General features: G+C 69.6%; 47 protein-coding genes and 1 tRNA gene (2 of these 48 cut by a window edge). 14 read left to right on the forward strand and 34 right to left on the reverse strand.

Going from position 1 to position 57,671, the window contains the following annotated elements:
- The 11 genes from BKK81_RS01365 to BKK81_RS01415 all read right to left on the reverse strand — a co-directional run.
- On the reverse strand, positions 1-131 hold the start of the coding sequence (locus BKK81_RS01365) for an ABC transporter ATP-binding protein (RefSeq protein WP_071010415.1). 613 nt of this gene lie to the left of the window's left edge; the window shows 131 of its 744 coding nt (coding positions 1-131); the start codon lies at positions 129-131; its stop codon lies off the left edge, out of view.
- A gap of 13 nt (positions 132-144) precedes the next feature.
- A complete protein-coding gene (locus tag BKK81_RS01370; protein ID WP_071010417.1) occupies positions 145-1,974 on the reverse strand; it encodes a branched-chain amino acid ABC transporter ATP-binding protein/permease in 1,830 nt (609 codons plus the stop codon).
- 3 nt (positions 1,975-1,977) lie between these two features.
- Positions 1,978-3,030, reverse strand: coding sequence for a branched-chain amino acid ABC transporter permease (locus tag BKK81_RS01375; RefSeq protein ID WP_071010419.1), 1,053 nt, complete (start codon positions 3,028-3,030; stop codon positions 1,978-1,980).
- A gap of 456 nt (positions 3,031-3,486) precedes the next feature.
- The gene (locus BKK81_RS01380; protein WP_071010420.1) at positions 3,487-4,641 is read right to left on the reverse strand and encodes an ABC transporter substrate-binding protein; all 1,155 of its coding nucleotides are present in this window, start codon (positions 4,639-4,641) and stop codon (positions 3,487-3,489) included.
- 295 nt (positions 4,642-4,936) lie between these two features.
- Positions 4,937-5,380 (reverse strand): hypothetical protein, encoded by a 444-nt coding sequence (locus tag BKK81_RS01385; RefSeq protein ID WP_231907956.1) that lies wholly within the window; start codon positions 5,378-5,380, stop codon positions 4,937-4,939.
- A 484-nt stretch (positions 5,381-5,864) separates the two neighbouring features.
- The gene (locus tag BKK81_RS01390) at positions 5,865-6,836 is read right to left on the reverse strand and encodes a branched-chain amino acid ABC transporter permease (RefSeq protein ID WP_197523940.1); all 972 of its coding nucleotides are present in this window, start codon (positions 6,834-6,836) and stop codon (positions 5,865-5,867) included.
- A gap of 74 nt (positions 6,837-6,910) precedes the next feature.
- Entirely contained in the window at positions 6,911-7,795 is an 885-nt protein-coding gene (locus BKK81_RS01395; RefSeq protein ID WP_071010422.1) for a branched-chain amino acid ABC transporter permease, read from the reverse strand.
- Between the two features lie 214 nt (positions 7,796-8,009).
- A complete protein-coding gene (locus BKK81_RS01400) occupies positions 8,010-9,218 on the reverse strand; it encodes an ABC transporter substrate-binding protein (RefSeq protein ID WP_071010423.1) in 1,209 nt (402 codons plus the stop codon).
- Between the two features lie 78 nt (positions 9,219-9,296).
- Positions 9,297-10,040 carry an ABC transporter ATP-binding protein gene (locus BKK81_RS01405; RefSeq protein WP_071010425.1) on the reverse strand — a complete coding sequence of 248 codons (744 nt, stop codon included), beginning with the start codon at positions 10,038-10,040 and terminating at the stop codon, positions 9,297-9,299.
- A gap of 29 nt (positions 10,041-10,069) precedes the next feature.
- Positions 10,070-10,846, reverse strand: a complete 777-nt coding sequence (locus tag BKK81_RS01410) for an ABC transporter ATP-binding protein (RefSeq protein WP_071010427.1) — start codon at positions 10,844-10,846, stop codon at positions 10,070-10,072.
- 384 nt (positions 10,847-11,230) lie between these two features.
- Complete coding sequence (locus BKK81_RS01415; protein WP_071010429.1) at positions 11,231-12,844, reverse strand: GMC family oxidoreductase; 1,614 nt, start codon at positions 12,842-12,844, stop codon at positions 11,231-11,233.
- A 234-nt stretch (positions 12,845-13,078) separates the two neighbouring features.
- Between BKK81_RS01415 and BKK81_RS01420 the strand changes: the two genes are divergently transcribed.
- Positions 13,079-13,957: a LysR family transcriptional regulator gene (locus BKK81_RS01420; RefSeq protein WP_071010430.1), complete on the forward strand. Its 879-nt coding sequence runs from the start codon at positions 13,079-13,081 to the stop codon at positions 13,955-13,957.
- A 72-nt stretch (positions 13,958-14,029) separates the two neighbouring features.
- On the opposite strand, the gene BKK81_RS01425 is transcribed toward BKK81_RS01420, so the two are convergent.
- The 3 genes from BKK81_RS01425 to BKK81_RS01435 form a co-directional block, all read right to left on the reverse strand.
- Positions 14,030-14,959, reverse strand: a complete 930-nt coding sequence (locus tag BKK81_RS01425) for an alpha/beta hydrolase (RefSeq protein WP_071010431.1) — start codon at positions 14,957-14,959, stop codon at positions 14,030-14,032.
- 112 nt (positions 14,960-15,071) lie between these two features.
- Positions 15,072-15,500 carry a Cu(I)-responsive transcriptional regulator gene (gene cueR, locus BKK81_RS01430; protein ID WP_071010432.1) on the reverse strand — a complete coding sequence of 143 codons (429 nt, stop codon included), beginning with the start codon at positions 15,498-15,500 and terminating at the stop codon, positions 15,072-15,074.
- Entirely contained in the window at positions 15,497-17,968 is a 2,472-nt protein-coding gene (locus tag BKK81_RS01435) for a heavy metal translocating P-type ATPase (protein WP_071010433.1), read from the reverse strand. The genes cueR and BKK81_RS01435 overlap by 4 nt, the downstream gene beginning before the upstream one ends.
- Before the next feature lie 187 nt (positions 17,969-18,155).
- Between BKK81_RS01435 and BKK81_RS01440 the strand changes: the two genes are divergently transcribed.
- Positions 18,156-18,356: a heavy-metal-associated domain-containing protein gene (locus BKK81_RS01440; protein ID WP_071010434.1), complete on the forward strand. Its 201-nt coding sequence runs from the start codon at positions 18,156-18,158 to the stop codon at positions 18,354-18,356.
- Between the two features lie 83 nt (positions 18,357-18,439).
- On the opposite strand, the gene BKK81_RS01445 is transcribed toward BKK81_RS01440, so the two are convergent.
- From BKK81_RS01445 to BKK81_RS01470, 6 genes are all read right to left on the reverse strand, one after another.
- Positions 18,440-19,162 (reverse strand): OmpW/AlkL family protein, encoded by a 723-nt coding sequence (locus BKK81_RS01445; RefSeq protein WP_071010435.1) that lies wholly within the window; start codon positions 19,160-19,162, stop codon positions 18,440-18,442.
- 212 nt (positions 19,163-19,374) lie between these two features.
- The gene (locus BKK81_RS01450) at positions 19,375-20,355 is read right to left on the reverse strand and encodes a delta(1)-pyrroline-2-carboxylate reductase family protein (RefSeq protein ID WP_071010436.1); all 981 of its coding nucleotides are present in this window, start codon (positions 20,353-20,355) and stop codon (positions 19,375-19,377) included.
- A 151-nt stretch (positions 20,356-20,506) separates the two neighbouring features.
- Complete coding sequence (gene pbpC, locus BKK81_RS01455) at positions 20,507-22,843, reverse strand: penicillin-binding protein 1C (RefSeq protein WP_071010437.1); 2,337 nt, start codon at positions 22,841-22,843, stop codon at positions 20,507-20,509.
- Positions 22,840-23,541: a lysoplasmalogenase gene (locus tag BKK81_RS01460; RefSeq protein WP_071010438.1), complete on the reverse strand. Its 702-nt coding sequence runs from the start codon at positions 23,539-23,541 to the stop codon at positions 22,840-22,842. The genes pbpC and BKK81_RS01460 overlap by 4 nt, the downstream gene beginning before the upstream one ends.
- Positions 23,538-29,603, reverse strand: coding sequence for an MG2 domain-containing protein (locus BKK81_RS01465; protein ID WP_071010439.1), 6,066 nt, complete (start codon positions 29,601-29,603; stop codon positions 23,538-23,540). The genes BKK81_RS01460 and BKK81_RS01465 overlap by 4 nt, the downstream gene beginning before the upstream one ends.
- An 87-nt stretch (positions 29,604-29,690) precedes the next feature.
- Positions 29,691-30,164, reverse strand: a complete 474-nt coding sequence (locus tag BKK81_RS01470; protein WP_071010440.1) for an Lrp/AsnC family transcriptional regulator — start codon at positions 30,162-30,164, stop codon at positions 29,691-29,693.
- 216 nt (positions 30,165-30,380) lie between these two features.
- Here BKK81_RS01470 and phhA point away from each other — a divergent pair, with 216 nt between their 5' ends.
- The 4 genes from phhA (at position 30,381) to BKK81_RS01490 (ending at position 34,230) form a co-directional block, all read left to right on the forward strand.
- Positions 30,381-31,316 (forward strand): phenylalanine 4-monooxygenase, encoded by a 936-nt coding sequence (gene phhA, locus BKK81_RS01475; protein WP_083384178.1) that lies wholly within the window; start codon positions 30,381-30,383, stop codon positions 31,314-31,316.
- Positions 31,317-31,509: 193 nt separating this feature from the next.
- Positions 31,510-31,812, forward strand: coding sequence for a 4a-hydroxytetrahydrobiopterin dehydratase (locus tag BKK81_RS01480; protein ID WP_231908010.1), 303 nt, complete (start codon positions 31,510-31,512; stop codon positions 31,810-31,812).
- 118 nt (positions 31,813-31,930) lie between these two features.
- On the forward strand, positions 31,931-32,635 hold the full coding sequence (locus BKK81_RS01485) for a response regulator transcription factor (RefSeq protein WP_071010443.1): 705 nt from the start codon (positions 31,931-31,933) through the stop codon (positions 32,633-32,635).
- A gap of 20 nt (positions 32,636-32,655) precedes the next feature.
- A complete protein-coding gene (locus BKK81_RS01490; RefSeq protein ID WP_071010444.1) occupies positions 32,656-34,230 on the forward strand; it encodes a sensor histidine kinase in 1,575 nt (524 codons plus the stop codon).
- 19 nt (positions 34,231-34,249) lie between these two features.
- Here BKK81_RS01490 and BKK81_RS01495 read toward each other — a convergent pair whose 3' ends face one another.
- Complete coding sequence (locus BKK81_RS01495; protein WP_071010445.1) at positions 34,250-34,795, reverse strand: SET domain-containing protein; 546 nt, start codon at positions 34,793-34,795, stop codon at positions 34,250-34,252.
- Between the two features lie 1,304 nt (positions 34,796-36,099).
- On the opposite strand from BKK81_RS01495, the gene BKK81_RS01500 reads away from it, so the two are divergent.
- The 4 genes from BKK81_RS01500 (at position 36,100) to BKK81_RS01515 (ending at position 39,523) form a co-directional block, all read left to right on the forward strand.
- Entirely contained in the window at positions 36,100-36,378 is a 279-nt protein-coding gene (locus BKK81_RS01500) for an HU family DNA-binding protein (protein ID WP_071010446.1), read from the forward strand.
- A gap of 225 nt (positions 36,379-36,603) precedes the next feature.
- The gene (locus BKK81_RS01505) at positions 36,604-37,575 is read left to right on the forward strand and encodes a DUF2272 domain-containing protein (RefSeq protein ID WP_071010447.1); all 972 of its coding nucleotides are present in this window, start codon (positions 36,604-36,606) and stop codon (positions 37,573-37,575) included.
- 152 nt (positions 37,576-37,727) lie between these two features.
- A complete protein-coding gene (locus BKK81_RS01510) occupies positions 37,728-38,492 on the forward strand; it encodes a class II aldolase/adducin family protein (protein ID WP_071010448.1) in 765 nt (254 codons plus the stop codon).
- 56 nt (positions 38,493-38,548) lie between these two features.
- The gene (locus BKK81_RS01515) at positions 38,549-39,523 is read left to right on the forward strand and encodes a 2-dehydropantoate 2-reductase (RefSeq protein ID WP_071010449.1); all 975 of its coding nucleotides are present in this window, start codon (positions 38,549-38,551) and stop codon (positions 39,521-39,523) included.
- Positions 39,524-39,731: 208 nt separating this feature from the next.
- Here BKK81_RS01515 and rarD read toward each other — a convergent pair whose 3' ends face one another.
- Both rarD and BKK81_RS01525 read right to left on the reverse strand, forming a co-directional pair.
- Positions 39,732-40,652: an EamA family transporter RarD gene (gene rarD / locus BKK81_RS01520; protein ID WP_071010450.1), complete on the reverse strand. Its 921-nt coding sequence runs from the start codon at positions 40,650-40,652 to the stop codon at positions 39,732-39,734.
- A gap of 143 nt (positions 40,653-40,795) precedes the next feature.
- Positions 40,796-41,923: a TRAP transporter substrate-binding protein gene (locus tag BKK81_RS01525; RefSeq protein ID WP_071010451.1), complete on the reverse strand. Its 1,128-nt coding sequence runs from the start codon at positions 41,921-41,923 to the stop codon at positions 40,796-40,798.
- 737 nt (positions 41,924-42,660) lie between these two features.
- Between BKK81_RS01525 and BKK81_RS33990 the strand changes: the two genes are divergently transcribed.
- Positions 42,661-44,331: a carbohydrate porin gene (locus BKK81_RS33990; protein WP_418235887.1), complete on the forward strand. Its 1,671-nt coding sequence runs from the start codon at positions 42,661-42,663 to the stop codon at positions 44,329-44,331.
- On the opposite strand, the gene BKK81_RS01535 is transcribed toward BKK81_RS33990, so the two are convergent.
- Both BKK81_RS01535 and BKK81_RS01540 read right to left on the reverse strand, forming a co-directional pair.
- The gene (locus BKK81_RS01535; RefSeq protein WP_071010452.1) at positions 44,315-45,061 is read right to left on the reverse strand and encodes an aquaporin; all 747 of its coding nucleotides are present in this window, start codon (positions 45,059-45,061) and stop codon (positions 44,315-44,317) included. The two genes, BKK81_RS33990 and BKK81_RS01535, sit on opposite strands and share 17 nt — an antisense overlap.
- Positions 45,062-45,282: 221 nt before the next feature.
- Entirely contained in the window at positions 45,283-45,774 is a 492-nt protein-coding gene (locus BKK81_RS01540; protein WP_071010453.1) for a hypothetical protein, read from the reverse strand.
- Positions 45,775-46,080: 306 nt separating this feature from the next.
- Between BKK81_RS01540 and blaOXA the strand changes: the two genes are divergently transcribed.
- Positions 46,081-46,884 (forward strand): class D beta-lactamase, encoded by an 804-nt coding sequence (blaOXA, locus tag BKK81_RS01545; RefSeq protein ID WP_071010454.1) that lies wholly within the window; start codon positions 46,081-46,083, stop codon positions 46,882-46,884.
- Between the two features lie 98 nt (positions 46,885-46,982).
- On the opposite strand, the gene BKK81_RS01550 is transcribed toward blaOXA, so the two are convergent.
- The 9 genes from BKK81_RS01550 to def all read right to left on the reverse strand — a co-directional run bounded on the left by BKK81_RS01550 (position 46,983) and on the right by def (position 55,976).
- Positions 46,983-47,058 (reverse strand) — tRNA-Phe (locus tag BKK81_RS01550).
- Between the two features lie 56 nt (positions 47,059-47,114).
- Complete coding sequence (locus tag BKK81_RS01555) at positions 47,115-47,816, reverse strand: response regulator (protein ID WP_071010455.1); 702 nt, start codon at positions 47,814-47,816, stop codon at positions 47,115-47,117.
- Positions 47,817-47,869: 53 nt separating this feature from the next.
- Positions 47,870-50,299, reverse strand: coding sequence for a sensor histidine kinase (locus tag BKK81_RS01560; RefSeq protein ID WP_071010456.1), 2,430 nt, complete (start codon positions 50,297-50,299; stop codon positions 47,870-47,872).
- Positions 50,296-51,117, reverse strand: a complete 822-nt coding sequence (locus BKK81_RS01565) for a DUF4390 domain-containing protein (protein ID WP_071010457.1) — start codon at positions 51,115-51,117, stop codon at positions 50,296-50,298. The genes BKK81_RS01560 and BKK81_RS01565 overlap by 4 nt, the downstream gene beginning before the upstream one ends.
- A 9-nt stretch (positions 51,118-51,126) precedes the next feature.
- On the reverse strand, positions 51,127-52,497 hold the full coding sequence (gene rsmB, locus BKK81_RS01570; RefSeq protein ID WP_071010458.1) for a 16S rRNA (cytosine(967)-C(5))-methyltransferase RsmB: 1,371 nt from the start codon (positions 52,495-52,497) through the stop codon (positions 51,127-51,129).
- A gap of 141 nt (positions 52,498-52,638) precedes the next feature.
- Positions 52,639-53,499, reverse strand: coding sequence for a zinc metalloprotease HtpX (gene htpX, locus BKK81_RS01575; protein ID WP_071010459.1), 861 nt, complete (start codon positions 53,497-53,499; stop codon positions 52,639-52,641).
- A gap of 125 nt (positions 53,500-53,624) precedes the next feature.
- Positions 53,625-54,245, reverse strand: coding sequence for a LysE family translocator (locus tag BKK81_RS01580; protein ID WP_071010460.1), 621 nt, complete (start codon positions 54,243-54,245; stop codon positions 53,625-53,627).
- Between the two features lie 49 nt (positions 54,246-54,294).
- Complete coding sequence (gene fmt, locus BKK81_RS01585) at positions 54,295-55,296, reverse strand: methionyl-tRNA formyltransferase (RefSeq protein WP_071010461.1); 1,002 nt, start codon at positions 55,294-55,296, stop codon at positions 54,295-54,297.
- 173 nt (positions 55,297-55,469) lie between these two features.
- The gene (gene def / locus BKK81_RS01590) at positions 55,470-55,976 is read right to left on the reverse strand and encodes a peptide deformylase (RefSeq protein ID WP_071010462.1); all 507 of its coding nucleotides are present in this window, start codon (positions 55,974-55,976) and stop codon (positions 55,470-55,472) included.
- A 162-nt stretch (positions 55,977-56,138) separates the two neighbouring features.
- Between def and BKK81_RS01595 the strand changes: the two genes are divergently transcribed.
- Positions 56,139-57,326 (forward strand): LysM peptidoglycan-binding domain-containing protein, encoded by a 1,188-nt coding sequence (locus BKK81_RS01595; protein ID WP_071010463.1) that lies wholly within the window; start codon positions 56,139-56,141, stop codon positions 57,324-57,326.
- Positions 57,323-57,671, forward strand: partial view of a DNA-processing protein DprA gene (dprA, locus tag BKK81_RS01600; RefSeq protein ID WP_071010464.1) — the beginning only. 797 nt of this gene lie beyond the right edge of the window; only the first 349 of its 1,146 coding nucleotides appear in the window; its start codon is at positions 57,323-57,325; its stop codon lies off the right edge, out of view. Before BKK81_RS01595 ends, dprA begins: the two co-directional genes overlap by 4 nt.

The raw sequence follows: 57,671 nt of genomic DNA on the forward strand, positions 1-57,671 counted from the left end.
GACTTGCCGGCGCCGTTCGGACCGATCACGGTGACGATGCGGCCCGCTTCCACCTTCAGGTTGGCGCCGTGCACCGCCTCGACCTTGCCGTAGCGCACATGCAGGTCCTTCACTTCCAGGATCAGGCTCATTTCCGCTCCCCCGTCATTCCACGCCGCCCAGGTAGGCTTCCAGCACTGCCGGATCCTTCTGCACCGCCTCCGGCACGCCTTCGGCAATGCGCGTGCCGAATTCCATCACCACCAGCCGGTCCGTCAGGTTCATCACGAAGTCCATGTCGTGCTCGACCAGCAGCACGCTCATGCCCTCGCCCTTGAGCTTCTTCAGCAAGGCCGCCAGCGCCTGCTTCTCCTTGTAGCGCAGGCCCGCGGCCGGCTCGTCGAGCAGCAGCAGCGCCGGATCGCAGCACAGCGCGCGCGCGATCTCCAGGATGCGCTGCTGGCCGAGCGCGAGGCTGCCCGCCTCCATGTACATGCAGTCGGCCAGGCCCACGCGCTCGAGCTGGCGCGCGGCCTCGAACAGCAGCTTCTCCTCCTCGGCGCGGTTGAGCCGCAGCACCGCCGCCGACACGCCCCCCTGCGCACGGAAATCGCCGCGCAGGTGAGCGCCGATGGCCACGTTCTCCAGCACCGTCATGGTCGGCAGCAGGTGCACGTGCTGGAAGGTGCGGCCGATACCGCGCTTGACGATCTCGCGCGAGGGCAGGCTCGATATCACCTCGCCACGGTAGCGCACCTCGCCGCGCGTGACCGGCAGCACGCCCGTCACCAGGTTGAAGGTGGTCGACTTGCCGGCGCCGTTCGGGCCGATCAGGCCGATGATCTCGCCGGCCCGCACCTGGAAGCTGACATCGTTGACGGCCACCAGCCCGCCAAACTCCTTGCGCGCGGCGCGCACGTCGAGCAGCAGCTCGCCGGCCGCCGGCTTCGGCCGTACCGCCAGGGCCGGCGCGTGCTCGGGCGCGACCACCGGCGGCGCGGCCGGGAACAGCTTCTTCAGGAAAGGCCAGATGCCTTCGCGCGCATGCTGCAGCAGCAGGACCAGCAGCACGCCGAAGACGATGATCTCGAAGTTGCCGTTAGCGCCCAGCAGCTTGGGCAGCACGCCCTGCAGCACATCCTTCAGGATGGTCAGCACGCCGGCGCCGAGCACCGCGCCCCAGACGTGGCCGACGCCGCCGACCACCGCCATGAACAGGTACTCGATGCCGTAGTTCAGCCCGAACGGCGTGGGGTTCACCGCGCGCTGCAGGTGCGCGTAGAGGAAGCCGGAGACGCAGGCCAGCATCGCCGCCACCACGAAGATCACCACCTTCATCCACGCGGTGTTGACCCCCATCGCCTCGGCCATCACGCCGCCGCCCTTGAGCGCGCGGATGGCGCGGCCAGGACGCGAGTTGAGCAGGTTCTGCACGGCCAGCACGGCCAGCAGCACCACCGCCCAGATCAGGTAGAACATCGCGCGGCCCGAGCCCAGCTCGATGCCGAACAGGCTCAGCACGGGAATGCCGTTGAGGCCGTCGTACTTGCCGAGAAAGTCCAGGTTGCCGAACAGGAAGAACAGCGACAGGCCCCAGGCAATGGTCGCCAGCGGCAGGTAGTGGCCGGACATGCGCATGGTGATCAGCCCGATCACATAGGCACAGGCCATGGTGACCAGCAGGCCGGCCAGCAGGCCCAGCCACGGCGACAGGCCCACCTGCGTACTCAGGTAGGCCGTGCCGTAGGCCCCCAGGCCGACGAAGGCGGCCTGGCCGAACGAGGTCATGCCGCCGACCCCGGTCAGCAGCACCAGGCCGATGGCCACGATGCTGTAGAGCCCGATGTAGTTGCCCAGCGTGATCCAGTACTCCGGCGTCGGCAGCGCCGGCAGCAGCAGCAGGCACAGCGCGAAGAGGAGCGTCAGCACACGGTTGCGGGTCAGCCCGCCGCGGCTGCCCGCCACGGCCTGCTGCTTGTCGGTCAGCATCGTCATCGCTTATTCCTCTTCCTCGACAGGTTTGCTGTTGAGCGAGCGCCACAGCAGCACCGGAATGATCAGGGTGAAGACGATGACCTCCTTGAAGGCGCTCGCCCAGAACGAGGAGTACGACTCCAGCAGCCCCACCAGCAGCGCACCGGCGGCGGCCACCGGATAGCTTGCCAGGCCGCCCACGATCGCACCCACGAAGCCCTTGAGCCCGATCAGGAAGCCCGACTCGTAGTAGACCGTGGTCAGCGGCGCGATCAGGATGCCGCACAGCGCGCCCATGGCCGCCGCCAGCGTGAACGAGAGCCGGCCGGCCTGCGTGGTGCCGATGCCAACCAGGCGCGCGCCCAGCCGGTTCACCGCGGTGGCGCGCAGCGCCTTGCCGGGAATGGTGCGCTCGAAATAGAAGTACAGGGCTGCGATCAGTACCGCCGACATGCCCACCACCCACAAGCTCTGGCCCGATACCGCCAGGCCGCCCAGGTTCCAGTTGGCATCGGAGAATGCCGTGGTGCGCGACCCCTCGGCGCCGAACATCACCAGGCCCAGGCCGACCATGGCGAAGTGCACGCCGACCGAGACGATCAGCAGCACCAGCGTGCTGGCTTCGGCCAGCGGCTGGTAGGCCAGGCGATACAGCATCGGGCCGATCGGGATCACGATCAGCAAGGTCAGCGCGATCTGCGCCGCCATCGGCATCGGCGTGGCGCCCAAGCGCTGCGCCAGCAGGTGCACGGCCAGCGGGAACAGCAGGTACTTGCCGGCCAGCACGGCAAGGCGGCGGCCGGCGGTGCGCCGCAGTTCGGCGCTGCGCAGGACGGTGGCGCACTCGTAGAGGAAGGTCAGCACACCCATGACGAGCACCAGCCAGCTCGTCTGCGGCGCCTGGCCGGCCTGGATCGCGGCCAGTGTCAGCGCCCCGTAGGCAACGAATTCCCCTTGCGGGATGAAGATGACGCGGGTCACCGAGAACACCAGCACCAGCGCCAGCGCCAGCAGCGCGTAGATCGCGCCCGAGGTGATCCCGTCCTGCGCCAGGATGGCGGCAATCGAGAGGTCCATTGTCTCCCCGTATCGTTGAAATGCCTGCCTGCTTCGGAGGGGGCGGACAGGTCGGGACGGCCCGGGAGGGCCTGACCCGTGATGGGCCGCCCTTGCGCGTGCGACGTGTGCGCAAGGGATTACACAATAGTAAACGACTTACGTATAGCGGAAATCCAGAGCAACCCTAGCATGGCGCAGCGCGGCAAAAGCGTGCCTGCCGGCATCCTGTACCCTGTCCCGGCCGCACCCATCACACCGGGCAGCATGCTCGAGCGCGGCGCAACACCATCATCGCCGATCTTGCCGATGATTTAATTAACACGTTAAGCATTGTGCAGGCAGGCGATAGTGTCAAGCAGGGCTTCCCCGCCCTGCGGCGTGCCGCGCCGGCGCGACCATGCGGAAAAAAAAGGCGCATGGTCTGTCCATGCGCCTCCTGTCCGCCAGCCCGGGTCCGGCGGCCGGCCGTCGTCGCTAGTTGGCCTGCAGCTTCCACGCTCCGTTGACGATCTGCACCATCACGCGCGCACGCTGGTCGAGGCCAAGGTGGTCGGTCGGGCTCATGTTCATGATGCCGTGCGAGATGGCCAGCTCCTTGGTCTGCTCCATGGCATCGCGCAACGCCTTGCGGAACTCGACCGTGCCCGGCTGCGCGCCGCTCTTCAGCGCGATGGGAATGGCCCGTTGCAGCAGCAGGCCGGCATCCCAGGCGTGTCCGCCGAAAGTCGACACCTGTCCGCCGAAGGCCTTCTCGTAAGCCGTCTTGTAGGTCATCGCGGGCTTCTTCACCGCGTTGCTGTCGGGCAGTTGCTCGGCCACCAGCAGCGGGCCGGCAGGCAGGAAGGTGCCTTCGCAATCCTTGCCGCAGACACGCAGGAAGTCGGCGTTGGCGACACCGTGGGTCTGGTAGATCTTGCCCTTCCAGCCGCGTTCCTTGAGCGTCTTGGCAGGCAGGGCCGCGGGCGTGCCGGAGCCGGCGATCAGCACCGCGTCGGGGTTGGCCGCCATCATCTTCAGCACCTGCCCCGTCACCGAGGTATCGGTACGGGCGAAGCGCTCGTTGGCCACGACCTTGATCTTGCGCATGCCGGCCACCTTGCCGAACTCGTCGGCCCAGCTGTCGCCGTAGGCGTCCGCGAAGCCGATGAAAGCCACCGTCTTCACGTTGTGGTTGGTCATGTGCTCGGCGATGGCCGTCGCCATGTGCGAATCGTTCTGCGGCGTCTTGAACGCCCACTTGCGCTTGGCATCCATCGGCTCGATGATGCGCGCCGAGGCCGCCAGCGTGATCATCGGCGTATCGTTCTCGGCCACGATGTCCACCATCGCCAGCGCGTTGGGCGTGACCGTCGAGCCGATCACGGCGTCGACCTTGTCCTCGCTGATCAGCTTGCGCGTGTTCTTGACCGCGGTGGTGGTGTCGGAAGCATCGTCCAGCACGATGTACTCGACCTTCTTGCCGGCGATCTCCTTGGGCAGCAGCGAGATGGTGTTCTTCTCGGGAATGCCGAGCGAGGCAGCCGGCCCGGTGGCCGACACCGTGACACCGATCTTGACCTGGGCGCTCGCCGCGCCGGCGAACAGTGCGGCCGCAGCCATGGCCAGCAAGCTGGCGCGCTTGAATTTCATCGTGTCTCCTTCGTTTGCTGCAAACGGAAAGGCGCCCGTCCGGCTCCGGCCGGGCGGACGCCTTCTTTCTTCTCGAACCGGCCGCATCGCTGGCAGCCGGCTACAGCAGGGAACGATTGTTTCCGTCCCGATTTTCCCGTCCTGCGCGTCTTACCCCCGGATGCGCAGCGCGCTATTCGCCGACCGAGCGGTCGGGAATGCGCATGGAGTCTAGCACAGGGACTTTACGCCGACAGACCGGATTTACCCCAAGCGTCACGCCCGCAACTTGACGTGGCGGCGCCAGTCGCCGGCTTCAGCCCAGGCGCTTGTAAGAGGGCACCAGCATGCGGCACCACAGGCCGGAGGCGTCCACGGCGAATCCCTTTGGCGGCGCGGCGGCGTCGACCAGCGCCGGCGCCAGCAGCAGTTGCCGGATCCCGTGCGCGCGGCACCAGTCGGCCAGCATCGCGCAGCTCGCCGCCAGCGCCGGGGCGGCGTCGGCGCCGTCATGCCACCACTCGAGCGCCAGGGCGGCCAGGCCGCCCTGGGCCAGGCAAGGCACCACGTTGAAGGACAGGCAGCCGACCAGGCGCTCACCCGCCTCGCACAACAGGCAACCACCCTGCTCCGGACGGCTGAGCTGCGACGCCAGCAGCAACTGGCGGCCCCGCTGCGCCGGCACCGGCAAGGGGCGCGCCCGGTCCAGCCAGGACGACAACAGCGGAAGATCGGCGGCGACGGCGGGCCGTACGGACAACCCGGGCGGCAGAAACGGGTCCGGCGGGGGAGAGAGGGACACGGAGGGACCGGGAGGAAGGAATAGTCGGGGGCCGAGGCGGAACGCGGCGTACTGCGCCATCCGGCCCCACGGCGGAGCGAGCATTGTCGCATGGCCGCACATGCCGTCGAATGCACTCGCAAATGCGGCAAATGCAGCAAACGCACTCATCTGGTGCATTCCCAGATGTAGCCACATGCCGGCTACGGCGCATTACTGGAGGTGGAATGGAAAAAGGCGCTGCCGAGGATCACCCGGCAACGCCCTTTATTTTATTGGCACTGCAACCCGACACCGGGTGCGCGCCTGTCGTCTCCTCGCTTCCGCCTCCATTTAACCTGCGAAAACCGTATATGGAATGTAACGAAGCGGTGCGTTCGAGACAAGCTAGCAGAAACCCTAGCCCCAAAATCGGGCATGCCATCGACGGGTCACTTTTTCATCGTCCCGGCGTGGCGCCCGATCAACCCGTCCGGCGCCCGAAGCGGGCCAGCAACTCGCCCATGATGCCACGGCGGAAGGTCAGCACACAGATCACGAAGATCACGCCGGTCACCGTCGTCACCGACTCGCCCAGCGAATTGAACCAGCCGATGCCCGTCATCGAGGCCAGGAAGGTGCCGATGTCGCCCAGCTTGTTCTCCAGCGCGACGACCACGAACGCACCCGCCAGCGGACCCGACAGGGTGCCGAGGCCGCCCACCAGCGTCATCAGGATCACCGAGCCCGACATCGACCAGTGCACGTCGGTCAGCGTGGCGAAGCCCAGCACCAGGGCCTTGATCGCCCCGGCCAGCCCCGACAGCGCCGCGGACAGCACGAAGGCCTGCAGCTTGAAGCGATCGGTGTCGTAGCCGAGCGAGACCGCGCGCGGCTCGTTCTCCTTGATCGCCTTCAGTATCTGGCCGAAGGGCGAATGCACCGTGCGCACGATCAAGGCGAAGGCGGCCACGAAGATCACCAGCGCCACATAGTAGAGCGTGACGTCGCTGTCCAGCGGCAGCACGCCGAACAGCTTGCCGCGCGGCACCCCCTGCAGCCCATCCTCGCCGCCGGTAAACGGCGCCTGCAGGCAGAAGAAGTACAGCATCTGCGCCAGCGCCAGCGTGATCATCGAGAAGTAGATGCCCTGGCGCCGGATCGCCAGCGCCCCCACCACGTAGCCGATGGCCGCGCCGACCACGGTGCCCAGCACCAGCCCGACTTCCGGCGTCACGCCCCAGGCCTTCATGGCATAGCCGGCCGTGTAGGCCGCCCCCCCGAAGAAGGCGGCGTGGCCGAACGACAGCAGCCCCGTGTAGCCGATCAGCAGGTTGAAGGCACAGGCGAACAAGGCGAAGCACAGCACCTTGAGCACGAACACCGGATAGGCACCGGCGAGCGGCGCGACGATCAGTCCCGCCAGCAGCAATCCATACCAAATCTTCTTCTGCACGCCACGCCCCTCTCTTGCCCGATCCGCCCCGGCCACCGCGGCCGCCACGCCAGTCCCCTGCGCTCGTCCGCCAGTCACTTTTCTCTCCCGAACAGGCCGGCCGGCCGCAGCAGCAGCACGATGACCATGATGAAGAACACTACCGTCGACGAGGCCTCGGGATAGAACACCTTGGTCAGCCCCTCGATCACGCCGAGCCCCAGACCGGTGATGATCGAGCCCATGATCGAACCCATGCCGCCGATCACCACCACCGCGAAGACCACGATGATCAGGTGCTGGCCCATCAGCGGCGAGACCTGGATCACGGGCGCCGCCAGCACGCCGGCAAAGGCGGCCAGGGCCACGCCGAAACCGTAGGTCAGCGTGACCATCAACGGCACGTTGATGCCGAAGGCCTCGACCATCTTGGGATTCTCGGTACCCGCGCGCAGGTAGGCGCCGAGCTTGGTCTTCTCGATGACGTACCAGGTCGCCAGGCACACCGCGATCGACGCCACCACCACCCAGGCACGGTAGTTGGGCAGGATCATAAAGCCCAGGTCGGTGGCGCCCTGCAGCGCATCCGGCGGCGAGTAGGGCAGGCCCGACACGCCGAAGATGGAGCGGAACACGCCCTCGACCACCAGCGTGATGCCCAGCGTCAGCAGCAGGCCGTAGATATGGTCGAGCTTGTAGATCCAGCGCAGCATGGTGCGCTCGATCACCACGCCGATCAGCGCCACCGCCAGCGGCGCCAGCACCAGCATCCACCAGTAGCTGAGCCCGGCGTACTCCATGCCCATCCAGGTCAGTACCGCACCGAGCATGAAGAGCGCGCCGTGCGCGAAATTGATGACGTTGAGCAGCCCGAAGATCACCGCCAGGCCCAGGCTCAGCATCGCGTAGAAGGCCCCGTTGACCAGCCCCAGCAGCAGCTGGGACAGCATGGCGGGCAGAGGTATTCCGAAGATGTCCATGGCGGATAGCCGTTTCCATTGCCGAGTGATTGCCACCCTGCTCCCGCGCGGCAGGAGAAGGGATCGGGGAAGCGCGCTGGCCGTCGCGCGCGCCGCCGCCATGCCGCGGCCCGTGCGCGGCACCGGCCGGACCGGCCCGCTTCCCCCGCCCCGCCCGCTTGCGCGGACCGGGCCCGCGACCGGCCGGACCGTCAGGCCCGGCGCGGTCCGCGCCTTACTTCTTCATCAGTGCGCACTTCGACTCGGCCACCGTGGTGAAGGCCTGGTCGCCCGGGATGGTCGCCACCACCTTCAGGTAGTCCCAGGGCTTCTTCGACTCGGCCGGCGACTTCACCTGCATCAGGTACATGTCGTGGATGCCGCGACCGTCCTGGCGGATGTAGCCCTTGGTGTAGAAGTCGTTGATCTTCATCTTCTTCAGCTCGGCCATGACCTTGTCCGGATCGTCCGTCTTGGCCGCTTCCACCGCCTTCAGGTAGGTGCGCGCGGCCGAGTAGTCGGCCGCCTGCAGGCTGCTCGGCATCTTCTTCATCTTGCCGAAGAAACGATTGGCGAACTTGCGCGTCTCGTCGTTCATGTCCCAGTACCAGCTGTCGGTCATCAGCAGGCCTTCGGTGTTCTTCAGCCCGAGGCTGTGGATATCGTTGATGAACATCAGCAGGCCGGCGATCTTCATCGTCTTGGTGATGCCGAATTCCTTGGCCGCCTTGATCGCGTTGATGGTGTCGCCGCCGGCGTTGGCCAGGCCCAGGATCTGCGCCTTCGACGCCTGCGCCTGCAGCAGGAAGGACGAGAAGTCGGAAGCCGACAGCGGATGGCGCACCGAACCCACCACGGTGCCGCCATTGGCCTTGACCACCGCTGCCGTATCGTTCTCCAGCGAGTGGCCGAAGGCGTAGTCGGCGGTCAGGAAGAACCACGACTTGCCGCCCTGCTTGACCACCGCGCTGCCGGTGCCCTTGGCCAGCGCCACCGTGTCATAGGCGTAGTGGACCGTGTAGGGCGTGCATTCCTCGTTGGTCAGGCGCGCGGTGCCGGCGCCGATATTGAAGTAGACCCGCTTCTTCTCCGCCGCGACCTTGTTCATGGCCAGGCCGGTGGCCGAATTGGTGCCGCCGATCAGCACGTCCAGGCCCTGCTGGTCCATCCATTCGCGCGCCTTCGAGGCGGCGATGTCGGCCTTGTTCTGGTGGTCGGCCGAGACCAGCTCGATCGGCTTGCCGAGCACCTTGCCGCCGGCATCCTCGATCGCCATCTTGATCGCCTCGAGGCCGCCCGGGCCGTCGATGTCGGCATACAGGCCCGACATGTCGGTGATGTAGCCGATCTTGACCGTGTCACCCGACACCTGCGCCGCAGCCATACCCGATACCGTGCCCATTGCCAAGGCAGCCATCGCGGCCGCCAGCCGAGTCATCTTCATTGCTTGTCTCCTGAGTTGCGGCGGCCCCTACGCCGCCGGTTGCTGCTCTTGCACCATGCTGCGACCCGCTCGCGCGGGTCAGACCCCAAGCAGTTCATGCAGCACCGGCATCTTCTGCTGCAGTTCGGCGGCGCCGAAGCGTTCGACGATGGCGCCGTGCTCCATCACGTAGAAGCGGTCCGCCAATGGCGCCGCGAAGCGGAAGTTCTGCTCCACCATCACGACCGTGTAGCCCTTCTTCTTCAGGGTCAGGATCATGCGCGCCAGCGCCTGCACGATCACCGGCGCCAGCCCTTCCGAGATCTCGTCGAGCAGCAGCAGGTTGGCGCCGGTGCGCAGGATGCGCCCGACCGCCAGCATCTGCTGCTCCCCGCCCGACAGGCGCGTGCCCTGGCTCTGGCGGCGCTCCTTCAGGTTGGGGAACATCTCGTAGATCTCGGCCTCGCTCATGCCCGCGCCCTGCCCTTTCAGGTGCGGCGGCAGCAGCAGGTTCTCCTCGCACGACAGGCTGGAGAAGATGCCGCGCTCCTCGGGGCAGTAGCCGATGCCGCAATGCGCGATCTTGTGCGTCGGCAGCTGGATGGTCTCGCGCCCGTTGACCCGGATCGAGCCCTTGCGCGCACCGGTCAGGCCCATGATGGCGCGCAGCGTGGTAGTGCGCCCGGCGCCGTTGCGCCCGAGCAGCGTGACCACCTCGCCGCGGTTCACGGTCAGGTCCACGCCGTGCAGGATGTGAGATTCGCCATACCATGCGTGCAGGTCGCGGATTTCCAGCGCAGGCGTACCGGCCGCGCCCGCTTGTGTACCCACTTCGGTGCTCATGTCGCTGTCCTTTCGCCCTGTCGGCGTGCTCAGTGGGCGCCCTGCAGCTCGGCGTCGGCGGTGCCCATATAGGCTTCCATCACGCGCGGGTCCTTCGACACCTCCGCGTACGGGCCCTCGGCGAGAATGGCCCCGCGCTGCAGCACCGTGATCTTGTCGGCGATCGACGAGACCACGTTCATATTGTGTTCGACCATCAGGATGGTGCGCCCCGCCGACACCTTCTTGATCAATTGCGTGACGCGGTCGACGTCCTCGTGACCCATGCCCTGGGTGGGCTCGTCGAGCAGCATCAGCTCGGGCTCCATCGCCAGCGTAGTGGCAATCTCCAGCGCGCGCTTGCGGCCGTAGGGCATGTTCACCGTGACGGTGTCGGCGAACTCGGTCAGGCCGACCTGCTCGAGCAGTTCCATGGCGCGGTCGTTCAGCACTTCCAGCGAACGCTCGCTGCGCCAGAAGTGCATCGCGGTGCCGAGCTGACGCTGCAGGCCGATGCGCACGTTCTCCAGCGCGGTCAGGTGCGGGAACACCGCCGAGATCTGGAAGGAACGGATCACGCCGCGGCGCGCGATCTGCGCGGGCCTCTCGCGCGTGATGTCGATGCCGTTGAAGAGGATGGTGCCGGAGGTCGGCTCCAGGAACTTGGTCAGCAGATTGAAGCAGGTCGTCTTGCCTGCCCCGTTGGGGCCGATCAGCGCGTGGATGGCGCCGCGCCGCACGCGCAGGCTGACATCGCTGACGGCGGTGAACCCCTTGAACTCCTTGGTGAGGTTCCGTGTTTCCAGGATGGTTTCCTGTTGATTCATAGTCTCCTGCCCGCCCTCTTGCTGGATGCCGGCTCGTGCCCGGCACTGACAAATGGTTGGAACCGTCGCGCGCATCTCTCCCGGAGATGTCGTGTCCGCGCTTCGACCGTTCGCGGCACGCCTGGTCCGCGCGCCGCACGTCTTTTATTCTTCTTGCCGCCATGCAGCGCTGCCCGCTGCCCGCGTCTTCCGTGATCGGCCGGAGAGCGCGTGTGCAGGCTGCTGCACGGATTGAGGCGTCTATTGTGTGCGCCTGCTGCGTCGCAAAACATCCGGGTTTGCACTAATCATGAAACATGAACCACGTGTCATGTTCATGACGTCGGTGCGGCCCCTCCGAAGGACGGGATCGCCGCTCGCGCGCAGGCCGCGCACCGCCCTCGCTCAAGCCGTGCGGCGCCAGTCTTCGCGGATCATGTCACTGGCCCGTTCGGCGATCATGATGGTGGGCGAATTGGTGTTTCCCGAGGTGATCAGCGGCATCACCGAGGCGTCCACCACGCGCAAGCCGGCCACGCCGCGCACCCGCAGGCGCGGATCGACCACGGCCTGCTCATCGTCGGCACGGCCCATGCGGCAGGTACCGACCGGATGGAAGATAGTGGTGCCGATCTTGCCGGCCGCCTCGGCCAGCGCCTCGTCGCTCTCCGCGCCGGGACCCGGCAGCCACTCCTGCGGACGGAACGGCGCCAGCGCGGGCGAGGCCACGATGCGCCGCGTCAGGCGCAGCGAATCGGCCGCCACCTTGCGGTCCTCTTCCGTCGACAGGTAGCGCGGGGCGATGACCGGCGGCCGGCGGAAGTCAGCGGCCTCGATATGCACGCTGCCGCGCGAGCTCGGGCGCAGGTTGCACACGCTGGCGGTGAAGGCGTTGAAGCTGTGCAGCGGCTCGCCGAACTTGTCGAGCGAGAGCGGCTGCACGTGATATTCGAGATTGGGGCGCGCCTGGCCGGGATCGGAGCGCGCAAAGGCGCCGAGCTGCGACGGCGCCATGCTCATCGGGCCGCTCTGGTTGACGACGTACTGCAGGCCGATGCCGAGCTTGCCCCACCAGTGCGCGACCTGTGTATTGAGCGTGCGTACGCCGTCCACCTTGACCACCGTGCGCAGCTGCAAGTGGTCCTGCAGGTTCTCGCCGACGCCCGGCAGCGCCTGGCGCACGGCGATGCCCAGCGCGCGCAGGCGTTCCGGCTGGCCGATGCCCGACAGTTCCAGCAGCTGCGGTGTATTGACCGCGCCCGCCGCCAGGATCACCTCGCGCGCGGCGCGGGCCTCGTGCTGCCGGCCGGCGCCGGTGAAGCGCACCCCGTGGCAGCGCTGCCCGTCGAAGGTCAGCTCACTGACCTGGGCACCGGTGATGATGGTCAGGTTGGGCCGATCCGAGGCGCCACGCAGGAAGGCCTTCGAAGTGTTCCAGCGGATACCGCGGCGCTGGTTGACCTCGAAATAGCCGACGCCGAAGTTGTCGCCCCGGTTGAAATCGTCGGTGCGCGGAATGCCGGCCTGCTCGGCCGCGTCCATGAAGCGCTCCAGCACTTCCCAGCGCAGCCGCTGCCCTTCGACACGCCATTCACCGCCGGCGCCGTGGAATTCGCTGGCACCGCGATGGTGGTCTTCGCTGCGCTTGAACAACGGCAGCACCCGGTCCCAGCTCCAGCCTTCGTCGCCGCTCAGGCGCGCCCACGCGTCGTAGTCCTCGCGCTGCCCACGCATATAGATCATGCCGTTGATCGAGGACGAGCCGCCCAGCACGCGCCCGCGCGGATAGCCGAGCGAGCGCCCGTCCAGCCCGGCCTCGGCCGCGGTGCGGTACAGCCAGTCGGTGCGCGGATTGCCGATGCAGTAGAGATAGCCCACCGGAATATGGATCCAGTGATAGTCGTCCTTGCCGCCGGCCTCCAGCAGCAGCACGTTGACATTGCTGTCCTGGCTCAGGCGGTTGGCCAGCACGCAGCCGGCCGAGCCGGCGCCGACGATGATGTAGTCGTAGGTCTCCATGTTTCCCTTGTCACGTCCTGTCGGTACGGCACCGGAGCGAGTTTGCATTTCCTCATGACCCTGGCGCGCTGCCGCGGTTCCCTGGCAGCGTGCCGTCGCGCGCAGACGGCTGGCATCCCGGCGGGCGACGGCAAGCGTCTCGCATTTGCGCACACTCGTCCAATGATTTATCGTCAAGCCCAATATAAGGATCGCAAAATATTGCAGCGCACTATCGGCTGCTCTCCGCCTGCCGTGGACCTCGTACAACTGCGCGCCTTCGTCGCTGTCGCGCGCGAAGGCAACCTGACCCGCGCCGCGCAGCGGCTGCACCTGACCCAGCCCGCCGTGAGCCTGCAGCTCAAGCACCTGCAGGCGGACTGGCAGCTCCGCCTGTTCCAGCGCACCGCTGCCGGCCTCGTGCTGAGCGCCGACGGCGCCGTGCTGCTGCCGCTGGCCGAACGCATCCTGGAGGCCGCGGGCGACCTGCAGCATACGGTCGGCGCGATGCACCACGCCGTGCGCGGCCAGCTCGCCATCGGCACCATCCTCGATCCCGAATTCACGCGCCTCGGCGTCACGCTGCGCGCCCTGGTCGAGCGCCATCCGCAGATCCGCACCGAACTGCGCCACGGCATGTCGGGCTGGGTGCTGCAGCAGGTACGCGCGGGCGCGCTCGATGCGGGCTTCTACCTCGGGCGTCCGCCCGAGAAGCTGTTCCATGCGCTGGCGCTGACGCCCTTCCGCTACTACGTGGTGGCGCCCAAGGGCTGGCGCGAACGCACCGCCCGGCGCTCCTGGGCGCAGCTTGCCGCGCTGCCGTGGATCTGGACGCCGCCCGAGTCGGCGCACAGCCGGCTGCTGAGCGCGCGCTTCGACAGCGTCGGCGCGGTGCCGGTCAAGGTGGCCCAGGTGGACCAGGAGGCGTCGATGCTGGACCTGGTGCGCTCGGGCGTGGGCCTGTCGCTGGTGCGCGACGCGATCGCACTGCGCGAATCGCACGCGCACGGCCTGGTGGTGCTGGAAGAAATGTCGGTGCAGACCGAGCTGACGCTGGTGACCCTGGCCGCGCGGCGCAACGAGCCGGCCATTGCCGCGCTGTTCGACCTCACCGCCGCGGTGTTCCAGCCCTGAGCCGGGCCATCGGGCAGCCCGGCGGCGTTCCGACGACGCTCAGGTGGTGCTCAGGTGGCGCTCAGGTGACGATCAGGCCGGCGGCGGCTGCAGCCGCTCGCGCAGCCAGCCGGTGAGCGCCGCCATCACTTCGCCGCGCAAGGGCTCGGCCTCGTTCAGCACTTCATGGAAGCCATGGTCGAACCAGGCCATGCGGCGCAGTTCGAGCGGCGCATGGTCGAAGAAGCGGCGGCTGCCCTCGGCATCGACCACGCGGTCGTCACCGCCGACCAGCATCAGCATCGGTGCTTCCAGCCGCGGCGCCTCGGCCTGCGCGCGCGGCATGCCGCGCAGGAAGACCTCCAGCATGCCGGCGGTGATGGTGGTCTGCACCAGCGGATCGGCACGGTAGGCGGCCACCACCGCCGCATCGTGCGAAAGCATGCGTGCATCGATCGGATTGGGAATGCGCAGGCGCGGCGCCAGCGTCAGCAGCACCCGCTGCAGCGTCAGCGCGGCGCCGCCCAGCCGCAGCGCCAGCGCCGGCGAGGACAGCACCAGCGCTCGGAGCGGGCGCACGCGCTGGGTGGCGAACCGTGCCGCGACCAGGCCGCCCATGCTGTGGCCGAACAGGAAGGGCAGCTCGTGCCACTGCGCCGTGGCCACGTCGTAGATCTCGGCCAGGTCGTCGACGAAGACATCGGGACGGTCGGCCACCATGCGCGCGCCACCGCTGGCGCCGTGGCCTCGCTGGTCGTAGGCACGCACGCGCAGGCCGAGCCCGCACAAGACCTGCGCCACGTGCTGGTAGCGGCCGCTGTGCTCGGCCAGGCCGTGCACCAGCAGCACGCTGCCGAGGGCGGCGGGAAAGCGGCTTGCATCGGGTTCCCAGGTGCGCAGCAGCAGTTCGGTGCCGTCACGCATGCGCTGGTGGCTGCGCAGCGCCACGCAGGCCGCCGCGGCTTCGGCGGCGGCGGCGCCTTGCGGCGGCACGGTGCCCGCGTCGGTAGTCGATTGCTCCATCCCTCTCCTCTCCCCCCAAGAGTCAGCCACGCGTCCACCGCACGTCCACCGCACGTCCACCACACGCCCAACCTGCGTCGGCGTACCACCTGCATAGCGCCGGCGAGCGGTCTCAGCCGCAGCACCCCGCCTGCCCGGCCCCGTCACGCTCCATGCCGCAGGCCATGTCGGCCAGGATCGGGCAGTCCGGGCGGTCGTCGCCGCTGCAGGCCTGCGCCAGCCGGTCCAGCGTGTCCCGCATCGACTGCAGTTCGGCGATGCGCTGGTCGAGTTCCGCCACATGCCTGAGCGTCAGCGCCTTGACGTCTGCGCTGGCCCGCGCGCGGTCGTGCCACAGCGACAGCAGGCCGCGGATCTCGTCCAGCGAGAAACCGAGGTTACGGGCACGCCGGACGAAACGCAAGGTATGGACCGCGCGTTCGTCGTAGCGGCGGTAGCCGCCGTCGCTGCGCGGCGCGGCATCGAGCAGGCCGATCGCTTCGTAGTGCCGGATCATCTTGGCGGAGACCCCCGAGGCCTGCGCCGCTTCGCCGATGTTCATGCTGCCTCCTGCGCGGGAACGGACTGGCCGGCGGAAGCGGGCCGCGTGGCGGCGGGCGGCGCCGGGCGCCAGCGCCGCAGCAGCAGCGCGTTGCTGACCACGCTGACGCTGGAGAAGGCCATGGCCGCGCCGGCCAGCATGGGGTTGAGCAGGCCGGCCATCGCCAGCGGGATGCCGACCACGTTGTAGATGAACGCCCAGAACAGGTTCTGCCGGATCTTGCCCACGGTACGGTGCGAGATCGACAGCGCGTCGGCCACCAGCGACGGGTCGCCGCGCATCAGCGTGATGCCGGCCGCCTGCATGGCGACATCGGTACCGGTGGACATGGCGATGCCCACGCTGGCGGCCGCCAGCGCCGGCGCATCGTTGATGCCGTCGCCGACCATCGCCACCACGATGCCGTCGCGCCCGAGCGCGGCCACGCGCTCCGCCTTGTCCTGCGGCAGCACCTCCGCCTGCACCTCGTCCAGCCCCAGCGCGCGGCCCACCTGCGCGGCCGCGCCGCGGTTGTCGCCGGTCAGCATCACCGTGCGGATGCCGGCCGCGCGCAGCCGCGCGATCGCCGCCGGCGCGCCGGGCTTGATCTCGTCGCCGAAGCCCACCAGGCCGAGCACACGCGGCGGCTCGGCCTGCAGCAGCCACGAGACGGTGCGCCCCGCCGCGCGCAGCGCCTCGGCATCGGCCTCCAGCGCGCCGGCCGGCGCGCCCATCGCTGCACGCAGGCCTTCGCTGCCGAGCCGCAGCGCCACACCATCCACGCTGCCGGCCACGCCCTGCCCCGGCAGCGCGCGCAGTTCGTCGGCCGGCACCACGGCCAACCCGCGTGCCTGCGCCGCGGCCAGCACCGCATGGGCCAGCGGATGCTCGCTGCCGGCCTGCAGCGCGGCCAGCCGCGCCAGCAGCGCCGTCTCGGCCTGCGCGTCCTGCCCTGCGGCCGCGCGCAACGCCACCACACGCGGCCGGCCCACCGTCAGCGTGCCGGTCTTGTCGAAGGCCACCACCTTGACGCGGTGCGCCACTTCGAGCGCCTCGGCGTCCTTGATCAGGATGCCGGCGCGTGCGCCGGCCCCGGTGCCGGCCATGATCGCCGCCGGCGTCGCCAGTCCCAGCGCACACGGGCAGGCGATCACCATCACCGCCACGGCGTTGATCAGGCCCGCCTGCCAGTCACTGCCGACGAGGCCCCAGCCCAGCAGCGTCAGCAGCGCCAGCCCCAGCACCACCGGCACGAACACCGCGCTGACCTGGTCGACCAGGCGCTGGATCGGCGCCTTGGCGGCCTGGGCGTGCTCGACCATGCGGATGATGCGCGCCAGCACGGTCTCGGCACCGATCGCCTCGGTGCGCGCCACCAGCAAGCCCTCCGAGTTGATGGCGCCGCCGGTCAGGCGATCGCCGGGCTGCTTCGGCACCGGCAGGCTTTCGCCGGTCAGCATCGACTCGTCGGCATGGCTGCGGCCTTCGATCACCACCGCATCGACCGGGATGCGCTCGCCCGGACGCACCACCACCTCGTCGCCGACGCGCACGGCGGCGAGCGGCAAGGTACTCTCGACCCCATCACGGCGCACGCGCGCCGTATCGGGCCGCAGCGCCGCCAGCGCACGGATGGCGTCGGCGGTCTGGCGCTTGGCGCGCGCCTCCAGCCACTTGCCCAGCCGCACCAGCGTGATGACCACGGCGGCGCTCTCGAAGTACAGGTGCGGCATGGCATCGGCCGGCGCGGCCAGCATCTGCCACAGCGACAAGCCATAGGCCGCCGAGGTGCCCAGCGCGACCAGCAGGTCCATATTGCCGGTACCGGCCCGCACCGCCTTGGCGCCGGCCTTGTAGAAGCGCCAGCCGAACACGAACTGCACCGGCGTGGCCAGCAGCCATTGCACCGCGCCGGGCAGCATCCAGTGCACACCGAACCATTCGAGCACCATCGGCGCCACCAGCGGCAGCGACAGCGCGGCCGACAGCGCCACCGGCCAGGGACCGTCCCAGAAGGCCGGACGCGCCTCGCCCGCGGCCGGCCGGCCGCCGTGCGGCACGGCGCCATAGCCGGCCCGCGCCACCGCCTGCACCAGCGTGTCCGCATCGGCGGTGCCGCGCAGCACCGTCACGCTGGCGCGCTCGGTGGCCAGGTTGACCTGGGCCTCCAGCACGCCGGGCACGGCGCGCAATGCGCGCTCCACCCGGCCCACGCAGGAAGCGCAGCTCATCTCGCTGACGTCGAGCTCGATCTCCTCGTGCGGCACCGCATAACCGGCCTGCTCGACCGCGCGCGCGGCCGCCGGCAGCACGCTGCCGTCGTCGGCGTGCAAGGTGGCCTGCTCGGTCGCCAGGTTGATGGCCACGTCGTGCACGCCGGGCACCTTGGCCAGCGCGTTCTCGACACGGCGCACGCAGGAGGCGCAGGTCATGCCTTCGATCGGCAGGCGCCATTCAGAGGGGGACAGGGAGGAAGAGGCGCTGGACATGATGGACCGTCGGTTCCGCAATGGGCGATGGACGTAGCATGGACGTTACCATGATGGGAAGGTCAAGGCTGGCGGGCACGCCATGCGGCGCATGCAACGCTTGCGCTTCCCACGATGGGAAGGTCCAGACTAGCATCATCGCGATCCCATCATCCAGTCACCCTTTCATCCCTCCAGGAGAAATCAGATGATCCAGTTCCAGGTAGAAGGCATGTCCTGCGGCCATTGCGTCGGCGCCATCACGCGCGCGGTGCAGGCCGTCGATCCGGCCGCGCAGGTGTCGGCCGACGTGGCCGCCCAGGCCGTCCGCGTGGAAAGCCAGGCCGATGTGCTGGCGCTGCGCCAGGCCATCGAGACGGCCGGCTATCCGGTCAAGTCGGTGGCCTGATCCCACATCGCAGGCAAGAAAAAAAGCGCCCCGCGGGGCGCTTTTTCCGTTGCGTGGCGTCGGGCCGCGTCCGAAGACGGAAGTCAGAAGCGATAGCCGACGTTCAGGTAGGTCACGACCGGATCCAGCTTGATCTTGGTATGCGACACGATGGTCACCGGACCGCGCTGGGTGGTGAAGGTGGCGGTGGTCGACAGCGGCAAGTAGGACACGGAGAGACCCACGAACCACTTGTCGGTGATGGCGTAGTTGGCGCCGATGTTGAAGACCGGGTTCCACGACGACTTGGCGCTCGCGCTAATGGAAGCCCCGGGGCCGTAGGTGCCGGTCACGAAGGACTGGTTGGTCACCTGGGCAGCGGTGAACCACGTGTAGTTCACGCCGATGCCGACATAGGGGCGGAGCTTGGTGGTGGCATCGAAGAAGTGGTACTGCACCAGCACCGCCGGGCTCCACTGCCGCACCGAGCCGAGCTTGCCGTACTGGGCGAACGAGCCCTGGCCGGTGATGTCATGCTTGGGCGGGATGCCGGCGACGATCTCGCCCGCGATGTTGTCGGTAAAGAAATGCGTGAAGGCGAGGCCCAGCGTATCGGCCGACTCCACCTTGGCGCCGGTGCCTGGCTGGGGCTGGCCGAACGGCACGCCGTTGACGCTGTCCAGTGTGAGCGGATCCGCCGATCCCGTCGGCATGACCCGGAACCAGCCCAGGCTGACGATATTGCTACCCGCGGATTGTGCCTGCGCAGCACCGGCCAGCAGCATGGCAGCGCCCGCGATCAGCATCTTCTTGTACTGAAAACTCATTCCTCGCACTCCGTCTTCCGATTTCCGATTTCTTGTTCTGAATTTCTGCTGAATCCTGCTGAATTTCCGCGTTACCGCGAGCGTGCATTATCTCGTCAGAAATCGTATGACTGTTTCAAACCCTGCTGGGAATCATAGAAGAACTCACCTAAACCGAGGGTTAACCATCAAGAACTCCCCGGCTATCCGTACAGATGGATCCCAAACTGTGACTAATTTGCCACGGTCGAATCCGCCGCGTCCTGCTGGCTGGCGAGCACGCAGGCCGCGAGGTCCCACAGCGCATAACCGACGCTCTTGAAGACCAGCGGACTGCCGGCGCGCGCACGGATCGCCTCGGCCTCGAGGACCGCGCTTTCGAACGGCTGCACGCGCGCCCAGTCGACGCCGGCTTGCAGCAGGTCGCCGGCTTCTTCCTCGATGCCGAACAGGGTATCGGCCAGCAGCCGCCCGGCCTGCTGCGCCGCCAGGCAGAGGCGCGCGGGCAGCTCGCACATCTCGGGCCGGAAGGCCCCCACCGCGGCCACGAAATGCTCATCGCGCCACAGGCCGCCATCGAGATCCGGCAGCACCGGGCTGAGGCTGGACGTCACCGTGACCACCATCGACACGCGCGGCAGCACCGTCGCCACCGCGTCCGCCACCTCGGCCTCGACACCCAGCGTGCGCGCGTGCGCCACCAGCGCCTGCGCCTTGTCCCGTGTGCGCGAGTGCACCCATACGCGCCGCACCGGCAGGCCGGCCACGAAGGCCTCGAGGTGCGTCAAGGCCTGCACGCCCGCGCCGACGATCAGCAGTTCGCCATCCGGGCGCGCGGCGAAGGACTGGGCTGCCAGCAGCGACACGGCCGCGGTGCGGCGGCCCGTGACGGTCGGGCCGTCCAGCAGGGCGATCCGCTCGCCGGTGCCGGCCCGCGCCACCACCACCTCGCCCAGGATATTGGGCAGGCCGCGGCGCGGGTTGTCCGGATGGACGGTGATGTTCTTGGTCATCACCAGCTCCGCATTGCAGGCGGGCATCACCAGCAGCGTGCCGGCGCCTGCCTCGGCGTCGCCCACCGGCAAGGCGATGCGGGGCGGCGCCTTGGCCGTGCCGGCGCGCAGTTCGGCCAGCATGGCGGCGATGGCGCGCGCCAGTGCGGGATATGGCAGGCGCGCCGCGGTGCTGGCGGCATCGAGAACGGCGAATGACATGACGGGCCTCGCGATGGCAGGAAAAGGAAGACAGGGAAAACAGGGAAAACGGCGGTCGCCAGGGTGATGCCGGCGCCGCGCGGGGTCGAGCCGCGATTATCGGCGATGCCGCACACAGGCTGCCAGCAGGCAGGCCGCCGCCGAAGCACATTCAGCCGCCCGGCCGCCCGGCAGGCGCCGGCGTGCGCGCCACGGCCCCGCGCACCTCGACGCCGACGCGGTCGAGCACGCGCCCGTCGGCCGAGACCAGCTCGAACTGATGGCGCCCCGGCCAAGGCAGCCAGGCCACCTCGGCGCCACGCGCCAGCAGCTGGCCGTCCAGGCGCCAGCCGACCCCGCGCGCGGGCGCGCCGCCGGCTGCTTCCGCGCGCAGCCACACGCGCTGCGCGGCCGGCGGGATATCGGGATCCAGCGCGAAGATGGTGCCGTCGGCCGGGCTGGCGATGGCCACCACGCCGGCATCGACCCCGACGCGCGCGCTCGCCGCCGGCCGGCCCCGCTGCTTCGGCCCGCCTGCGCCCCCATCGACGGCTTCACCAGCCGCGCCGGCGACGCGTACCCATGTCAGCGCCGTGCCTGCCAGGAACACCTCCTCGCGCGCCGGCTCGAGGTCGCCGTCGAAACGCAGCGCCACCCGCTGCACGCCGGCCGGGGGCGCTGGCGGCGCGCTCGGCAGGCTGCGGTGCAGGGTGTCCATCACCTCGTGCCAGACCGGCGCGGCACCCGACACGCCCGATACCTCGTGCATGCTCGCGCCGCTCGCATTGCCCACCCATACGCCCACCGTGTAGCGCTCGGACCAGCCGATGCACCAGTTGTCGCGCATGTCCTTGCTGGTGCCGGTCTTGACCGCGCTCCAGTAGCGCGTGGTCAGCGGGCTGTCGAGACCGAAGGTACGCGCGCGCGCATGGCGGTCGGACAGCACGTCGGCGACCACGTAGCTGCCCGCCGGCGACATCACCTGGCGCAGCTTGCCGGGAGCGGCCTCCAGGCGCATCCGCACCGGTCCGTAGCGGCCGCCGTTGGCCAGCGCGCGGTAGGCGTTGGTCAAGGCCAGCAGCGGCACGTCCGCGCTGCCCAGCGCCAGGCTGTAGCCGTAGTAGTCGCCGGCCTCGCTGAGCGGCAGGCCGAGCGCCACCAGGCGCTGACGGAAGCGGTGCGGGCTCACCATCACCAGCGTGCGTACCGCCGGCACGTTCAGCGACGAGGCCAGCGCCGCGCGCATGCTGACCCAGCCGGCATAGCGGCGGTCGTAGTTCTGCGGCACGTAGAGGCCCCCGCCGGTGGGCAGGTTGACCGGGCGGTCGTCCAGCAGCGAGGCGGCGGTCAGCCGCTTCTCCTCGAGCGCCTGCTCGTAGAGGAAGGGTTTGAGGGTGGACCCCGCCTGGCGCAGCGCGGCGGCATGGTCGACCTGTGCCGCCGACGACAGCGCGCCGGAAGAACCCACATAGGCGAGCACGTCGCCGCTGGCGTTGTCGAGCACCACCACGGCGCCGTCCTCCACCTGCCGCCCCGCCAGCTCGTGCAGGTGACGCTGCAGGCTGGCCTGCGCCACGCGCTGCAGGCCGGCATCGGCGGTGGTGGCCAGGCGCGCCGGCAGCGCGGAGCGCGGCGCCACGGCGCGCGCCTGTGCCAGCGCGGCGCGCGCCAGGTGCGGTGCCAGCGCGGCACGCGCGGCCTTGTCATCCATCCCGCCCATCCCGTCCATACCGTCCAGACTGGCCGCACCGGCCGGCGCCCGCGCACCGCGCAGCAACACCAGTTGGGCGAAGCCCTCCAGGCCGGCGCATTCCTGTGCCCGCCCCATCTCGCGCAGGATGCCGCAGGCGCGCTGCGCCACGCGCCGCGCCGGCGCATTCGGCGCGCGCACCAGCGCCACGGCCAGCGCCGACTCGCGCGCATCGAGCCCGCCCGGCACCTTGCCGAACAGCGCCTGCGACAGCGCCGCCACGCCCACCAGTTCGCCGCGCAGCGGCACCAGGTTGAGGTAGGCCTCGAGGATCTGCGCCTTGCTCCAGCCACGCTCCAGGGCGGCCGCGGCCGCGGCCTGGTCGAGCTTCTGCGCGAGGCTGCGCTGGCCGCCCGGGCGGCGCAGGTTGTCGTCGAGCAGGCCGGCCAGCTGCATGGTCAGCGTCGAGGCACCGCGTGTGCGCGTGTTCCACAGATTGGCCCAGGCGGCGGCGGCCACGCCTTGCCAGTCGATGCCGCTGTGGGCGTAGAAGCGGCGGTCCTCGGACAGCACGATGGCATGGCGCATGGCCGGCGAGATCTCCTCCAGCGCGACCCAGTCGCCGCGGCGCGCCTGGAAGTCCTCGCGCACGCGCGCCAGCGTTTCGCCATGACGGTCGAGCACGACCACGTCGGCGCTGCGCCAGCCGGCCTTGACCGCGTCGAAGCCGGGCACCGCATGCGCCATCCGCGCCGCCAGCACGCCTGCCAGCAGGCAGGCGGCGGCCAGCGCGCGCCGCGGCGGCACCATCCGCGTCATCCGTCCCGCCCGGCGGTCACGCCCGCCACCAGCAGCACCTGCGCCGCCGCGTAGGTCCACCAGATACCGAGCTGGTAGCTGTCGAACGGGGAGAGGAAGCGCGCCATGCCGATCATCGCGTCCGACGCGGCGAAGCAGAGCGCGCCCAGCGCCGCCAGCGGCGTGGGCAGGCGCGCCACCAGCGCCGTGCACGCCATCGCCGCCAGCGCGCACACATAGACCGCCACCGGCACGGTCAGCGTGCCGAGGTTGGGCCAGAAGCGCCCCAGCAGCGTGCCCGCCGCGCCCACCACGAGGCCGCAGCCGACCAGGCGCGGCGCGCGCCAGTCGCCGGCCAGCGGCAGCAGCAGCACGATGTAGGCCAGGTGCGCCAGCAGGAAGGCGCCGAGGCCGCCGACGAAGTAGTGCGGCAGGCCCGGCAGGCACAGCAGGAAGTCGCCCAGCGCCGAGCACAGCAGCGCCGCCACCAGCCAGCGGCGCTCGCGGCGCGGCTGGTGGAACCAGGCCGCGCGCGCCAGCATCAGCGCCATGGCGGTCTTCCAGGCCGGCTGCAGCGCGATCTGGCCGGCCAGCGGCGCGCCCTCCGGCAGTTCCATCGCGGCGCTGACCAGCAGGCCGCCGTAGATCACCCCGGCCAGCGCACCGGCCATCCACCATTCGCGCACGCGCGCGGGTATTCTCATCGCCAGCCAGCTCACGGCCGTTCCCCCACCAGCAGTTTGGCGTTCGGCACCGCGCCGAACACATCGGGTGCATACATGGCTTCGACGCGCGTCGGCGGCAGGGCGAACTCACCTGCGTTGTTCAGCCGCACCGTGTACTCCACCGAAGCCGTCCCCTTCGGCACATAGGCGTAGTACTCACGGTAGGCCTGCGGCGTACGCTCGGTAAAGGCCGGCCAGGCGCCGCGGCGCTGCTCGCCCCGTGTGGCGACCTCCGAGTCCCGCCCCAGGCCGCTGCCGAGGATGGTGGCGCCCGCCGGCAGCGGGTCGCTGACCACCACCCAGCTCATGTCGGCCTGCGCATCGAACTCCAGCTTGACCCGGTACACATCGCCGCGCGACCACTTGCCGGGCACCGCCTGCTCCACTGCCGTGAGCGTGCGGCGGATACGGTAGCCCGCCGCGAGCGGCTCGCGCAGCGGCACCGCCGCCAGCGCGCGCACCGTCGCCCATGGCCGGCCGCCGCCGCCATGCTCGAGGCGCAGCGTGGCGGGCACCCCGTCGGCCGCCGCCGCCGGCCACGGCAACATCACGCTGCCGCGCGCCAAGTCCTGGCCCTCGCCACGCGTGGCGCGCGCCCAGTCGAAGCTGCGCCCGGCCTCACCGCCGCCGTCCAGCGCGATGCGGGTGCTGCCCGTCACCGCACCGTGCTCGAAAGCCTGCGCGAAGCGCGCGATGGCCAGCGTGCCCCAGGCGTTGGCGGTGGTGGTGTCCCAGGCGCCGCGTACCTGCCGCCCCAGCAGGCCGGCCGCGAGACGCGGCGCGTCGTCCTTCCAGCCGGGCAGCTCGGTGGCCAGCGCGAGCAGCCGCGCGGCATTGCTGTCGGCGCCCTGCATCAGCCACCACAGGTGGTCGCCCGACTCGGTCGAGAACGCCAGCCGCGTGCCCTGCACCGTGAGGCGCGCGCGCAGCAGTTGCTGCGCCTGCTCGAGCCGCGCCGCGCGCTGCGGGATGTCGGGCAGGCGCGTGAGCACCGCGATCCAGTCGAGCAGCGCCGAGGTCGGCCACTGCGCGGGCTGGAGCTGGATCGAATCGAGCATGCGCGGCTGCGCGTGGCCGCTGCGCGAGAGCGCCTCGACGGCGGCCAGCTTGCGCAGCTCCAGGTCCTGCGTCGGGGCCCAGCGCTGGCGCTGGATGCGTCCTTCGACGAAGGCGGCCAGGCCGCGCTCCATCTGCTCGCGCTGCGCCTGCGGCAAGCGCAGCGGCAAGCCGGCGCGCGCCGCCTCGTCGGCGATCGACAGCAGGTAGGCGCTCAGCACTTCGCTGCCGCTCTCGCCGTCGTCGCGCAGGGGGAAGTAGGCGGCCAGCCCGTCGCGGTCGAGATAGGTCGGCAACTGCGCCATCAGCGCATTCCACGCCGCCGCATCGCCCAGCCCGATCGCCTGCGAGGCACGCTGCTCCAGGCAGCTGAAGGGATAGGCGCGGAACCACTCGCGCACGCCGGGCATGCCGCCCGCCAGCGACGACTGCAGCGCCACCTGCAGGCCGCCGCGCGGCCGCTGGCTGCCCGGCTCGGCGAGCGCGCCGGCCGGCGCGCGCACCGGCACGGACAGGCTCGGCGCAAGCTGGCCCAGGGTGGCCTGCTGCACGGTGACCGGCACCGCCGGCACCACCTGCTGCGACAACTTGATGCGATCGGCGGCGCCGCCACCGCCCTGTTCGCCGGCCTGTACCTCCCACTGCAGGCTGGCGCTGCGCGCATCGGCCAGGAAGTCGGGCACCGTCACCTGCCAGCCGATCTCCTGCGCGGCGCCGGCGGCCAGCCGCACCGTCTGCGGCGGCAGCGCCTGCTGCTGGCCCGGCAGGCTGGCGCGCGCCGTGGCCACCACCGTCATCGCGCGTGCGGTGGTATTGCGCAGCGTGAACATGGCGCGGTAGCGGTCGCCTTCGCGCACCAGCTGCGGCAGGCCGGCGATCAGCTGCAGGTCCTGCGTGGCCGCGATGGTGGCGCTGCCGCTGCCGAAGCGGCCCACGCCCTGGTCGGCCACGGCGACGACGCGGAAGCGCGTCAGCGAGTCGTTCAGCGGCACCGTCAGCGTGGCCTTGCCGGCGCTGTCGAGCGTCACGCGCGGGTTCCACAGCAGCAGGGTGTCGAACAGCTCGCGCGTCGGGCTCTTGCCGCCGCCGCCGCCCGCCGGCACCGCCTTGCGGCCATAGTGGCGGCGGCCGATGATCTCCATCTGCGCGGTGGCGGTCTCCACGCCATAGCCGCGCCGCTGCAGCATGGCGTCGAGAACGTCCCAGCTGCGGTTGGGCATCAGCTCCAGCAGTGCCTCGTCGACCGCGGCGAGCGCCACCTCGCCGCCGGCGGCGGGACGGCCGTCGGGCAGCGTGACCTGTACCGTCACCTGCGCCTTGCCGCGCACCGGGTAGCTGGCCCGGTCGGTGCTGACCTTGACATCGAGCCGGTGCGCCTCGCTGCCGACGCGGATCTCGGCCAGGCCCAGGCGGAAGGCCGGCTTGGACAGGTCCACCAGCGGCGTCGGCGCGCTCCATGCGCCGCCCTCGTCGCGGAAGGCGCGCCACCATTCGAGCGGCTGGCGCCAGCCCCAGGTGAAGAAGGAATACCAGGGAACCTCGCGCAGGCGGCCGCGCACGGCGAGCACTGAAACGTAGACGTTGGGCCCCCACTCGGGCTTGACCTTGAGCCGCACGGTCGGGTCCTTACCGTCGAGCTCGACCACGCTGGTCTGCAGCACACCCTCGCGTTCCACCGAGACCAGCGCGGTGGCGTGGCGGAACGGCATGCGCGCCTGGAACACGGCGGTTTCGCCGGCTGCGTAGGACTTCTTCTCGGGCAGCAGGTCGATGCGGTCATGGTCTTCGCCGCCGAACCACAGCTCGCCCTGGCGCGTCACCCACACCGTGGTGGCCGCACGCGAACTGCGTCCGGCATTGTCGCGCGCGCTGGCCACCAGCTCGATCTGGCCGGCCTGCGCCAGCGCCACCTCGCAGCGTACCCGCCCCTGCGCATCGCTGCGGCCCTCGCACACGGTGCCGAGATCGCGGCTTTCGCTGCTGTTGTCGTAGCGGTAGAAGCCGCCCACCACGCGCTTGCGCGCCGAGGTGACGATGCGCGCGCGGGCCTGGACCTGCACCGGCACGCCGGCCTGCGGCCTGCCGGCGGTATCGAGCACCAGGCCATGCACCACGATCTTCTGCTTGACCGAAGCCCAGCCCTCGGTGCGGATGCCCGCCACCACCGCGGCCGGCCACAGCGGCACGGTCTGGCGCAGCGTCTGCAGCTCGCCGTTGGGATCGGCGAAGCCCGCTTCCAGCAGCAGGTCGCGCGGCGCATCCAGCGCCGGCAGCTTGCGCACCGTGACCTTGCCGGCACCGCTCTTGTCCAGCGCCAGCGGCAGCTTGTCGGCCACCAGCTTCTGGCCGTCGTCGCGCGGCGCGGATTCGCCCTCCTCCACGTCCTCGTCGCCGCCCGCCGACTCCTGGCGCGCGCGCGGCGCGGCGAAGGAGTAGTCATCGTAGTCGGGGAAGAACACCGCCTTGTCGCGCAGCAGCGCCGACACGCGTACCGGCAGGCCGGCGGCGGCACCGCCGGCGACGTAGTGGACCTCGACGTCGACCGGCAGCTCGGCCGGCGCCACCACCGGCGCGGCCGTGCCCGCCTTCAGCGTGCCGGCCAGCACCGGCAGGCGGAAGGCCTCGACGCGGAAGCTGCCGCTGGAGAGGCTGTCTTCCTGCGCCTGCTGGCCTTCGCCACGGCGCGTCACCAGTTCCACGTCGTAGCTGCCGAGCTTGGCCTCGGGCGGGATCTGGAAGCTGCTTTCGGCGCTGCGCCCGCCGCTGGCGGTGGCGCGCCACTGCAGCGGCAGTTCGTAGGTCTGGTCGCTGCCGACGTGGCGCATCACCACCTTGGCCGGCAGCGCCTGGCCCGCGCCCGGCAGGCCGAAGCCCTGCGCGGTCTCGATGCGGATCAGGTGCTTCATCGACACGGTCTCGCCGACGCGCAGCAGGGTGCGGTCGAAGATGGTGTGCGCACGCACGGTCGGCGCGGCGCTGGTATCGGTCGGCACGTTGAAGCGCCAGCTCTCGATGCCGCGGTTCCAGTCGGACATGACGAAGGCCATGTCGGCCTGGCCGCGCGCCTGCGGATGATCGGCGCCGATGCGCGCCGAGACGAAGTAGCCCGACAGGCCGGTGTCGTCGCACTGGCGCTCGCGCACGTCGTCGAAGGCGGCGAAGCGCGCCACCCCGTCCGCGCCGCTGCGGCCCTGCGCCAGCAGCCGGCCGCTGCAGTCGCGCAGCGCCAGCACCGCGTCGGCCACCGGCTTGCCATCGTCGAGCGCGGTCACCCAGGCCAGGCCGCTCAGCCTGCCGGCGCCATCGCCGCGCGCCAGCTTGAAATGCACGCCCAGGTTGGTCACCAGCACGGCGGTGCGCACGTACATCGGCGCGGAGCGGCCCAGCAGCGCCTCGCCCAGTGCCGGCGAGGCTACCTCGACCACATGGAAGCCCGCTTCGGGCAGCGGTACGCCGACCACTTCGAAGGGCCGCTTGTCCTTGCCGTCCCCCAGCGGCAGCGCCAGCTGGCGCGCACCCGGCGCGCGCGCCAGCAGCGACACGCTGCGCGTCTCGATCTGCGGCGCGTTGCGCGGGTTGGCGACGGCCGACGGCGAGCGCCCGGCCAGGATGGCGTCGAGCTCGCCGCGCGTCCAGCTGGACTCGTGCAGGCGGCGCACCAGGCCCAGCCAGCGCAGCACCGCGCCATCCTCGTCGACCTTGAGCCGGCTCAGGGTGCCGGCCTGCGCGCGCAGGCCCTTGAGCGCGAGATCGGCCTCGACATTGCGCACGGTCAGCGGCAGCAGCGGCGGGTAGTCGGCCGGGGCCTTGCCCTTGGGCACTTCGCCGAAGCGCTCCACCACGCCGAACGGCGCCGCGGCGAACTTGGCCAGCGGCGGCATGGCGGCGGTCTCGACCCTGAGCGGGAACAGGTCGGCATTGGACAGCGCGCGCCCGCTCTCGTCGCGCAGCTCGCGCGGCACCTCGAGGGTCAGGCTGGCGCGCTCGGGCAGCAGCGCGGGGAAGCTCAGCCGGCTCACGCTCGCGCCGGGCGCGAGGTCGGCGTCGAACTGCGGCGCGCGCGGGCCGGACGGCGTCTTCAGCACGATGTGCTCGGCCGCCTTGCGCGGCACCGGGGCCGAGAAGCTGAGCGTGAGCGGGCGCAGCGGTGTGCAAGGCGCCTGGGCCCGTTCGCGTTCGCAGCTGAAACCGGCCGTGAACGGCTCGCGCACGGTGTAGTCGAAGCGGCGATCCTCGCGCGTGGCCACGCCGCCGGGCGTGGCGATGCCGGCACCCAGCACCAGTTGCATGCGCGCACCGGAAGGCAGGCGCTGCTGGCAGGCCAGCAGGTGCACGGTGCCGTCGGCCTGCGCATAGCGCTTCCAGCGGATCGCGTCGAGCACGGCATCGCGCTCCTTGCCCTCCAGCAGCCGCACCGGGATGCGCTCGCCCAGCCCCTGTGCCTGGCACCAGGCATGCTCGCGCAGCGAGGCGGCGGAGGCGGCACCGTTGAAGCGCAGCGCGAAGACCTGGTCTTCCTCGATCTCGCCACCTGCCGGCCGACTCGACAACACCGCCGGGCCGCCGGTCTCGAAGCGGTATTCGCGCTTGCCGGAGAAAGCCTTGCCGGCGACGCTGGCGAGGCCGGCAGCGATGCGCACGGTGCAGTGCACGCCCGGCGCCAGGTCCTGGGGGAAATCGAACACCCAGTTGCGCGCATCGACCCAGCGCGGCTGGCCGCCGGCGTCGGCACCACCGCTGCACGACACGCTGGCGGGCGCGGCCGCCTGCAGGTCGCCCAGCGGCACCATATCCTCGTCGAAACGGATCGCCACCTGGCGCACCTGCGGCACCACCCCCTCGGGAGACAGGCGCGCCACCTGGGCCGCCTGCACCGGGCCGGCGAGCGGCCCCGCCAGCGCCGCCGCCAACAGCAGGGCGAGCGCCGCGCCGGCTTCCCGGCACTGCCGGCCGGCTCCGTGGACGGCCCGACGGACAGCCCGAGCGATGTTCTCCCGCATCTGTGCCTTCTCCCCTGTTGGCATGCGGCGAGGGTGACATGCGGCCGCGGCGAGCGCAAGCCCGTGGCGCATACGCCACGTCGCACTTCAGCGCAGTTGCGACAGCGGCAGCGGCCCGTCCTGCTTCAGCGCGGTCAGCACGATGTTCGAGCGCACGCTCTCCACCCCGGTCACGCGCATCAGCTTCTTCATGGTGAATTCGGCCAGCGTGGGCAGGTCGGCCACCACCACGCGCAGCAGGTAGTCGGCCTCGCCCGCCACCGAGTAGCACTCCTGCACCTCCTCCAGCAGCAGGATGTCCTCGCGGAAGCGCTCGATGATGGCATCGCCGTGGTGGGCCAGCTTGACGCTGACGAAGACCAGGACACCCAGGCCCAGCTTCGCCGGCGCCAGGGCCACCCGGTAGCCGGTGATGACGCCGTCGGCCTCCAGGCGGGCCAGGCGCCGTCCGACCTGGCTGGGCGACAGGTGCACGCGCTCGGCCAGCTGCTGGTGGGTGGAGCGGCCGTCGGCCTGCAGCGCGGCCAGCAGGGCGAGGTCGTAGGGATCGAGCGAAACCATGGCGAAGGGCTCCCGAGGCAGGGCCGGCGGTGCAATGCGGGATTTCCGCATCATTATCTTGTGGTGCGCATATTACGCGCACCACAAAGCGATTCCAAGCCGAATTTGCGGGCAAATTTCGCGGGTGGATGGCTAGACTGTGCAGATAATCCGCAGCGGATATCCGATCGCCGCTGCCCATGCGCGCGACGCCGCGCGGAGACACACCGTATGGACATGCAAAGCACCGCCGCCAGCCAGGCCGGCACCCCCGCCGGCTTCCAGGGCACCCTGACCGACAAGCTCAAGGAACAGTTCGACGCCGGCCTGTTGTCGGGCCAGGAACTGCGCCCCGACTTCACCATCGCCCAGCCGGTGCACCGCTATACCGAGAGCGACCACGCGGTGTGGCGCAAGCTCTACGAGCGCCAGGCCTCGATGCTGCGCGGCCGGGTCTGCGACGAGTTCCTGCAAGGCCTGTCGACCCTGGGCATGGGCAAGGACCGCGTGCCCGACTTCGAGCAGCTCAACGAGACGCTGATGCACGCCACCGGCTGGCAGGTGGTGGCGGTGCCCGGCCTGGTGCCGGACCACGTCTTCTTCGAACACCTGGCCAACCGCCGCTTCCCCGCCAGCTGGTGGATGCGCAAGCCCGAGCAGCTCGACTACCTGCAGGAGCCCGACTGCTTCCACGACGTCTTCGGCCACGTGCCGCTGCTGATCAACCCGGTCTTCGCCGACTACATGGAAGCCTACGGCAAGGGCGGCCTCAAGGCGGCCTCGCTGAACGCGCTCGACATGCTGGCGCGCCTGTACTGGTACACGGTGGAGTTCGGCCTGATCCGCACCGACGCGGGCCTGCGCATCTACGGCGCCGGCATCCTGTCCAGCCAGGGCGAGTCCCTCTACAGCCTGGACTCGGCCAGCCCCAACCGCATCGGCTTCGATGTGCGGCGCATCATGCGCACGCGCTACCGCATCGACACCTTCCAGAAGACCTACTTCGTCATCGACAGCTTCGAACAGCTGTTCGACGCCACCCGTCCCGACTTCGCGCCGCTCTACGAGTCGCTGCGCGCGCTGCCCACGCTGGGCGCGGGCGATGTGGCCGAGGGCGACCTCGTGCTCAATGCCGGCACCCGCGAGGGCTGGAGCGACAGCGACGACGTTTGAGCCGGCGGGGCCCGGCCCCTTGCCTCACTTTGTGAAACAATGCCGGCATGCGCCCGGGTGCCGCCACGGCGGCGCGCGGACGGGCCGGCATGCCCCGTTCCGCCCCTGACGCGATCGCTGCGCGCCTCATCGCGCCGCGCAGCCGTGTCGCCCTTTGTGTCGCCCTTCCCCGATCGAGATCGCTATGACCACCCTGACCGCCCTCTCCCAGCAGGAACGCGCCCCGCTGCTGGCCACGCTGCCCGGCTGGACCGCCGTGCCTGACCGCGACGCCATCCGCAAGCTATTCACCTTCGCCGACTTCAACGCCGCCTTCGCCTTCATGACGCGCGTGGCGCTGGCCGCCGAGAAGGCCGACCACCACCCGGAGTGGTTCAACGTCTACAACCGGGTCGACATCACCCTGTCCACCCATGACGCCAACGGCCTGACCATGCGCGATATCAACCTGGCCCGCTTCATCGAGCAGGCCGCGGCCTCGCTGGGCCAGCGCTGAGCGCTGCCGCGCCGCCAGCGGGGGCGCGGGGGAATTCGCGGCGGGCCGGGCCGGCGCCCTGTACAATCTGCAGCCAGCAGCCGTATCCATCCCCTTTCCCGCTTTTCCCCCTGCCGTTATGCGTATCCTGCTGATCGAGGACGACCGCCAGATCGCCAGTGGCGTCGAAGCCGGCCTGTCCCAGGCCGGCCACCAGGTGCGCGTGGTGCACGATGGCGTCTATGCCACCGAACACCTGATGCGCGAACAGCATGACCTGGTCATCCTGGACCTGGGCCTGCCCGGCATCGACGGCATGACCCTGCTGGCGCGCTACCGCGCCCGCAACCGCACCACCCCCGTCATCATCCTGACCGCGCGCGACGAGCTGGAAGACAAGCTGTCCGGCCTCAACGCCGGCGCCGACGACTACCTGGTCAAGCCCTTCGCGCTGCCCGAACTGGAAGCGCGCGTGCGCGTGCTGCTGCGCCGCAGCCAGCACGGCGAAGCCGCGCCCGAGCGCGACGTGCGCCTGGGCAGCCTGCGCCTGTCGGGCAACGACCGCCGCATGTTCATCGACGGCAAGCCGCTGGAACTGTCGCCGCGCGAGTTCGCCGTGCTGGAACTGCTGCTGCAGCGCCAGGGGCGCGTGGTCAGCAAGGCGCAGCTGCAGGACCACCTGGCCACCTTCGCCCATCCCGCCGGCGAAGGCGGCGATACGGTGGGCGACACCGCCATCGAAGTCTATGTGCACCGCGTGCGCAAGAAGCTCGAGGAAAGCGACGTGGAGATCGTCACCGTGCGCGGCTTCGGCTACCTGCTGCAGATCCGCGCGGGCCAGTAAGCGCCCCGCGCCGTTCCACCATGTGGCTGCGTTCCAGGCCAGGTCCCAGCGCCCCCGCCGAAGGGAGCGCGCCAGCGGCCCGGCCGGCCTCCTCGCAAAGCCTGCGGGTCCACCTGCTGCGCGAGCTGGCCACGCCGCTGTTCGCCCTGGTGCTGACCAGCGGCTCGCTCTCCTACTGGCTGGCCGCCCACTACACCACCCAGGTGTTCGACCGCGCGCTCTACGGCGTGGCCAACAATATCGCCCAGCAGATCCGCATCGCCGGCCCGCGGCTCGAGCAGGACATCCCCATGATCGCCCAGACGCTGGTCGAGGCCGAAGGCAGCGACCGCATCTACTGGCGCATCCACGGCCCCGACGGACTGATCGGCGGCATGGACACCTGGCTGGGCTACGGCACCGGCCAGACCACGCTGCACGATGCCCGGCTGTTCTATGCCTGGTTCAGCGGCCGTCAGGTGCGCGCGGTGCGCCTGCCGGTCAACCTGCCCAGCGCCGCCGCCGACGAGTTCGCCACCAGCGTGCAGGGCAAGCCGCCGCGCGGGCCCATCGTGGTGGAGGTGGCCGAGCTGCTGGACCGGCGCGAGGCGGCCGCCAACGAGATCCTGCTGTCGGTGTCGGTGCCGCTGATCCTGCTGCTGCTGGTGGGCAGCCTGATCCTGTCGCACGTGCTCAAGGAAGAGCTGGTGCCGCTGCAGCTGCTGACCGACAAGCTCAACCGGCAGACTGCGCGCTCGCTGGCGGCGCTGGACGAAACCCAGGTGCCGGCCGAGGTCGAGCCGCTGATTCGCGCCCTCAACGCGCTGCTGTCGCGGCTGCGCGACGCGCTCGATGCGCAGCGCAAGTTCATCGCCGATGCGGCGCACCAGTTGCGCACACCGCTGACCGCGGTCAAGCTGCACGCCGACCGCGCCATGTCGGCCGACAGCCTGGAGGTAGCGCGCCATGCGCTGCGTGAACTGCAGATCTCCTCGGACCGCGCGGTGCGCCTGTCCAACCAGCTGCTGTCCCTGGCGCGCGCCGAGCCGGGCCTGTCGCTGGAGCGGCTCGGTCCGGTCGAGTACTTCGACCTGGCCGAGATGGCCTTCGAAACCGGCGCCGAATGGGTGCCGCAGGCCCTGGCACGCCATATCGACCTGGGCTTCGAGACCCTGCCCGGCCCGACCTTCACCGGCACCGCGCCCTCGGTGGTGCGCGGCAATCGCCTGCTGATGCGCGAAGCGCTCAGCAACCTGCTCGACAACGCGGTCAAGTATGTGCCGCCGGGCGGGCGCATCACGGTGCGCGCCGGCGGCGAGACCCTGGGCCACCGCGGCATGGCGGTGGTGATGATCGAAGACGACGGTCCGGGCATCGCGCCGGCGCGGCGCGAAGAAGTGTTCAAGCGCTTCTTCCGCGGCGACCATGGCCCGGCCACGACCACGCCAGGCGCAGCGCCGGGCGGTGCCGGCCTGGGCCTGGCCATCGTCCACGAAATCGTGACCCTGCATCAGGGCACCATCCGCATCGAAGACGTGCCTGCGGCCGAGACCGACGGCACGCCGGCGATGCGTTTCGTCATCCGCGTGCCCTGCGAAGCCCCCGGCACGGCCTGAGACCGGCCGCGCCCGCCCCTTACTTCTTGTTCTTCGGCGCCAGCATGGTGCCCCGGCACTCGGGGCTGCCGCAGCGGCAGGCGTATTCGGCCTTCAGCTTCTTCGTGTAGCGCGCATCGATCACCAGGCCGTAGTCGTAGAACAGCTCCTCGCCCGCCGCCAGGTCGCGCAGTGCATAGATATGCACCTTGCCTTTCTTCTCGCGCGCCTCGCAATTGGGCTCGCAGGCGTGGTTGATCCAGCGCGCGCGATTGCCGCCGAACTTGGCGTCGATCACGTCACCGCCTTCCAGGCTGAAATAGAAGGTGTGATTGGGATCCTCGGGATCGTGCGGGTGGCGTTTGAGGGCCTCCTTCCACGAAATGCGCTCGCCCTTGTACTGGATCACGCGCTCGCCCGCCGCGATCGGCGCGATCGCGTAGACACCCTTGCCGTGCACCCCCGACTGGCGCACCTCGATGCGGTCGCGCGCATCCTTGCGGGCCTTGCCAGGCTTGTCCCCCTTGGCCTGCGCCGCCTGTTGGCCCTGCTGATCCTGCTGTTCCGGTTTCGACTCGTCCACCATTTGCCTTCCCATGCCTTCCCGCCCCTTGCCGGGCGCGCCTGCGCCAGCCCTCCGGCGCGATCGCGATGATAACCGGCCGTGGTGACGACAGCATCCCCGGGGCTACCGGTGCTACCGACACACCACGTATACGTCGAGCCGTCCGCTGCCCCCCCCCCGCACACCGTATACGCCGTACACCGCCCGGCTACGCGGCGGCGCATACCTCACCCAGGGTAAACGTACGGAAAACGCACACGCACCCCGCCCCTCGCGGTGGATAAACCGGGCCATTTCTGTGGATAAGCACGCGCATTGCATGTGGGGCGGCTGGGGTTCGCATGGGGATGGCTCAGGCATAAGTCGGAGTCCGCGCTCCCGTCATCTCATCCAGATGGTTGAGTCATCCACCCCGGCCAACATGCCGTCCGTGCACTTACCGTTAACGCAAGACCTTGATTTACCTGGAGAAAGACGGGTTATCCACAGAAGAGGCAGGCGTTTACCTACTACCACTATCTGTATACATGAAAGAACGATGTAAACCCGATGGGCTTCGCCCTGCCAGCAGGGAAAAACGGGCCCCCGTTCCCGGAGGTCGGCCAAGCGGCCCTGCCTGTTCGATAGGCAACGGGATCGTGAAGGCTCGCCGGGTATACGTGGCGCGACGTATACGCTTTGCGCGGCGAACCCGGATCGGCGCTCGCGGTCGACGTATACGCCCCGTCCGCGCGGTCACGGAGCGGCAAGCGTCCTCCCTCACGTAAACCGCCCGGCTGCCGTTTACCTTCCCGTGCCATCTGTGGACGAGCGGGGCGGCGCGGATTCGCGGCGTGAATAGCTGGCGGGGGGCGTCGTCGCGAAGCTGCAAGATAGTGCAGGTTGCCGATAGCCCGACAGCGCGTTGCGGATTCGGTGCTGCGTCAGGTGCGGCCGCCAGGCCATTCAGGCCCGCCGGGAGGCTGCAACGCTGCCACAGGCCCGCCGGAGTCCCCGGGAGGCCTGTGGAGCCCCTGCGAACGTCTGGGAGGGGCTGGGAGGGGGCTGGAAGGCGCTGCGCCACGTTTCAGGCCTGGGAGCGTTCCTGGAGCTCCTGTCGCGATCCTGGGCCTGCTGGCGGCCGGATAGGTGTCCGCGACCTGCCGCAGGCGCATCGCACCTTATACGCCGGGCCGGAGATGTATCCGTGCCTGTAACAATCTGTTCCCGGTGCGCTCGGCCCGACACGGTATGATGTGGCCCGCAGCGCCAGGGCCGGCGCCGCTGCCAACGGCATCGGCACGGTCCGGGACACTGTGTTTTATCAACTCGATACGGAGTGAAGCATGACGAAAACCGAACTGATCGACGCCATCGCCGCCGGCGTGGACGGGCTCACCAAGGCCAAGGCAGAACAGGCACTGAACGTGACCCTGTCGGCCATCATGGATGCCGTGGCCAAGGGCGATACGCTCAGCCTGATCGGCTTTGGTACGTTCAGCCAGGGCGAGCGCGGTGAGCGCATGGCACGCAACCCGCGCACCGGCGAAGAAATCAAGGTCGAGGCCGCCAAGACCGTGAAGTTCAAGGCCGGCCAGAAGTTCAAGGACGCCGTCAACCAGTGAGTGGTAGCGGGCCCTGACGGAAGCCCGATCGTATGACCCCGCCGTGCCGCCACCCCCGTGCCTGAAGGCGCAGGAGTGGGCCGGGCGGGGACGTTATCCACAAGACTTATCCCGTTCCGGGTGGATCTGTTGCAGGGGGCGGAAAGGTCGCTCGCACGACTGCGCAGGCCGGTAGTAAAGTCAATCAAATCAAGCGGGTCCGCACGCTTCTCCCCGAGGTGGCCAATGGCGATCCGGTTCTTGCCAAGCCTGCTCGCACAGGCTTATTCACAAGTCTCTCCACAGGCGATTCCACAAAATTTTCCACAGCGAGCCGCGCGCTGGCTGGTGCTCTCTGCCGCCCTGGCCGCCCTGGCGGCCTGCAGTACCGAGCCACCTGCTCCGGCCCGCCCGCAGGCCATCCCCTTGCCGGACCTCGAGCGGCCGGTGACCTCGCCCGGGGCCACGCCGCGCCAGCGCATCGTCGAGATCGCGCTGCAGGAGTGGCGGCGCTGGGGCGGCCAGACCGTGCGCCTGGGACGGGACGATACGGCCTGCGTGATCGCCACGCCCCTGCCCGCGCCGGTCATCGCCTTCCCCGCCTCCGGCGAAGGCCAGGAGGAAGCGGCTTCGGCCGACAGCGAGGCCGAGAACAGCCGCCCCGACGAGGATTGCCCGAACTTTCCCGACGGCACCGGCGTGGAGGCGACCGCCCAGGGCTGTACCATGGCCCAGCGCTACTGGGGCATCGTCGGCAAGCAGCCGAGCTGCGAGCAGGTGACCCAGCCGAACTGGGCGTGGTCGGCAGTGTTCATCTCCTGGGTGCTGCGCAAGGCGGGCCTGGACGATAGCCAGTTCCTGACCGGAGCCTCGCACTCGATGTACGTCACCGATGCGCGCGACCATGTACTGCCGCGGCCGGCGTTCCACGTCGAGGCCGTGCCGGCGATGCCACGCCCCGGCGATCTCATCTGTGCCGCGCGCGGGCGCGACAAATACCTCGGCAGCCCGGCGGAGATCGGTTTCGGCACCACGCCCATGCACTGCGACATCGTGGTGGAGGTCGATCCGGCGGCCGGGCTGGTCAAGGCGATCGGTGGCAATGTCCAGCAGTCGGTGTCGATGGAGCTGGTCGAGCTGGGCGATTCCGGTCAGCTGGACGGCGTGACCAACTCGCACATGCCGTGGCTGCTGGTGATGCGCAACGACCTGCGCTGAAGCCGGCTGCGGAGTGCGGCAAGTTTGCCGCCGGCGTCGGGCGCCCCCTATAATGATTAACACATTAACTAAATGTGTCGGAAAGGAGACGGCGCGCCGGCGCGGTTCCGAGCGGGCGCGGTCCGGTTCCCCACCGCTGCGAGGAGACCCGCATGCCTGCATCGTGCCATCCGCTCGAGTGGGAAGCCCGCGTCAAGCTGGCCGCCTGCTATCGCATCTTCGACCGGCTCGGCTGGACCGAGTTGATCTACAACCACATCACGCTGCGCCTGCCCGCCGAGGCCAGCTGCGGCGCTGACGGCGGCGCCCATTTCCTGATCAATCCCTTCGGCCTGCGCTATGCCGAGGTCAAGGCTTCCAACCTGGTCAAGGTCGACCTGGCCGGCAAGGTGGTCGGCGACAGCCGCTGGCCGGTCAATCCGGCAGGCTTCACGGTGCATGCCGCCATCCATGCCGGCATTGCCGGCGCCCACTGCGTGATGCACACGCATACCACCGCCGGCATGGCGGTGGCCTGTTCGGCGGCGGGGCTGTCGATGAGCAACTTCTACGCGGCCCAGCTGTTCGACAAGGTTGCCTACCATCCCTTCGAGGGCATCACCGTCCATGAAGACGAGGGGCCGCGGCTGGTGCGCCATATCGGCGACAAACCGGCGGTGATCCTGCGCAACCACGGCCTGCTGGCCTGGGGCGATACGCTGGCGCGCACCTTCAGCACGCTCTGGCTGCTCAACCGGGCCTGTGAGATCCAGCTCGCCACGCTGTCCATGGGGGCCGCCTTGCCGGTGTCGGAAGACATCCGGCGCAAGTGCACGCGCGATTCCCTGCAGTTCGATCCCCGCTTCGGTGCCGGTGAGGACGTGTTTGCCGCGCTGACCCGGGAAATTGATGCGATTGATTTATCGTACAAGGAATAGATTGCAATGATTCTTCGTGTGAATACTATGAGCGCCGTCGACCGGCGCGGACGGCCATGAGCGGGGTCTGCATCGTGGGGGCCGGCGCCGTCGGCGGTTTTATCGGCGCCCGTTTGGCCAAGTCCGGGCAGGCCGTCCAGGTGCTGGCACGCGGGCACACGCTGGAGGCCTTGCGCAAGCAGGGCCTGACCCTGATCGAGGGCGGCCAGACGGCGGCTTACGCCGTCCGCGCCGAGGACGATCCGGCCCGGCTGGGCGTGCAGGACATCGTCGTGATCGCGGTCAAGGCGCCCGCCTTGCCGGCGCTGGCGAGCGGCATCGGCCCGCTGATCGGGCCCGATACCGTGGTGGTGACGGCGATGAATGGCGTGCCGTGGTGGTTCTTTGCCCGTCCTGGCCCCTGCTCTGGCCTTGCGCTGGCTTCGGTGGATCCCGATGGCGCGATCGGCCGGGCCATTCCCGCGCGGCAGGTGCTCGGCTGCGTGGTGCACCTGACCGCTTCCACGCCGGCACCCGGCACGGTGCGGCACGGTTTCGGCGCGCGCCTGATCCTGGGGGCTGCCGGCGGGGGGAGCGACGCGCGCGTCGAGCGGGTGGCGGGACTGCTGGCGGCGGCAGGCTTCGAGGTCGAGGCATCCTCTGCCATCCAGCAGGACATCTGGTTCAAGCTGTGGGGCAATATGACCATGAACCCGGTGTCGGTGCTGACCGGGGCCACCTGTGACCGCATTCTCGACGACCCATTGGTCAATCGTTTCTGCCTGGCGCTGATGGAAGAAGCCGGCCGCATCGGCGCGGCCATCGGCTGTCCGATCGCGCAGAGCGGCGAAGAGCGCAACCGGGTCACGCGCAAGCTGGGGGCCTTCAAGACCTCGATGCTGCAGGATGCCGAGGCCGGCAGGCCGCTGGAAATCGATGCGCTGGTCGGCGCGGTGCGCGAGATCGGCAGCCACGTCGGCATCGCCACGCCCAATGTGGATGCCCTGCTCGGCCTGGTGCGCCTGCATGCGCAGGTGCGGGGCTTGTACTGAGGCGGAGGGTCGGTCGGCCGGATGGCTGGCCGGCTCGGCTGCCGGCCGTGCGCGCCGCCATCCAATTCGCAGTATCAATCAATGTATCGATCTTTTCTTGTATATGATTCGTCGCATTGATTTTTCTGCATTGAGCCACCGCCGGGAAGAAGCCCAGCGGAGGGGGCATTCTTCTGCAATTGCCCCATTTTGATTCACCGGATGAATTTTATTTCGGCTGGGTTTCCACTGCTTGATTCGTGGCGTGGATCTTTCGGGGCATGGAGCGACGCGCCATCCAGAAGCCCTCGGCCGCATACAGTGCCAGCGAGAGCCAGATCATGCCGAAGCCGACCTGCTTCGCGGGCGGGAACGGTTCATGCCACAGCCAGACGCCCAGCAGCAGCTGCAGCGTCGGGCCGGTGTACTGCAGCAGGCCCAGCAGCGACAGCGGGATGCGCCGCGCGCCGGCGGCGAACAGCAGCAGCGGCACGGCCGTGATCGGGCCGGCCAGCACCAGCAGCGCCTGCATGTCGGTCCCGGCACCGGCGAAGCCGGCCTGGCCGTGCTGGAACAGGTACCACAGCGCCAGCCCGGCCAGCGGGAACAGCAGCAGGGTTTCGAGCGACAGGCCTTCCAGTGCGCCCAGCGGGGCCATCTTGCGCAGCAGGCCGTAGCCGCCGAAGGTGCCCGCCAGCACCAATGCGATCCAGGGCAACTGGCCGGCGCTGATCGTCAGCCAGCCCACCCCTGCCGCAGCCAGGCCGATCGAAGCCCACTGGCCCGGACGCAGCCGTTCGTGCAGGAAGAGCACGCCCAGCAACACGCTGACCAGCGGATTGATGAAATAGCCCAGGCTGGCGTCGACCACGCGTCCGGCGTCGACGGACCAGATGTAGGTGAACCAGTTGCCGCACAGCAGCAGCGCACTGATCGCGAACACCGCGAGCACGCGCGGCCGCCCCAGCGCCGCGCCCAGCCAGGCCCAGTTGCGCCGCCAGCTGAGCACCAGGGCGAGGAAGACCAATGACCACACCATCCGGTGCAGCAGGATTTCCAGGGGAGCGATGCCCTGCAGGGTCTTGATGTAGAGCGGAAGCAGGCCCCAGAGCAGGTAGGCCAGGAGTGCGTAGAGAATGCCGATTTGCATGGTGGATCCGGTTGATCGGCAGATTCTAGTGGGCCTCGGCGATTCCTGCCGGAGGCGCCTCCCGTGCCGGGCGCCGGTGCCGGCCGGCCATGAAAAACGGGGGCCAGGGCCCCCGTTTCCATGTGTTGCGGCGATTGCCGTGCTTACAGCTTGCGCGCGTAGCTGAACTGGGCGAAGGCCTGCTCGGCTACATTGAACCAGGCGGCTTCGTTGTTGCGGAACACGCGCCAGTCGTCGTAGATCTTCTTGAACGAGGCGTTCTTGGCGCATTCGTCGGCATAGGCCTCCTGCGTCGCCTTGAAGCAGGCCTCCATGATCTCCTTGGAGAAGGGGCGCAGCTTCACGCCGTTCTCCAGCAGGCGGGCCAGCGCTTGCGGGTTCACGGTGTCGTACTTGGCCATCATGTTGGTGTGCGCCTCGAAGGTGGCTGTTTCCAGCGCGCGCTTGTACAGCGCCGGCAGCTTCTCGTATTCGGACGCCGAGGCGTAGAAGGACAGCTGCGCGCTGCCCTCCCACCAGCCCGGATAGTAGTAGTAAGGCGCGACCTTGTAGAAGCCCAGCTTCTCATCATCGTAGGGGCCGACCCACTCGGCCGCATCGATGGTGCCTTTCTCCAGTGCCGGGTAGATGTCGCCGCCGGCGATCTGCTGCGGCACCACGCCCAGGCGCTGCAGCACCACGCCGGCGAAGCCCGCCACGCGGTACTTCAGGCCCTGCAGGTCGGCCACGGTCTTGATTTCCTTGCGGAACCAGCCGCCCATCTGGGCATTGGTGTTGCCGCCCAGGAAGTTGACCACGTTGTAGTCCTTGAAGAACTCGCGCATCAGCTTCATGCCGTTGCCCTGCAGCATCCAGGCGTTCTGCTGGCGCGCGGTCAGGCCGAAGGGAATGGTGGTGTCGAAGCACAGCGTCGGGTTCTTGCCGAAGTAGTAGTAGCCGGCGGTGTGGCCGATCTGCACCGTGTTGTTCTGCACGGCGTCCAGCACCTGCAGGCCTGGCACGATCTCGCCCGCGGCGAAGACCTTGATGTTGAACTTGCCGTCGGTCAGTTCCTTGACCCGTGTCGACAGCGTCTCGGCACCGCCGAAGATGGTGTCCAGCGACTTCGGGAAGCTCGAGGCCAGGCGCCATTCCACGGCAGGGTTGCTGCCGACCACTGCCGGCGCCGCGGGCGCATTGGTGGCGGCGGGCTTCTCTTCCTTGCCGCAGGCGGCCAGTGCGCCGGCGGCCGCGGCGGCCGAAGCTTTCAACAGGAAGGAACGACGTTCCATTGGGTTCTCCTCGTCTTTTATCGATATGGTGCGCCGGCGGGGGCAGCGCGCGTCGGCGCTGCCATGGCGCTTTCAAGACCGGTGGCGCGGGCGCGTCGCACCGGCCCTGCCCCGGGCGGACAACGGCACCATCGCTGGCGCCATCGGGGCTGTCTGCGACAATGTCGGACGCGCAATATGTCCGGCCCATAAGGCAAGCCGATCGATTATAGCGGTGGCCCTTTCGCCACGGAGGCCTTCCCACGTCCGGGTTTTCGCTAGGAAATCGTCGAACAACAGCTGTCCCCGGCGCTACCCCACGGTGTCTTGCCGGCAGCGTTCCGCATCATGAGAAGTCCACGGAGCGATGGATTTTGTAACCCGGCTTGCTGTCCAATCGGACGGCTGATACAACCTTCGACCTGCCGGTCCCGCGCCGCCGGCCATTCTGCAGCATGCCTTCCTTTCCGCCTCCCTGCTTCCGCCGACCCGCGATACTGCGCCTGTGCGCGGTTGCGCTGGCCGTCCACAGCCTGGGCGCCTGCGCACAGGTGGCGCCGGCAGCAGCCGGGGTGGCAGGCGCGTCAGCGGACGCGGATCCGCTCGCTGCCCTGCTCGGCACGGCCGATGCGCCGCCGCGCCCTTCCGCATCTCCGGCGGCACCCCCGGCGCCGGCCAGTGTGGATGCTGCCAAGCCGCTTCCCGAACCGACCGCCCGCGCTGCCGCGGCGACCGCGCCGGATCCGCTCTCCCAGCTCTTGCAGGCGCAAGGCAGCGGGGCATCGCAGGCGTCCGCCGATGCGGCCACGCCTGCTGGCGTAGCAGCCGGGGCGTCTGCTGCGCCAGCTGTCGCTGCCGGCAGCGATGCCGTCGCACAGCCCGCGCCACAACCCGGGCCGCAGCCCGCGCAGGAAGCCGCCCAAGCGGCGGATGCAGCGAGTGCCGCGGTGGCTCCGGCTCCGCCACCGCCGCCACCGCCGCCGCCGGTGGTGTTGTTCCCGAAGCGCCTTGGTGAATTCCTGCCTGAGCGTCCGCTCCCCCCGCCTCCGCCCCCCGCTGCAACCGTGGCGGTCGATCCTGCCGCCGCCGCAACGGATCCGGCCGCTGCCGGGTCGCCGGACCGGCCGGCCGCGGCCTCCACGGCTGCCACAACTGCGCCCGAGACCGATGGCGCTCCGGTTCCCGCCGTGGCCGCCGGCGTCCCCACCGCACAGGACGCGGCGCAGGCTGCGGCCGCCGGCACCGGCGAAGTGGACACCGCTCCCCCGGTCCTGCGCTCGCAGATCCCGGAGCAGGATCCCGCCGAGGAGTCGGTCTGGCGCTTGAGCTACAGCGGGCGGGCCGCCATCGAGGATGGCATCGCGACCCTGCACGCATGCGCCGGCGGCTCGCTGTCCACCGGCATCGGCCACGGCCTGGCCTGCAAGAGCACGGGCCAGGTCAACGTGAAGGAAGCGCTGTTCTCGCTCGACGGCGGTGCGCAGGTCGAGGTGGTCGCCAAGGCCAAGGGTACCGACGTGACGACCATCAACGGGCGTCCCGTCGCCGTCGACCCCTATCAGTTGCTGCCGCAGATCTATACCGCGGTCAGCGGCCTTTCCGTGCTGGACGGCGCCACCATGTGGGCTGGGCGGCGCGAGGAGTCGCCGTTCCTGATGTCGTCCGGCCTGCTGCCGCCGAACTCCCCGGCCATGCGTTTCGGCGTCGACAATGCGCGCTTCGGCGATATCGGCCTCAACTACCAGTACACGACGCGCAACGATATCGGCGGGCAGAGCCTGCCCAGCTACCACTCGGTGCGGACCGGGCCGATTGCCACCAACGAGCAGGGTTCGGTCCAGCTCGGCTTCACCCACGTCGAAGCGCAGCCGCTGGTACAGGCGACCGGCGGCGCCTGGTGGGCCTCGGCCATGCACGAACAGAAGGGCGTGCTGGCCGGCACCAACCGCCTGGGCCTGCAGTTCGGTGAAGGCGCGCGTACCGCCATGACCGGCTACAGCGGCATGGGGCCCGCGCTGTCGCGCGTGCGCATGGCGGAATCGCTCGAATGGAAGCGTGCCGACGGCCTCGGCCTGGCGGGCTCGGTGGAGTCCAGCCTGCAGTTCGACCGCTCGCCGGTCGGCCTGCTGCAATGGACCGCTACGCGGGTGCGGCCCGCCTACGTGGCCAGCGATCGCTTCAAGCTCGCCTTCGAGGTGGCGCACGACCAGATCTCGTCGGGCTTCGGCGTGGCCGGGCAACGCACCGCGCTGACCATCGCCCCCACACTGACGCTGGGCAAGGGGGCCGGCAATGCCAACCTGCGCGCCTTCTATACCTACAGCCGCGCGACCGATGTCGACGGCATCGCCTTCACCGCGCCGGCCGATGCCTGGACCTCGCAGAACTCGGGATCGGTATTCGGCATCCAGCTCAATCGGAGCTGGTAACCGGGCGTGCGGCCATGTGCCGTGCCGTGCTTGATGTCGCGCCTGGTGCCGTGCCTGGTGCCGGGTGGCGCGCCGACGCGGCGCACAGCCAGTCGAACACCAGCGTCGCGCTCAGGGCGCCCGCCAGCTGCGCCAGCACGAAGGCGGGCACGTCGGCCGCGCGGATGCCGGAGAAGCCTGCGGTGAGCGCGCATGCCAGCGTCAGCGCCGGGTTGGCGAAGGCGCTGGATGCCGTGAACCAGTAGCCGGCCATGATGTAGGCCGCCACCACCAGCGGCACCAGCGCGGGCCGGCTGCGCGCGGTGCCCATCGCCACGCCGATCAGGCCGAAGGTGGCGACGAACTCGCTCCACCACATCGGCGCGCCGGTGCGTGCCTGCGTCGACCAGGCGAGCAGCGGCGCGCCGAACATGGCGTGTGCGGCCATCACGCCGGCGATGCCGCCACCCAGCTGCAGCAGGGCATAGCACAGCGCGTCACGCGCAGAGAGGGCGCCGCGCACCAGTGCCGACAGGCTGACCGCCGGGTTCAGGTGGCCGCCCGACACCGGTTCGAGCGCCAGCAGCAGCGCCACCAGGGCGCCGCCCGAGGCCAGCGAATTGGCCAGCAGCGCCAGCGCGGTGTTGTCGCCGGCCAGGTTGCGCGCATGGATGCCCGAGCCGACCACGGCCGCGACCAGCAGCGCTGTGCCCAGGCCTTCCGCGGCCAGCCGCCGCGCCAGCGTGCTCACGGCAGGACGGCCGCGCGGCAGGCGGCGACGGCGCGTGCCGGCGAGGCGGATGGCATGGCGGCGAGGGACATGGCGGCGAGGGACATGGCGGCGAGGGACATGGCGGTGGCTCGATGATGGACGCGGGAGCGCGCAGTGTTCCGCCTCCACGCGACCCGATCAAGGCGCCGCCAGGCGCTTGTGAATGAACCCTGCGTATCGAATCCGCCGGCGTGCGGCCGTCAGCGCAGCAGGAAGGCGATGTCCTTGGCGCCGATCTCGGCCAGCGGCACGCCCTTGCGGCGCTGGTAGAGGATGTGCTGGAGCACGCGCCGGCGCTGGCCGGAGAACACCACCGGATCGATCGGCAGGCCCAGGCGCGCGTAATGGTCGATCAGCAGCTTGTAGGCGCGATGGCGCATCTGCAGCGACTCACCGTCGGCGCGCAGCCGGCTGGCCTCGGCCGCGCCGTCCTGTTCCTGCTCGCGCGCCAGGCGCAGCGCCCGCTGTGCGGCCTCGAGCCGGGCGCGATAGTGGTCGCGCTGGGTGCGGGTCTCGTGCAACTGCGCGCGCAGTTCGCGGACCTTGTTCTGCAGCTTGAGCGCGACGCCGACCGTCTGCTGGATGCGCGTGGCGGCATCGAGCGCCTGGCTCGCTGCCGCGATGGTGGTGCGCCAGATGCCGCGCTCGTGCGTCTCGGCATCGTGCGGCCATCCCTTGCCCGTGTTTCCCATGAATGCCTGTGACCTTTGAAAAGACGCGGTTGCCGGATTGCTCGGGACCTTCCCTCACGATGTGTTGTCGGCAGCCGGCTGTACCCATCTGCCTGGCGCAGTGGACCAGGCTAGCCTCCAGGCTAACGGCCGCCAAGTAGAAGATGCTTAGATCTGAGTTCAGCTGCCCCGGGATGCCGCTGCGGCCGGCAGGGTTACGCCGGTTACGGTGCGCGCGCTTGGCGCTTCGCCGCAGGGCCTCCTATGCTGCGCCTCGTGCGCCAGGCCTGGCCTCTGTCCCGAACGCTATCCAAGCAGGAGTCCGACTTGAGAACCTTAACGATCTTCGCCGCGCTGGGCGCGGCCGTCTTCACCCATGCGGCACGCGCCGAGGTCCTGTGCACCGCGCTGGCCGATGCCGCCACCGGCCAGGTGCTGGTGCAGGAAGGCCGCTGCGACCAGCGCACCAGCCCTGCCTCTACCTTCAAGATCCCGATCGCCCTGATGGGCTTCGACGCCGGGGTCCTGCACGACGAGCACAGTCCTGCGCTGCCCTTCCGCGAGGGCTATACCGACTGGAACCCGGCGTGGCGCCAGACCGTCGATCCGCAGATGTGGATGCGCGACTCCGTGGTGTGGTACTCGCAGCAGGTCACTCAGCAGCTCGGCGCGGCACGATTCGCGCGCTACGTGCAGGCCTTCGGCTACGGCAATGGCGACGTCCGCGGCGATGCGCGCAAGCCCGACGGGCTGACGCAGGCCTGGCTCGGCTCCTCGCTGCAGATCAGTCCGCTCGAACAGCTCGATTTCCTCGGCAAGCTGGTCCGCCGTGCCCTGCCGGTCAACCAGCAGGCCTACCAGATGACAGCGCGCATCACGGCGCTGGGCAGCCTGCCCGGTGGGTGGGAGCTGCACGGCAAGACGGGGGCGTGGAACTGGAGGCCCGGTGATGGCGCTGTCGGGCGTTTCGAGGCGATCGGCTGGTTCGTGGGCTGGGCGACCCGTGCGGACGGGCGCAGCGTGGTCTTCGCCAGGCTGACGCGGGAAGACAGGGAAGAGAAAGGCAGCCCCGGCCTGCGCGCACGTGAGGCCATGATGCGGGAATTGCCGCAGCGCCTGCAGGAGCTGTAGCGCGCGGGCCGACAGGCCTGCCTGAACAGCCTGCCGCCGCATCGAGGCGAGGGCACCAAAGAAAAACGGAGGCCGAAGCCTCCGTTTCTCAGCAAACCTGGTGGCCTGGGACGGAATCGAACCGCCGACACAAGGATTTTCAATCCTCTGCTCTACCGACTGAGCTACCGGGCCAACAAAGAAGCAAAACTATAGCAGCGCGAAAACAACCCGTCAAGCGGTTTTTCGCATTACTGTTCAGCCGGCTCCGGCTTGTTGCGGCTCAGCTCGACGCCGAGCTGCTTCAGCTTGCGATACAGGTGGGTGCGTTCCAGCCCGGTCTTCTCGGCTACGCGCGTCATGCTGCCGTGTTCGCGCAGCAGGTGGTATTCGAAATAGGCGCGCTCGAACAGGTCGCGCGCTTCGCGCAGCGGCATGTCGAAGGAGAACTGCATCTCGGCCTCGGGCAGGCGTTGCGGGCTGCCGTTGGCGGGTGCCTCGATGGCGGCCTCGGGTGCCATGCCCTGGGCCGCGGCCTGGGCGGCCGCCGCGGTGCCGGCGCTGGGAGCGGGCGCGGACGCGCGCTCGATGCCGCGGGCCAGGCCCTGCTGCACGGCGGTCAGCAGCTTCTGCAGCGCGATCGGTTTCTCGAGGAAATTGAGCGCGCCGATCTTGGTGGCTTCGACCGCGGTATCGATCGTGGCATGGCCCGACATCATGATCACGGGCATGGTGAGCAGGCCCTGGGCCGACCACTCCTTGAGCAGCGTGACACCATCGGTGTCGGGCATCCAGATGTCGAGCAGCACGAGGTCGGGTGTATTGCCCGCGCGGTACTCGCGCGCCTTCTGCGCGTTCTCCGCCACTTCCACGACATGGCCTTCGTCGCTGAGGATCTCCGAGAGCAGCTCCCGGATACCCATTTCATCATCGACTACGAGGATGGTTGCCATACTTCCCCTCTTAACCCCGCCACCGCATCTTGCGCATGGGACAGCAACATTGACTATGCCAGTTTAACGAACAGGATCGAGATCTGTGCACCGACGATCTCGGTGCCTTCCATGCGATTGCGCAGCTCGATGCGCGCGCCATGTTCATCGATGATCTTCTTCACCATCGCCAGGCCGAGGCCCGTGCCTTTGGCCTTGGTGGTCACATAAGGTTCGAACGCGCGGCTGAGGATGCGCGGAGCGAAACCGGGACCGTTGTCGGCGATGCTGAGCTTGACAGCCTGCCGGTCTTCGCCGGCAGAATCTTTGTATTCTACCGTCTCGGTGTTCAGAGTGATATGGGGCTCGGCCCTAGCCCCGGCCAGGTTCTCCGCCACGGCGTCCTGTGCATTCTGCAGCAGGTTGTGGATCACCTGGCGCAACTGGGTCGGGTCGCCCTTGATGGCCGGCAGATCCTGCGCCAGCGACGGATGAATCACCGCGTGGTCCTGCACGGAGGGATCGTCGATGCCGTACAGGTGCAGCACGTCGGCTACCAGGCCGTTCAGTTGCAGTGACTGCAGCATGGCCGGCGGCGTGCGTGCATAGTCGCGGAAGTCGTCGACCATGCGCTTCATCGCGGCGACCTGGTTGACGATGGTGGCGGCACCCCGCTTGAGCACCTCGGCATCCGGCACATCGAGCTTGGGTGTCAGCTTCATCTGCAGTCGCTCGGCCGACAGCTGGATCGGTGTGAGCGGGTTCTTGATCTCGTGCGCGAGCCGCCGCGCGACCTCGCCCCAGGCGACCGAGCGTTGAGCCGAAATCACATCCGAGATGTCGTCGAACACCACCACGAAGCCAGGCTCGTCACCGCTGTCGCCGCGCCCGGGCAGGCGCGCGCCGCGCACCAGCAGGGTCAGGCTCTGCTCGTCGTCGGCGTGCGGCAGTTCGATCTGTTTCTGCCAGTGCTCGGCGCCGCCCAGCATCTCGCTGGTGCTCTGCTCGGTGAAGGCCTGCCGCACGATCTCGCCGAAGTTGCCGAGTCCCGGGATCTGTTCGATCGGGTGGCCGAGGGCGGTGGCGAAGGTCTGGCCGAAGATGCGCTCCGCGCCCGGGTTGGCGGTGATCAGCTCGAAGCGCCGGCCGAACACCAGCACGCCCGCGGTCAGGTTCTGCAGCACGCTCTCGAGGAAGACCTTCGAGCGCTCCAGCGCCGAGCGGTTCTGCTCCACGGCGATGCGCGCCTCCGACAACTGGCGTGTCATCAGGTTGAACTGCTGGGTCAGCATGCCGAGTTCGTCACGACTCTTCAGCTCGCGCTTGGGTGAGAGGTCGCCCTCGGCCACTTCCTTGGTCCCCTGCAGCAGCATCAGCAGCGGGCGCGCGAGCTGGCCGCCCAGCAGCAGGGCCAGCATCACGGCGATGAACACGGCCAGGAACAAGGTCAGCGTCAGCGTGCCGATATACATCTTGCGCAGGCCGGTGCGTCCGAGCGCTTTCTCCTGGTACTCCTGGTAGGCGCGCTGGACCTCGTCGGCATTGCGCGCCAGCACGGTCGGCACCGGTTGCAGCACCTGCAGGTAGCGTTCCTCGCGCACGGTGTCGCCGGTCAGGCCGAAGCCGGTCGCCGGCAGGTCTTCCGGCCGGCGTTCCACCGACAGTCCGGAACCGGCCCAGCGTCCGGGCTTGCGCGCCGGTCCGGCGGCCGGCGTGTCGGCCTGCGCACTGTCCGTGCCGATCGCACTGACCGGCGCGCTGCCCAGCGGAATGATCACGCGCAGCACGTAGAGGTGGTCGCTCTCGTCATCTTTCGAGGACGCATCGCTGCCACCTTCCACCGCCGCATAGCCGCCGGCCAGGCGGGCCTGCTCGGCCAGCATGCCGGAGGGCAGGTCGGGCACGAGCGAGGCGTAGTTGTTGGAGGCGGTGGCGATCACCCGCCCGCTGCCGGTGAAGATGGCGGCCTCGCGCACGCCGTACTGCTCGCGCAGGCGGTTGAGCTGCAGTGAGGTGGCCATCGAGGCCGAGCCGGTCAACTGGTCCGCCATCTGCCGTGCCTTGCCCTGCAGGTCGGCCAGCGCGCTGTCGATGGTGGAGCGGCCCAGGTTGAGGCCGGCTTCCAGCGCGGTCTCCACGCGCACGTCGAACCAGGACTCGATGCTGCGCGAGACGAACTGCAGCGACACCAGGTAGATCAGCACGCCCGGCAGCACGCCGACCACGCCGAAGAAGACCGCCAGCTTGGTCATCAGCCGCGTGCCGAACTTGCCGCGGCGGTAGCGGATCCACAGCGTCAGCGCGAGCGCGCCGATGATCGCCACCAGCAGCACGCCGATCACCAGGTTGATCTTGAACAGCAGCGTGAAGTAGCGATCGAAGAATTCCGTGTTGCCCGAGGCGCCGATCAGCAGGCCCACCAGCACCAGCGCGAGGAAGACGATCACCGCCGCCACGATGCGGTAGAGCACGCGGCGGAACTTGCTGTCCCACAAGCTGTTCATGGCTGGCTCTGCGCGGGAGGCTGGACCAGCAGCGCCGGCGACAGCGCTGTGGAGACCGTCTGCGACAGCGGCTGGGCGCGCGTCTCGCCGCCCGAGACGGTGGCCGATGCGGCGGGCGCTGGCGCGGCACCGGGCACGGAAGCCGGCGGCGCGGCGTTCAGTTCGGTGGGCACCGTGTAGTTGAAGCGGCGCCAGTCGGAAGCCAGGTTCCAGTCGCGCGTATTGACCGCATTGATCTGGAAGGGTTTGGGCAATTGGGTCAGGTCCAGCCGCATGCGCACCTCGGCCTGGTAGGTCTCGCCCAGCCTGACCGCATTGCGCTCGAACACGCGCCAGCCGCGCACGCGCTGGATGAACTGCAGCGCAGCCTTCAAACGTGTGAACGGCAGTTGCAGGCCGCCGGTGGAGATGCGGTACTGGCGCGTCAGCGGATGATAGGACAGGCGGATGTTGCGGCTGGTGTTGACCGGCTTCTCATCGAACCAGTACCAGCGCGGCCGGCTGAGCTGGAAGTCGACGACGAAATACAGGGAGATGCCCTTGTTCAGGGCGTCCTCGAGCGGCGCCGGCAGGTCGAATTCGAAATTGGCGGCCAGTTCGAAGCCGCCGTCCTGGTAATCGATGCGCGCGTCGCTGGCTTCGATCACGTCGGCTTGCGTCAGCACCGGCAGCAGTGCCAGCAGCAGTGCCACGCCCGCCTGCCGTGCCGTCCGCAGCAGGGCGCGCCACAGCGCGGCGCGGCCGCCGTGGAGAGCAGAGGACGCACGCGCATTGTCGCCAAGGGCCGGGAGGACGGACAAGCGAAGCGTGCTTGGCATCGGATCGGGTCAGAGTCGTTTCTGGAAGCGGGCGTAGAAAAATCCATCGTGGTCCGATGGCAGGCTGGCCTGGCCTGGTGCCCCGTCGTGGTGCCCGGTCGAGGGCAGGATCTGGCCGGGTGCCTGCAATCGTATCGCATCTGGCAGTTGCGCACCAAACCAGCGCGCCTGCTCTTCTCCCTCCGTTGGGAAAATAGAACAGGTCACATAGAGCAAGATGCCGCCCGGCTTGAGCAGCGGCCACAGTTGCGACACGATGCGGCGCTGCTCATTGACCAGGCGAGCGATATCGACCTCGCGGCGCAGCCAGCGGATGTCCGGGTGGCGGCGCACGATACCCGAGGCCGAGCATGGCACGTCGGCCAGGATGCGGTCGTACTGGCGGCCGTCCCACCAGTCTGCGGGACGGCTCGCATCGCCGACCACGACCTCGGCCTGCTGGCCCAGGCGGGCCAGGTTCTCGTGGATGCGCTCGGCGCGCTTGGCGTCGCTCTCCAGCGCCGTCACGTCGAGCCGGGCCAGTTCCAGCAGGTGCCCGGTCTTGCCGCCCGGCGCCGCGCAGGCGTCGAGCACACGCATGCCGTCGGCCACTTCGAGCAGCGGTGCCGCCAGCTGGGCGCCGGCATCCTGCACCGACACGTCGCCGCGGGTGAAGCCCGGGATCTGCGATACCGGGAAGGCGCGCACCAGCCGCACGGCCTGCGGCCCGATGGCCTTGCCGGCCAGGCCGGCATTGGCCAGGCGAGTCAGGTAGTCGGCCACCGGCACGCGCGCGGTATTGACGCGCAGGGTCATCGGCGGGCGCACGTTGGCGCTGGCGGCTAGCGCTTCCCACTGCTGCGGATAGGCCTCGCGCAGCGTGCGCAGCCACCAGGACGGCAGGTTCCAGCGCGCCTGCTCGTCGCGCTGCACCGACTGCAGCAGGGCACGCCGTTCGCGCAGGAATCGGCGCAGCACCGCATTGACGAGGCCGCGCGCATGGGCGCTCTTGGGTTCCGAAGCGGCCGCGCTGACGGCCTGGTCCACCACCGTGAAGCTGTTGTAGCCGCTGCGGCCGGGCTTGCCCGCGCTGTCCTGTTCGGCACCGTCGGCCTCGCCGTCGAGCAGCAGCGCCAGCGCCACCGCGAGCAGGGAGTCGACCAGCGCGCCAGGCGGGCGCGCCACCAGATGGGTGACCAGCGCGCGCACGGTGCCGAACTGGCGCACGGTGCGGTAGGCGAGATCCTGCAGGGCGCCGCGCGTGGCACCGTCGCGCTCGAGGTGGTATTGCGCGGCGGCGGCCTCGATGGCCTGCGGCAGCGCGCTGCCCTCGTTCACGCCGCGCACGGCGGCGGCGGCGGCAAGCATCTGGAAGGCGAGGGAGTCGGGTGGCAGGCGCATGGAAAACGGAAACCGATCAGGGGCACGGAGGCGGCGGCGCCGCCCAGAAGGAACGAACCCGCCGGTTCGGGTGGGAACGAGGCGGGCAGTTTACCCCGGATGCGGGGCCGCTTGCCGTTTTCGCGGCCGCGACGGCCGCGCTCAGGCCGGATAGGTGCCGGTGCGGGCCATCTGCATCAGGCGCGCGATGCGCTCCTCGGTGGCCGGGTGGGTCGAGAACAGGTTGGCGATGCCACCGGCCGACAGCGGGTTCATGATCATCATCTGCGCCGTGGCCGGGTGTTCCTCGGCCGCCTGGAACGGGATGCCCTGCGCGTAGCGGTGGATCTTGTCGAGCGCGCTGGCCAGCGCCTGCGGATCGCCGCTGATCTCGGCGCCGCCGCGGTCGGCTTCGAATTCGCGGGCGCGCGAGATCGCCATCTGGATCAGCGAGGCAGCCAGCGGTGCCAGGATGGCCACGGCAATGGCGGCGATCGGGTTGCTGCGGTTGCCGTTCTCGTCGCGGCCGCCGAAGAACATGGCGAAGTTGGCCAGGGCCGAGATCGCGCCGGCCATGGTCGCGGCGATGGTCGAAGTGAGGATGTCGCGATGGCGCACATGGGCCAGCTCGTGCGCCATCACGCCGCGCAGCTCGCGCTCCGACAGCACGCGCAGGATGCCGGTGGTGGCGGCCACGGCCGCGTGTTCCGGATTGCGCCCGGTGGCGAAGGCGTTGGGGGCGTCCTCGTTGATCAGGTAGACCCGCGGCATCGGCAGGCCGGCGCGCTGCGCCAGTTCCTGCACCATGCCGTAGAACTGCGGCGCGGTGCCGGCGTCGACTTCCTGCGCGTTGTACATGCGCAGGACCATCTTGTCCGAGAACCAGTAGGAGAAGAAGTTCATGCCCAGCGCCATCAACAGCGCGAACATCATGCCGTTGCGACCGCCGATCATGCCGCCGATGACGATGAACAGCGCCGTGATCGCCGCCATCAGCATGAAGGTCTTGACCCAGTTGAACATTGTCATGCGCTCCTGTCGTTGCAGTCGGCGCCGGCGTGGCCGGCGTGCTTATCTTAGATGATGGCGGACGGACGGAATTCAATTGGGGCCGGTGGTGCCGGCCAGGATGCCGTGCCGGCGGCGGCTCAGCGCTGCATCATGGCCAGGCGGGCGCCCAGGGCGATGAAGGCGGTGCCCACGGTGCGGTCCAGCCAGCACTTCAGCCGCGGCATGCGGCCGGCACGCCGCGTCAGCGTGCCCGCCAGCCAGGCCACCAGCGTGTTCCAGGCGGTCGACATCAGCACCATCACCGCGCCCAGCAGCAGGAAGGCGGCAGCCTGGTGGCCGGCACGCGCATCGACGAACTGCGGGAAGAAGGAAACGAAGAACAGGATGACCTTGGGGTTCAGCACATTGGTCAGGAAGCCCTGCATGAACAGGCCGCGCCGCGGCGGTGGCACGGCCTGCGCGGCGACGCCGGGGCGTTGCCACAGCAAGCGCAGTCCCAGCCACACCAGGTAGGCGGCACCGGCGTACTGGATGACACCGAAGGCCGCCGGCGAGGCCGCCAGCAGCGCGGTCAGGCCGAACGCGGTGGCAAGCGAATGCACGCAGCAGCCGGCGCTGACGCCCAGCGCCGACATCACGCCTGCGGCGCGGCCCTGGGCCACGCTGCGGCCGACGATGTAGGCCGTGTCCGGCCCCGGCGTCACATTGAGCAGGAAGACGGCGCCCACGAACAGCGGGAAGGCGGTGATGCCGAACATGGCGGGAACGCTCCGGGTGGAAGGTGGGAGGTGGCTGCGCCGGCTGTGATCATACCTGCCCGTCCGGCAGGGCGCAGCGGCTGCCCGCTGCCAGCGGCATGCCCTGCAGGAAGGACTGTGCCGCCTGGCGCCGTCCGCCCGGTCGCTGCAGTTCCGTGACGCGCAGCGCGCCTTCGCCGCAGGCGATCAGCACGCCATCCGCGTCGGCCGCCAGCACGGTGCCCGCCGGCGCGGCAGGTGCGGCGGGCGCAGGCTCGGCCCGGGCCTGCCAGCACTTGATGACGGTGTCGCCGATCTGCACGGTGGCGCCCGGAAACGGATTGAAGGCCCGCACCTGGCGCGCCAGCACTGCCGCCGGCCGGCGCAGGTCCAGGCGCGCTTCTTCCTTGCCGATCTTCTCCGCATAGGTGACCCCGTCCGCGGGTTGCGGGGTGGCGCCGAGCGTCTCGCCGCGCGCCAGGCGCTCCAGCGCTTGCACCACCATGCGTGCGCCTTGCGCGGCCAGCTTGTCGTGCAGGCTGCCGGTGCTGTCGTCCGCCGCGATCGGCGTGGCCTCGCACGCGAGCATCGCGCCGGTGTCCAGGCCCTCGTCCATCTGCATCAGCGTGATGCCGGTCTCGGCATCGCCCGCCTCGATGGCGCGGTGGATCGGCGCAGCACCGCGCCAGCGCGGCAGCAGCGAGCCATGGATATTGATGCAGCCGTGGCGCGGCAGCGCCAGCACCTCGGCCGGCAGGATCAGGCCGTAGGCGGCCACCACCATCACATCGGGGGCGATGCCGGCCAGCGCATCGACGGCGGCGCCCGCCTCTTCCGGGTACTTGCCCTGGCGGCGCAGGGAGCGCGGCTGCAATACCGGTCCCAGGCCCTGCGCCAGCGCGTACTGCTTGACCGGGCTGGCCTGCAGCTGCATGCCACGTCCGGCCGGGCGGTCTGGCTGGCTGAGCACGGCCACCACGGGGAAACCGGCGGCGTGGATGGCTTCGAGGGCGGCGCGGGCGAATTCGGGCGTGCCGGCGAAGGCGACGCGCAGAGGCTGGACAGGTGGCATGGCAGGTTCGGCTGGTGGCGCCCGGAGGGGCGCGAAGGGGACGCGGCGCATGGCAGCGCGCCCGAGCGCAAGCGGCCGCGCGGCGGCCGGTGCGGACTGGACTTCGACGATGCGGGAAGCGTACTACGAACGGTGCTGAGAAAGCGCTGCGGCGCCGTGCACCGCAGTTGCGCTCACATGCGGCTGCGCGTGCGCTTCTGCAGCTTGGACTTGATGCGGTTGAGCTTGAGCGGCGACAGGTATTCGACGAAGACCTTGCCGCGCAGGTGGTCGATCTCGTGCTGGATGCAGACCGCCAGCAGATCGTCCGCGTCGATCTCGAAGGTCTCGCCCTTCTCGTTGAGCGCACGCACGCGGACCCGGTCCGGACGCTCGACGCGGTCGTAGACCTCGGGCACCGACAGGCACCCTTCTTCCCACACCTTGCGGTTGTCGCTGGCCCACACCACCTCGGGATTGATGAAGACCATCAGCTCGTCGCGGCTCTCCGAGATATCGATGACCACCACCTGCTCGTGCACGTTGACCTGCGTGGCGGCCAGGCCGATGCCGGGTGCTTCGTACATGGTCTCGGCCATGTCCTTGACCAGCTGGCGGATGCGGTCGTCCACCACCGCGACGGGCTTGGCCACGGTGTGCAGGCGGGGATCGGGATAGGTCAGGATATCGAGTTTAGCCATGATGCTCGGGCGCAACGCCGGCAGCACATGCAGACCGGGCCGCGTTGCGGCAGCGGGGGTTTACATGCAGAATCGGGGCGCTAGTACAAAAATTCAAGGCGCGCCGCAGCAGGCACGCTCTCCAGGGTCAATCCGGCCGTCTCGCATGGCCGGTTCAGGAAAATGCGCAATCTTACCAAAGAGCACCGGGCGGCGCGGGGCCGCGGGCAGCATGCGCTTGTGCGCCTGCTGATGAGTGTGGCGGGCCTGGCCGCGGCAACGGGAATGCCGCTCCGGGCCACCTCCGGCGAACTGCCCGAGCGCACCGTGACGCCGGCGCAGCAGCGCACGGCGGAGGCCGCCGTGCAGGGTATACCGGCCACCGACCTGGCACCCGCCGCGCCTTCCCAGTACACGGTGCGCAGCGGCGATACCCTGTGGGACATCTCCGGCCGTTTCCTGCGCCAGCCGTGGCGCTGGCCCGAGCTGTGGGGCATGAACCGGCAGCAGGTGCGCAATCCTCACCTGATCTATCCCGGCCAGGTCCTTTACCTGCACCTGCGCGACGGCCGTGCCTGGCTGTCGACCACGCCGATCGGCGAGGGCGGCACCGTCAGGCTGTCGCCGCGCGTGCGCAGCGACGGCGCCGACGCGGCCGCCATTCCGAGCATCCCCGCCAGGGACATCGAGCCCTTCCTGACCCGGCCGCTGGTGGTGGACCAGGGCACGCTGCAGACGTCGGCCCGTATCGTCGCGCTGCCGGAGGCGCGCGTCTACCTGGGGCGCGGCGAGAATGCCTATGTGCGTGGCATCGCCGCCGCCGACGGCCTGCCCGGCAGTGACTGGCAGGTGTTCAAGCCGGTCGAGCCGGTACGCGACCCGGGTACCGGCAAGGTGCTTGGCTACCAGGCCGACTACCAGGGTAACGCGCGCCTGCTGCGCGGCCCCGAGGGGGCCGACGCCGTCGCCACCGTGAACATCACCCAGGCCCAGCAGGAGATGGGCGTCGGCAGCCTGCTGCTGCCGCAGCCTGCGCGCGAGCCGGTACGCTATGTGCCGCATGCCCCCGACGTCGAGGTGGCTGGCCGCATCGCCGCCGTCTACGGTGGCGTGCAGTACGGCGGCGCCAAGCAGGTGGTGGTGCTCAACGTCGGCGCCAATGTCGGCCTGGAACCCGGCAACGTGCTGGCGCTGTCGCGCACCGGCGAGGTGGTCAGGGACCGCACCGCGGACAACCGCAAGATCGTGCTGCCCGACGAGCGCTACGGCCTGGCCTTCGTCTTCCGTGTCTTCCCCGGCGTCTCCTACGCCCTGGTCACCGACGCCTCCAGCGTGGTGCAGGTGGGCGACAGCGCCGCTTCGCCGCGTTGACGGAGACGGGCACGCACGTCGCGCCGGCGGGCGGCACGCGCGAGCCCGCCGAGATCGCCGCCTGGCTGCGCCTGGTGGCGGCACCGGGCCTGGGGCCGGTGGGTGTGCGCCGCTTGTTGTCGGCCTACGGCCTGCCGGAGCGGATCCTGGCGCAGGACGCCGCCGCACTGGCGCAACTGGTGCCGGCTGGCAGCGTACGGGCCCTGCTGGCCGCGCCGGGCCCCGCCCTGGCCGCGCTGGTGGCGCGCACCGCCGAGTGGGCCGCCATGCCCGGCAACCATCTGCTGACGCTGGCCGACGCGGCCTACCCGGCCGCACTGCTCGACCTGGCCGATCCACCTCCCC

This window comes from Cupriavidus sp. USMAHM13, from assembly GCF_001854285.1.
GTDB lineage: Bacteria > Pseudomonadota > Gammaproteobacteria > Burkholderiales > Burkholderiaceae > Cupriavidus > Cupriavidus malaysiensis.

Coding starts and splice junctions, on each gene's coding strand:
- BKK81_RS01370 (WP_071010417.1), bottom strand. CDS start 1,974: ATGACGATGCTGACCGACAAGCAGCAGGCCGTGGCGGGCAGCCGCGGC.
- BKK81_RS01375 (WP_071010419.1), bottom strand. CDS start 3,030: ATGGACCTCTCGATTGCCGCCATCCTGGCGCAGGACGGGATCACCTCG.
- BKK81_RS01380 (WP_071010420.1), bottom strand. CDS start 4,641: ATGAAATTCAAGCGCGCCAGCTTGCTGGCCATGGCTGCGGCCGCACTG.
- BKK81_RS01395 (WP_071010422.1), bottom strand. CDS start 7,795: ATGGACATCTTCGGAATACCTCTGCCCGCCATGCTGTCCCAGCTGCTG.
- BKK81_RS01400 (WP_071010423.1), bottom strand. CDS start 9,218: ATGAAGATGACTCGGCTGGCGGCCGCGATGGCTGCCTTGGCAATGGGC.
- BKK81_RS01405 (WP_071010425.1), bottom strand. CDS start 10,040: ATGAGCACCGAAGTGGGTACACAAGCGGGCGCGGCCGGTACGCCTGCG.
- BKK81_RS01410 (WP_071010427.1), bottom strand. CDS start 10,846: ATGAATCAACAGGAAACCATCCTGGAAACACGGAACCTCACCAAGGAG.
- BKK81_RS01415 (WP_071010429.1), bottom strand. CDS start 12,844: ATGGAGACCTACGACTACATCATCGTCGGCGCCGGCTCGGCCGGCTGC.
- BKK81_RS01425 (WP_071010431.1), bottom strand. CDS start 14,959: ATGGAGCAATCGACTACCGACGCGGGCACCGTGCCGCCGCAAGGCGCC.
- cueR (WP_071010432.1), bottom strand. CDS start 15,500: ATGAACATCGGCGAAGCGGCGCAGGCCTCGGGGGTCTCCGCCAAGATG.
- BKK81_RS01435 (WP_071010433.1), bottom strand. CDS start 17,968: ATGTCCAGCGCCTCTTCCTCCCTGTCCCCCTCTGAATGGCGCCTGCCG.
- BKK81_RS01440 (WP_071010434.1), top strand. CDS start 18,156: ATGATCCAGTTCCAGGTAGAAGGCATGTCCTGCGGCCATTGCGTCGGC.
- BKK81_RS01445 (WP_071010435.1), bottom strand. CDS start 19,162: ATGAGTTTTCAGTACAAGAAGATGCTGATCGCGGGCGCTGCCATGCTG.
- BKK81_RS01450 (WP_071010436.1), bottom strand. CDS start 20,355: ATGTCATTCGCCGTTCTCGATGCCGCCAGCACCGCGGCGCGCCTGCCA.
- pbpC (WP_071010437.1), bottom strand. CDS start 22,843: ATGACGCGGATGGTGCCGCCGCGGCGCGCGCTGGCCGCCGCCTGCCTG.
- BKK81_RS01465 (WP_071010439.1), bottom strand. CDS start 29,603: ATGCGGGAGAACATCGCTCGGGCTGTCCGTCGGGCCGTCCACGGAGCC.
- BKK81_RS01470 (WP_071010440.1), bottom strand. CDS start 30,164: ATGGTTTCGCTCGATCCCTACGACCTCGCCCTGCTGGCCGCGCTGCAG.
- phhA (WP_083384178.1), top strand. CDS start 30,381: ATGCAAAGCACCGCCGCCAGCCAGGCCGGCACCCCCGCCGGCTTCCAG.
- BKK81_RS01485 (WP_071010443.1), top strand. CDS start 31,931: ATGCGTATCCTGCTGATCGAGGACGACCGCCAGATCGCCAGTGGCGTC.
- BKK81_RS01490 (WP_071010444.1), top strand. CDS start 32,656: ATGTGGCTGCGTTCCAGGCCAGGTCCCAGCGCCCCCGCCGAAGGGAGC.
- BKK81_RS01495 (WP_071010445.1), bottom strand. CDS start 34,795: ATGGTGGACGAGTCGAAACCGGAACAGCAGGATCAGCAGGGCCAACAG.
- BKK81_RS01500 (WP_071010446.1), top strand. CDS start 36,100: ATGACGAAAACCGAACTGATCGACGCCATCGCCGCCGGCGTGGACGGG.
- BKK81_RS01505 (WP_071010447.1), top strand. CDS start 36,604: ATGGCGATCCGGTTCTTGCCAAGCCTGCTCGCACAGGCTTATTCACAA.
- BKK81_RS01510 (WP_071010448.1), top strand. CDS start 37,728: ATGCCTGCATCGTGCCATCCGCTCGAGTGGGAAGCCCGCGTCAAGCTG.
- BKK81_RS01515 (WP_071010449.1), top strand. CDS start 38,549: ATGAGCGGGGTCTGCATCGTGGGGGCCGGCGCCGTCGGCGGTTTTATC.
- rarD (WP_071010450.1), bottom strand. CDS start 40,652: ATGCAAATCGGCATTCTCTACGCACTCCTGGCCTACCTGCTCTGGGGC.
- BKK81_RS01525 (WP_071010451.1), bottom strand. CDS start 41,923: ATGGAACGTCGTTCCTTCCTGTTGAAAGCTTCGGCCGCCGCGGCCGCC.
- BKK81_RS01540 (WP_071010453.1), bottom strand. CDS start 45,774: ATGGGAAACACGGGCAAGGGATGGCCGCACGATGCCGAGACGCACGAG.
- BKK81_RS01555 (WP_071010455.1), bottom strand. CDS start 47,816: ATGGCAACCATCCTCGTAGTCGATGATGAAATGGGTATCCGGGAGCTG.
- BKK81_RS01560 (WP_071010456.1), bottom strand. CDS start 50,299: ATGAACAGCTTGTGGGACAGCAAGTTCCGCCGCGTGCTCTACCGCATC.
- BKK81_RS01565 (WP_071010457.1), bottom strand. CDS start 51,117: ATGCCAAGCACGCTTCGCTTGTCCGTCCTCCCGGCCCTTGGCGACAAT.
- rsmB (WP_071010458.1), bottom strand. CDS start 52,497: ATGCGCCTGCCACCCGACTCCCTCGCCTTCCAGATGCTTGCCGCCGCC.
- htpX (WP_071010459.1), bottom strand. CDS start 53,499: ATGTTCAACTGGGTCAAGACCTTCATGCTGATGGCGGCGATCACGGCG.
- BKK81_RS01580 (WP_071010460.1), bottom strand. CDS start 54,245: ATGTTCGGCATCACCGCCTTCCCGCTGTTCGTGGGCGCCGTCTTCCTG.
- fmt (WP_071010461.1), bottom strand. CDS start 55,296: ATGCCACCTGTCCAGCCTCTGCGCGTCGCCTTCGCCGGCACGCCCGAA.
- def (WP_071010462.1), bottom strand. CDS start 55,976: ATGGCTAAACTCGATATCCTGACCTATCCCGATCCCCGCCTGCACACC.
- BKK81_RS01595 (WP_071010463.1), top strand. CDS start 56,139: ATGCGCAATCTTACCAAAGAGCACCGGGCGGCGCGGGGCCGCGGGCAG.